The organism is Bacillus paranthracis, assembly GCF_001883995.1.
GTDB lineage: Bacteria > Bacillota > Bacilli > Bacillales > Bacillaceae_G > Bacillus_A > Bacillus_A paranthracis.
In genome coordinates this window covers 1-57,671 of sequence record NZ_MACE01000074.1, presented here as the reverse complement: position 1 = coordinate 57,671, position 57,671 = coordinate 1, and the positions used below count along the sequence as shown (strand labels likewise).

Annotated in this window: 49 protein-coding genes, 1 pseudogene and 4 riboswitches (1 of these 54 running past the window's edge); of the genes and pseudogenes, 33 read left to right on the top strand and 17 right to left on the bottom strand. The window is 35.2% G+C overall.

The genetic code is table 11. The annotated features are described in order from the left end of the window. Window positions 1-168 carry the start of a mandelate racemase/muconate lactonizing enzyme family protein gene (locus tag BAQ46_RS25175; RefSeq protein ID WP_071743014.1) on the bottom strand. 942 nt of this gene lie to the left of the window's left edge, so the window shows 168 of its 1,110 coding nt (coding positions 1-168); it begins with the start codon at window positions 166-168; its stop codon lies off the left edge, out of view. 92 nt (window positions 169-260) lie between these two features. Here BAQ46_RS25175 and BAQ46_RS25170 point away from each other — a divergent pair, with 92 nt between their 5' ends. After that, complete coding sequence (locus BAQ46_RS25170; RefSeq protein WP_071743012.1) at window positions 261-1,532, top strand: transcriptional regulator; 1,272 nt, start codon at window positions 261-263, stop codon at window positions 1,530-1,532. Here the strand turns inward: BAQ46_RS25170 and nhaC are convergent. After that, window positions 1,521-2,942: a Na+/H+ antiporter NhaC gene (nhaC, locus tag BAQ46_RS25165; RefSeq protein ID WP_000711545.1), complete on the bottom strand. Its 1,422-nt coding sequence runs from the start codon at window positions 2,940-2,942 to the stop codon at window positions 1,521-1,523. The two genes, BAQ46_RS25170 and nhaC, sit on opposite strands and share 12 nt — an antisense overlap. Window positions 2,943-3,235: 293 nt before the next feature. Between nhaC and BAQ46_RS25160 the strand changes: the two genes are divergently transcribed. The 3 genes from BAQ46_RS25160 (at window position 3,236) to BAQ46_RS25150 (ending at window position 5,923) form a co-directional block, all read left to right on the top strand. Next, window positions 3,236-4,351, top strand: a complete 1,116-nt coding sequence (locus BAQ46_RS25160) for a M20 peptidase aminoacylase family protein (RefSeq protein WP_000853529.1) — start codon at window positions 3,236-3,238, stop codon at window positions 4,349-4,351. Between the two features lie 213 nt (window positions 4,352-4,564). Continuing rightward, a complete protein-coding gene (locus tag BAQ46_RS25155; RefSeq protein ID WP_061130627.1) occupies window positions 4,565-5,173 on the top strand; it encodes an SAM-dependent methyltransferase in 609 nt (202 codons plus the stop codon). A 3-nt stretch (window positions 5,174-5,176) separates the two neighbouring features. Then, window positions 5,177-5,923, top strand: coding sequence for a hypothetical protein (locus tag BAQ46_RS25150; RefSeq protein ID WP_014893355.1), 747 nt, complete (start codon window positions 5,177-5,179; stop codon window positions 5,921-5,923). Between the two features lie 51 nt (window positions 5,924-5,974). Here BAQ46_RS25150 and ahpF read toward each other — a convergent pair whose 3' ends face one another. Then, window positions 5,975-7,501: an alkyl hydroperoxide reductase subunit F gene (gene ahpF, locus BAQ46_RS25145; RefSeq protein WP_000599492.1), complete on the bottom strand. Its 1,527-nt coding sequence runs from the start codon at window positions 7,499-7,501 to the stop codon at window positions 5,975-5,977. Window positions 7,502-7,515: 14 nt separating this feature from the next. Continuing rightward, entirely contained in the window at window positions 7,516-8,079 is a 564-nt protein-coding gene (gene ahpC, locus BAQ46_RS25140) for an alkyl hydroperoxide reductase subunit C (RefSeq protein WP_000924422.1), read from the bottom strand. A gap of 588 nt (window positions 8,080-8,667) precedes the next feature. Here ahpC and mtnK point away from each other — a divergent pair. Genes mtnK through BAQ46_RS25125 form a run of 3 tightly spaced genes read left to right on the top strand, consistent with a single transcriptional unit; the run spans window position 8,668 to window position 11,647 of the window. Next, the gene (gene mtnK, locus BAQ46_RS25135) at window positions 8,668-9,897 is read left to right on the top strand and encodes an S-methyl-5-thioribose kinase (protein ID WP_061130625.1); all 1,230 of its coding nucleotides are present in this window, start codon (window positions 8,668-8,670) and stop codon (window positions 9,895-9,897) included. Between the two features lie 12 nt (window positions 9,898-9,909). Continuing rightward, window positions 9,910-10,953: an S-methyl-5-thioribose-1-phosphate isomerase gene (gene mtnA, locus BAQ46_RS25130; RefSeq protein ID WP_000392482.1), complete on the top strand. Its 1,044-nt coding sequence runs from the start codon at window positions 9,910-9,912 to the stop codon at window positions 10,951-10,953. Between the two features lie 52 nt (window positions 10,954-11,005). Further along, the gene (locus BAQ46_RS25125; protein WP_000926545.1) at window positions 11,006-11,647 is read left to right on the top strand and encodes an L-fuculose-phosphate aldolase; all 642 of its coding nucleotides are present in this window, start codon (window positions 11,006-11,008) and stop codon (window positions 11,645-11,647) included. 39 nt (window positions 11,648-11,686) lie between these two features. Here BAQ46_RS25125 and BAQ46_RS25120 read toward each other — a convergent pair whose 3' ends face one another. The 3 genes from BAQ46_RS25120 to BAQ46_RS25110 are packed head-to-tail and all read right to left on the bottom strand — an operon-like array spanning window position 11,687 to window position 14,697. Continuing rightward, a complete protein-coding gene (locus tag BAQ46_RS25120; protein WP_000613088.1) occupies window positions 11,687-12,694 on the bottom strand; it encodes a FecCD family ABC transporter permease in 1,008 nt (335 codons plus the stop codon). After that, complete coding sequence (locus BAQ46_RS25115; protein WP_000823048.1) at window positions 12,691-13,731, bottom strand: FecCD family ABC transporter permease; 1,041 nt, start codon at window positions 13,729-13,731, stop codon at window positions 12,691-12,693. Before BAQ46_RS25115 ends, BAQ46_RS25120 begins: the two co-directional genes overlap by 4 nt. 48 nt (window positions 13,732-13,779) lie before the next feature. After that, entirely contained in the window at window positions 13,780-14,697 is a 918-nt protein-coding gene (locus BAQ46_RS25110) for an iron-hydroxamate ABC transporter substrate-binding protein (RefSeq protein WP_000732578.1), read from the bottom strand. A 342-nt stretch (window positions 14,698-15,039) separates the two neighbouring features. Between BAQ46_RS25110 and BAQ46_RS25100 the strand changes: the two genes are divergently transcribed. Further along, on the top strand, window positions 15,040-16,089 hold the full coding sequence (locus tag BAQ46_RS25100; RefSeq protein ID WP_001078293.1) for an NAD(P)/FAD-dependent oxidoreductase: 1,050 nt from the start codon (window positions 15,040-15,042) through the stop codon (window positions 16,087-16,089). Window positions 16,090-16,284: 195 nt separating this feature from the next. Here BAQ46_RS25100 and BAQ46_RS25090 read toward each other — a convergent pair whose 3' ends face one another. Further along, complete coding sequence (locus tag BAQ46_RS25090) at window positions 16,285-16,653, bottom strand: hypothetical protein (protein WP_000235473.1); 369 nt, start codon at window positions 16,651-16,653, stop codon at window positions 16,285-16,287. A gap of 181 nt (window positions 16,654-16,834) precedes the next feature. Between BAQ46_RS25090 and BAQ46_RS25085 the strand changes: the two genes are divergently transcribed. From BAQ46_RS25085 to BAQ46_RS25060, 6 genes are all read left to right on the top strand, one after another. Next, on the top strand, window positions 16,835-17,074 hold the full coding sequence (locus BAQ46_RS25085) for a helix-turn-helix domain-containing protein (RefSeq protein ID WP_001004507.1): 240 nt from the start codon (window positions 16,835-16,837) through the stop codon (window positions 17,072-17,074). A 236-nt stretch (window positions 17,075-17,310) separates the two neighbouring features. Beyond that, window positions 17,311-17,826 carry a hypothetical protein gene (locus BAQ46_RS25080; RefSeq protein WP_000051521.1) on the top strand — a complete coding sequence of 172 codons (516 nt, stop codon included), beginning with the start codon at window positions 17,311-17,313 and terminating at the stop codon, window positions 17,824-17,826. 20 nt (window positions 17,827-17,846) lie between these two features. Beyond that, window positions 17,847-18,296 (top strand): spore coat protein, encoded by a 450-nt coding sequence (locus BAQ46_RS25075; protein WP_000432501.1) that lies wholly within the window; start codon window positions 17,847-17,849, stop codon window positions 18,294-18,296. Between the two features lie 162 nt (window positions 18,297-18,458). After that, window positions 18,459-19,127, top strand: a complete 669-nt coding sequence (locus tag BAQ46_RS25070) for an LSm family protein (protein WP_001004282.1) — start codon at window positions 18,459-18,461, stop codon at window positions 19,125-19,127. Window positions 19,128-19,364: 237 nt separating this feature from the next. Beyond that, a complete protein-coding gene (locus tag BAQ46_RS25065) occupies window positions 19,365-20,630 on the top strand; it encodes a hypothetical protein (RefSeq protein WP_000434741.1) in 1,266 nt (421 codons plus the stop codon). Window positions 20,631-21,055: 425 nt separating this feature from the next. Further along, window positions 21,056-21,436, top strand: coding sequence for a hypothetical protein (locus BAQ46_RS25060; protein WP_000424100.1), 381 nt, complete (start codon window positions 21,056-21,058; stop codon window positions 21,434-21,436). Between the two features lie 27 nt (window positions 21,437-21,463). Here BAQ46_RS25060 and BAQ46_RS25055 read toward each other — a convergent pair whose 3' ends face one another. Continuing rightward, a complete protein-coding gene (locus BAQ46_RS25055) occupies window positions 21,464-22,096 on the bottom strand; it encodes a cyclase family protein (protein ID WP_000862960.1) in 633 nt (210 codons plus the stop codon). An 86-nt stretch (window positions 22,097-22,182) separates the two neighbouring features. Beyond that, window positions 22,183-22,295: riboswitch (SAM riboswitch) on the bottom strand. Window positions 22,296-22,444: 149 nt separating this feature from the next. Here BAQ46_RS25055 and BAQ46_RS25050 point away from each other — a divergent pair. Next, window positions 22,445-23,554 (top strand): PRK06851 family protein, encoded by a 1,110-nt coding sequence (locus tag BAQ46_RS25050; protein WP_071743010.1) that lies wholly within the window; start codon window positions 22,445-22,447, stop codon window positions 23,552-23,554. Between the two features lie 121 nt (window positions 23,555-23,675). Continuing rightward, window positions 23,676-24,458: a nucleotidyltransferase domain-containing protein gene (locus tag BAQ46_RS25045; RefSeq protein ID WP_071743008.1), complete on the top strand. Its 783-nt coding sequence runs from the start codon at window positions 23,676-23,678 to the stop codon at window positions 24,456-24,458. Between the two features lie 13 nt (window positions 24,459-24,471). On the opposite strand, the gene BAQ46_RS25040 is transcribed toward BAQ46_RS25045, so the two are convergent. Together BAQ46_RS25040 and BAQ46_RS25035 are read right to left on the bottom strand one after the other, a co-directional pair. Further along, window positions 24,472-25,773, bottom strand: a complete 1,302-nt coding sequence (locus BAQ46_RS25040) for an MFS transporter (RefSeq protein ID WP_071743006.1) — start codon at window positions 25,771-25,773, stop codon at window positions 24,472-24,474. 143 nt (window positions 25,774-25,916) lie between these two features. Further along, on the bottom strand, window positions 25,917-27,443 hold the full coding sequence (locus BAQ46_RS25035) for an FAD-dependent oxidoreductase (RefSeq protein WP_000199956.1): 1,527 nt from the start codon (window positions 27,441-27,443) through the stop codon (window positions 25,917-25,919). A gap of 581 nt (window positions 27,444-28,024) precedes the next feature. Here BAQ46_RS25035 and desB point away from each other — a divergent pair. Then, on the top strand, window positions 28,025-29,110 hold the full coding sequence (gene desB, locus BAQ46_RS25030; RefSeq protein WP_000661225.1) for a Delta(10) desaturase DesB: 1,086 nt from the start codon (window positions 28,025-28,027) through the stop codon (window positions 29,108-29,110). A gap of 51 nt (window positions 29,111-29,161) precedes the next feature. Here the strand turns inward: desB and BAQ46_RS25025 are convergent, their stop codons facing one another. The 3 genes from BAQ46_RS25025 to BAQ46_RS25015 form a co-directional block, all read right to left on the bottom strand. Beyond that, window positions 29,162-29,854, bottom strand: a complete 693-nt coding sequence (locus tag BAQ46_RS25025; protein ID WP_000461541.1) for an amino acid ABC transporter permease — start codon at window positions 29,852-29,854, stop codon at window positions 29,162-29,164. Window positions 29,855-29,945: 91 nt separating this feature from the next. After that, complete coding sequence (locus tag BAQ46_RS25020) at window positions 29,946-30,740, bottom strand: ABC transporter substrate-binding protein (RefSeq protein ID WP_000823738.1); 795 nt, start codon at window positions 30,738-30,740, stop codon at window positions 29,946-29,948. 121 nt (window positions 30,741-30,861) lie between these two features. Next, entirely contained in the window at window positions 30,862-31,584 is a 723-nt protein-coding gene (locus BAQ46_RS25015; protein ID WP_000616944.1) for an amino acid ABC transporter ATP-binding protein, read from the bottom strand. A 219-nt stretch (window positions 31,585-31,803) separates the two neighbouring features. On the opposite strand from BAQ46_RS25015, the pseudogene BAQ46_RS31770 reads away from it, so the two are divergent. From BAQ46_RS31770 to BAQ46_RS24975, 9 genes and pseudogenes are all read left to right on the top strand, one after another. After that, window positions 31,804-32,154, top strand: a pseudogene (locus BAQ46_RS31770) (HAMP domain-containing protein); the annotation flags it as partial. Next, on the top strand, window positions 32,146-33,096 hold the full coding sequence (locus tag BAQ46_RS25010) for a methyl-accepting chemotaxis protein (RefSeq protein WP_404978333.1): 951 nt from the start codon (window positions 32,146-32,148) through the stop codon (window positions 33,094-33,096). The pseudogene BAQ46_RS31770 and the gene BAQ46_RS25010, both read left to right, overlap by 9 nt. Window positions 33,097-33,249: 153 nt before the next feature. Beyond that, window positions 33,250-33,699, top strand: coding sequence for an arginine repressor (gene argR / locus BAQ46_RS25005; RefSeq protein WP_000711840.1), 450 nt, complete (start codon window positions 33,250-33,252; stop codon window positions 33,697-33,699). Between the two features lie 268 nt (window positions 33,700-33,967). After that, the gene (gene arcA, locus BAQ46_RS25000) at window positions 33,968-35,200 is read left to right on the top strand and encodes an arginine deiminase (protein WP_000682336.1); all 1,233 of its coding nucleotides are present in this window, start codon (window positions 33,968-33,970) and stop codon (window positions 35,198-35,200) included. Between the two features lie 30 nt (window positions 35,201-35,230). Next, window positions 35,231-36,229, top strand: a complete 999-nt coding sequence (gene argF, locus BAQ46_RS24995) for an ornithine carbamoyltransferase (protein ID WP_002163765.1) — start codon at window positions 35,231-35,233, stop codon at window positions 36,227-36,229. A gap of 99 nt (window positions 36,230-36,328) precedes the next feature. Continuing rightward, on the top strand, window positions 36,329-37,744 hold the full coding sequence (gene arcD, locus BAQ46_RS24990) for an arginine-ornithine antiporter (RefSeq protein WP_000503407.1): 1,416 nt from the start codon (window positions 36,329-36,331) through the stop codon (window positions 37,742-37,744). 37 nt (window positions 37,745-37,781) lie between these two features. Beyond that, window positions 37,782-38,744, top strand: a complete 963-nt coding sequence (arcC, locus tag BAQ46_RS24985; RefSeq protein ID WP_071743004.1) for a carbamate kinase — start codon at window positions 37,782-37,784, stop codon at window positions 38,742-38,744. 201 nt (window positions 38,745-38,945) lie between these two features. Further along, entirely contained in the window at window positions 38,946-39,635 is a 690-nt protein-coding gene (locus tag BAQ46_RS24980; RefSeq protein WP_001081912.1) for a Crp/Fnr family transcriptional regulator, read from the top strand. A gap of 155 nt (window positions 39,636-39,790) precedes the next feature. Further along, the gene (locus BAQ46_RS24975; protein ID WP_071743002.1) at window positions 39,791-40,474 is read left to right on the top strand and encodes an ABC transporter permease; all 684 of its coding nucleotides are present in this window, start codon (window positions 39,791-39,793) and stop codon (window positions 40,472-40,474) included. Between the two features lie 122 nt (window positions 40,475-40,596). On the opposite strand, the gene BAQ46_RS24970 is transcribed toward BAQ46_RS24975, so the two are convergent. Next, window positions 40,597-41,931 (bottom strand): FAD-binding oxidoreductase, encoded by a 1,335-nt coding sequence (locus BAQ46_RS24970; RefSeq protein WP_071743000.1) that lies wholly within the window; start codon window positions 41,929-41,931, stop codon window positions 40,597-40,599. A 243-nt stretch (window positions 41,932-42,174) separates the two neighbouring features. On the opposite strand from BAQ46_RS24970, the gene BAQ46_RS24965 reads away from it, so the two are divergent. The 4 genes from BAQ46_RS24965 (at window position 42,175) to BAQ46_RS24950 (ending at window position 49,646) form a co-directional block, all read left to right on the top strand. Beyond that, a complete protein-coding gene (locus BAQ46_RS24965; protein ID WP_071742998.1) occupies window positions 42,175-43,839 on the top strand; it encodes a glycoside hydrolase family 13 protein in 1,665 nt (554 codons plus the stop codon). Window positions 43,840-44,044: 205 nt separating this feature from the next. Then, entirely contained in the window at window positions 44,045-45,682 is a 1,638-nt protein-coding gene (locus BAQ46_RS24960; RefSeq protein ID WP_029437299.1) for a PTS transporter subunit IIBC, read from the top strand. 4 nt (window positions 45,683-45,686) lie between these two features. Beyond that, the gene (locus BAQ46_RS24955; RefSeq protein WP_000771960.1) at window positions 45,687-46,478 is read left to right on the top strand and encodes an endonuclease/exonuclease/phosphatase family protein; all 792 of its coding nucleotides are present in this window, start codon (window positions 45,687-45,689) and stop codon (window positions 46,476-46,478) included. A gap of 306 nt (window positions 46,479-46,784) precedes the next feature. Further along, window positions 46,785-49,646, top strand: a complete 2,862-nt coding sequence (locus BAQ46_RS24950; RefSeq protein WP_071742996.1) for a YhgE/Pip domain-containing protein — start codon at window positions 46,785-46,787, stop codon at window positions 49,644-49,646. 40 nt (window positions 49,647-49,686) lie between these two features. On the opposite strand, the gene topB is transcribed toward BAQ46_RS24950, so the two are convergent. Further along, window positions 49,687-51,876 (bottom strand): DNA topoisomerase III, encoded by a 2,190-nt coding sequence (gene topB, locus BAQ46_RS24945; RefSeq protein ID WP_000047284.1) that lies wholly within the window; start codon window positions 51,874-51,876, stop codon window positions 49,687-49,689. A 268-nt stretch (window positions 51,877-52,144) separates the two neighbouring features. After that, a riboswitch (TPP riboswitch) is annotated at window positions 52,145-52,254 on the top strand. A 72-nt stretch (window positions 52,255-52,326) separates the two neighbouring features. Between topB and thiM the strand changes: the two genes are divergently transcribed. Together thiM and thiE are read left to right on the top strand one after the other, a co-directional pair. Next, complete coding sequence (gene thiM, locus BAQ46_RS24940) at window positions 52,327-53,133, top strand: hydroxyethylthiazole kinase (RefSeq protein WP_071742994.1); 807 nt, start codon at window positions 52,327-52,329, stop codon at window positions 53,131-53,133. 16 nt (window positions 53,134-53,149) lie between these two features. Next, the gene (gene thiE / locus BAQ46_RS24935) at window positions 53,150-53,809 is read left to right on the top strand and encodes a thiamine phosphate synthase (RefSeq protein WP_000086993.1); all 660 of its coding nucleotides are present in this window, start codon (window positions 53,150-53,152) and stop codon (window positions 53,807-53,809) included. A gap of 115 nt (window positions 53,810-53,924) precedes the next feature. On the opposite strand, the gene BAQ46_RS24930 is transcribed toward thiE, so the two are convergent. Further along, the gene (locus tag BAQ46_RS24930; protein ID WP_048557293.1) at window positions 53,925-55,238 is read right to left on the bottom strand and encodes an anaerobic C4-dicarboxylate transporter family protein; all 1,314 of its coding nucleotides are present in this window, start codon (window positions 55,236-55,238) and stop codon (window positions 53,925-53,927) included. A gap of 283 nt (window positions 55,239-55,521) precedes the next feature. After that, window positions 55,522-55,606, top strand: a riboswitch (cyclic di-GMP riboswitch). 141 nt (window positions 55,607-55,747) lie between these two features. Between BAQ46_RS24930 and BAQ46_RS24925 the strand changes: the two genes are divergently transcribed. After that, window positions 55,748-57,487: a methyl-accepting chemotaxis protein gene (locus BAQ46_RS24925; protein WP_071742992.1), complete on the top strand. Its 1,740-nt coding sequence runs from the start codon at window positions 55,748-55,750 to the stop codon at window positions 57,485-57,487. Between the two features lie 61 nt (window positions 57,488-57,548). After that, window positions 57,549-57,650, top strand: a riboswitch (TPP riboswitch). Window positions 57,651-57,671 lie beyond the last annotated feature (21 nt).

Genomic DNA, 57,671 nt, shown 5'->3' with positions numbered 1-57,671 from the left:
GCCTGTAACGTGATCATCAGCGACGCCTTCACCGTAACCGATAATGCCTTCGTCTGTTTCCATTTTGACAATAATAGAAGGCATATCAGAATAAGAACCGTAACTAATAACAAACGGATCGCGAAGCGGTAAACGAATTGCATAAAGATGAATAGCTGTAATTTTCATTAGGTAGAGACCCCTTCCTGTTTACAATGGTTTTGTACATTTGATATAGTTGACGTTAAATAGTCGTTAATTAATGATAAGGAGTTAGAGAAATGATGATAAAAATTGCAGTTGTCGGTTCAAAAGAGTTTATGGAGACACTTTTACCTATTGCTCATAAACTAGAAGAAATAGAAATTGATCCATATGTTTACCTTCATCCGGCAGAATCTTCTGAACTATTAAAGCGTTTAAAGCCTTGTGATTTCATCTTTTTCTCAGGTGCTTTACCTTATTATATGGCAAAAGAAATAAGAGAACAATTACGAATTCCAAGTACGTACTTACAGCAAGACGAGACGACTGTCGTATCTTCCATTCTTTCTGTCATGTATCACCAAGGGGTTCAACCACATAAAATTTCAATTGATTTAGTAGACCGTTCATTCATTATAAATGTGTTCCATGATATTGGCATAAAAGAAAGTCCACAAGTGTTTGATTATGAAAATATGCTGTGGAGTAAAGATGAAATAAATAGAGTTATTGATTTTCATGTAGCTAAATATCAATCTGGAGAGGCTCATTTAGCTTTAACTAGCATTCATGCTGTCTATGATGAACTTCAAAAAATAGGTATTCCTTCAGAACGTATGATAGATCCGAAGCAATCTATTATACATGGGCTAAAAGATGCAAAAATAAAAGCTGAGTTAGCAAGAAGCCATTCAGCTACTGTTGGTGCTTGTATTATTTCTTCTTTAGAATTACGAGATGGTTTGCTTGAGCAATTAGATGTTATTTCAAAAGAACTACGTGGTTCATTTAAAACAATTGATGAAATGACGTTCATTTTATATACGACTCGTGGTAATATTGAATCCATTATAAAAACAAATACGATGAATAATTTATTTGCGAGTATAGAAGGAACGATAGCTATTGGATTTGGTTACGGAAAAACTGTGAAAGAAGCGGAGCAAAATGCTAAAATCGCCCAAGGTTTCGCGAAGAATAATCCAATAGACCACTGTTTTTATATACTAACAAGTGATAAAGAACTATTTGGTCCGTTCCCGAAAGAACAGAGAGTACAAAGTTTGAAAAATGATAATCCGGAACTAATGAAAATAGCGAAGGAAACGAAACTTAGCCCAGCAAATTTATCAAAAATTATTCAATTTAGTCAATCACATCCGTCATTAAAGTTTACAGCAGCAGATCTTTCTGAATACTTACAAGTGACCCGGCGATCAACAGAAAGGTTATTAAAGAAACTAGTTGATTATGGGTATGCTCATATTTGCGGCGAGGAAATGCCTTATCAACAAGGGCGTCCTCGCGCAATATATGAACTGAATTTACCGTTATCTTTAAGCTTCTAATTGAGTGTTTTGTTTTTTTAGTAGTTCTGCTTTTTCAATGTCAGATAGTTTCGTAATTGTGAGACCAGTTATACCGTAAATGATCGAGATAATAGGTACGATGAAATTCAATATAGCATAAGGAGCATATTCAAATGCACCTACGCCAAGTGTTGCGAGTATAAATACGCCGCATGTATTCCAAGGTACGAAAACAGAAGTTAATGTTCCGCCATCTTCTAATGCTCTGGATAAATTTTTAGAATGTAGTCCTTTTTCTGTGTATGCATTCGCGTACATTCTTGAAGGAACAACAATCGAAATATATTGTTCAGAGCAAGTAAGATTTGTTGCAAAGCAAGATGCGATAGTTGAAGCGATAAGTCCTTTTGCTGATGTCGCTAATTTTAAAATTTGATTTACAATGGAGCGAAGAATACCTGTATGTTCTAATACTCCTCCGAAAGTCATAGCGACAATTGTCATAGAGACGGTATTCATCATAGAGCTTAAACCACCACGATTAAATAGCTCGTCTACTAGCTTGTTGCCAGTGTCTATGACAAATCCACTTTGGAGTGCAGCGACAGCTGATGAGACAGAACCACCTTGAATAAAGACTTGTGATAAAAATCCTAAAATAATACCTACGAGAATAGCTGGTATAGCAGGAACTTTTTTAGCGACCAATACCATAACAACTACAGGTATGATTAATAGGAAAGGTGAGATAACAAAGTTTTGTTGCAATACTTGTAATGTTTGCTCGATGCTTTTTGCATCGATATTGTTAGCACCGAAGCTTCTTCCTAAGAAAGCGTAAACGATAAGAGTAATAATTAAACCTGGAATTGTAGTAAATAACATATGACGAATATGTGTGAATAAATCTGTATTTGTTAATCCTGCGGCTAAGTTTGTTGTGTCTGAAAGCGGTGACATTTTATCGCCGAAATAAGAACCGGAAATGATAGCACCGGCAACCATCGGAGCTGGGATTCCCATACTTAGGCCAATGCCCATTCCTGCAACACCAATTGTTCCCATTGTAGACCAAGAGCTACCAATAGCTAATGCAACAATAGAACAAATAATTGTAATTGAAACTAAAAATAGTGATGGTGTTAATAGATTTAAACCGTAATAAATCATTGTTGCGACGATTCCACCACCAATCCAAGCACCGATCGTTAAACCTACTAGAATAATGATAACGATAGCGGGTAATGCGAGGCGAATTCCTTTATACATTGCTTCTTCAATGTCGTTCCATTTGTAACCGTAACGCCAAGCGACGATGGAAGCAACGGTTGTACCGATAATAAGTGGGACGTGAGGGCTTTGTTTTAATACAACAATTGTAACCATCATAACTGCAACTGTAATGATAATAGGGATCATGGCTACACCAAAAGGTATTTCTTTTTTCATAAATGTCCTCCTTGTTATGTATGTTTGTTTGTATTTTTAGAATTGTCGTAAAATAGACGTTTATTAGGTTATGATAACTAAAAATATATGTAAGCGTCAACATAAAAGACAGAAAATAAGTAATATTCTAGTTGTTTGTTTAGTTTGTAATATAGATGTAGAGTAAGCTTTTTTAGTGTTTAAAAATAAACAATTGACTTTTTTCTAAAAATTCAATATGTTCATAAAAACATCTGTTTTTCATAAGTATAATTAACCTGAATGGTTTGGAATTTGGGAAGGAGAATGTAGCTTTGAAAACATTAGAACTACAAGAGCGTTTAACTGAAATTTTTCAGCATTTACATGAAAACCCTGAAGTGAGTTGGAAAGAGTATGAAACGACAGCGTATATTACTAACTTTTTAAAAGAAGAAGGAATTTCATATAAAATATTTGATGATTGCCCAGGGGTGATTGCTGAAATTGGAAGCGGAAATCCTGTTATTGCGATTCGCGCTGATATGGATGCACTTTGGCAAGAAGTGAATGGAGAATTTAAAGCGAATCATTCGTGTGGTCACGATGCTCATATGACGATTGTAATGGGACTTATTTTACAATTAAAGAATATGAGATGGAAAAGTGGTACAGTTAGATTTATTTTTCAGCCAGCAGAAGAGAAAGGGAATGGCGCTTTAAAAATGGTAGAGAAAGGTGCTGTGGATGATGCGGATTTCCTATTCGGTGTTCATTTGCGCCCGATTGAAGAACTATCTTTGAAACAAGCTGCCCCATCAATTCGTCACGGAGCAGCAGGATTTTTAGAGGGTACGATTCATGGAGAAGATGCACATGGAGCACGCCCACATCAAGGGATAAATGCGATTGATGTTATTTCCATGATTAATATCGGTTTGAAAAACATATGGCTACCACCGCAAAGTTCCTATTCAGTAAAGATGACGAGGTGCCAAGCTGGTGGTGATAATTTAAATATTATTCCGGGTAACGGGCATTTTAGCTTAGATGTCAGAGCGGAGAGTAATACATTATTAGAAGAATTGAAGAAAAAAATAGAGCATGTCATAGAATCAGCTGCATCGATGGGATCGAAAACTTCATATGAGTGGATTGATCTCGCGCCAGGAGCTGAAGTTTCAGAAGAAGCTGAGCGATTTATGCGTAAAGGCATTCTTGAAGTGTATGGGGAAGATAAATGTACGGGACCACTTTATACGACAGGAAGCGATGATTTCCATTACTACACAGTGAAGAGACCACATTTAAAAGCTGTCATGCTTGGATTAGGAGCAGACCTACAACCTGGATTACACCATCCGTATATGAAGTTCGATCATAGTTGCATTATGGATGGGGTAGAAATATTAAAACAAACTGTATTGAAAGTGTTAGAAGACAGGGGCTAGGGAGCTCCTGTTTTTTGTAGAAATTTGTCGTTAAGTCGATATCCTTTGTCGAAACGTCGATATATTGAAAAAATCGTTGATATATTTGAAATTACGATAGATATATTGAGAAAATCGTCGATATAATTTCACGTACCTATTAATTTGATGAAAAATGAGCATCCAGTACATGGTGTATAATAATAAGTACCATTTCTTAATAGGAGAAAACGAATGAACGAACAATATTACGATGCAGTTTTACATATAAAAACAGTCGGTGAGCAAAAAGGATTTAACAAGTCTATGCATTATCATCGTTATGAACCGACGCCGTATAGCGGATTAGATGAGTTATTGAATCAATATGAAATACGAAGTAGCGACCGAATTGTAGACTTTGGATGCGGAAAAGGACGATTAAACTTTTATATGCATCATAAATGTGGTGCTTCAGCAGTTGGAATTGAAATGAATGAAGAGTTTTATAAAGAAGCGATGGATAATCGAGATCGTTATGCACGAAAGGTAAGAAACAGTAAAGATAAAATTGGGTTTGAATGCTGTTTAGCGCAGGAATATGAGATTGATCCACGTGATAACCGATTTTATTTCTTCAACCCATTTTCTGTACAAGTATTTATGAACGTAGTAAATAACATTTTACTTTCTGTAGAAGAAACGGGGAGAGAAGTGGATATTATTTTATATTATCCTTCTGAGGACTATATTTTCTTCTTAGAAAATCAGACTGCGTTTGAGTTGAAGAGGGAAGTAAGATTGCCTGGGGCTTATGAGAAGAATGGGAATGAGAGGTTTTTAGTGTATAGATTGGAGTGTTAATGTATGGGTGCTTGGGGAGTAGCAATATTATCAGACGATATTGCTGAAGATATTAAGTTACTATATAAGGATTTGTTAGCAAATGAATATTCAAATGAGGAAGCAAGTAGGATTGTAATTGAGGAGTACAAGAATGAATTAGATGATGAAGAAACTATTGCCTTTTGGTTAGTATTTGCTTCCATACAATGGAGGTTAGGGAGACTTCAAGAGAATGTTAAGCAGGAGGCATTGCAAATAATAGAGAGTGGTACAGATTTAGCTCGCTGGGAAGAAGAACCTAAATTACAGAAGAAACGTGAAGTAGTTTTAAATAAATTAAGAGAACAGTTAAATTCTCCGCAGCCAGAAGCGAAAAAAGTACCGAAGAGATTTATAGCTAATACTTCTTTAAAAGCAGGTGATGCTGTTAGTTATGAATTAGTATCGGGGAATTATATTATCCTTAAAGTCATTGAGATTGTTGAGGAATGGCATGGAGATCGATATCCTCTGTTCGAAATGTGTGATTGGGAAGGAAAAGAGGTTCCTTCAAAAGAAGAAATAGACCAATTAGAATTGAAAATAAAGATTTATGAGGGGGGAAAACAGGAAGTTGTAAAAATTGCTATTTATCCGGCCGGAAAAAGAGACAGCACATTAAAAAGAATCAAAGTAGTGGCAGAGGATGTAAAAGTAGTATTGGATATAGGGTCGCCGTATACAATACTATGTTGGAAGGATTTTGACGACTACGTAGATACATTGTAATAAAAAAGACGCATTACCTAATTGGTAATGCGTCTTTTACTCACGTCTATATTAGTTACGGATTAAGTAATCAAATGCACCTAAAGCTGCGTTTGCACCTGAACCCATAGAGATGATGATTTGTTTGTACGGATTATTTGTACAGTCACCTGCAGCAAACACTCCTGGTACGTTTGTAGCGCCGTGCTTGTCTGTTACGATTTCACCGCGAACGCGTTCAACTGTTTCGCCTAACCAGTCTGTGTTTGGAACAAGACCGATTTGTACGAATACACCTTGTAATTCAACGTGATGAACTTCTTCAGTTTCACGATCGATGTAAGAAATACCGTTTACTTTATCAGTACCAGTAATTTCTTTTGTTTGAACGTTTTTCAGAACAGTTACGTTTGGTAAGCTGTTAAGACGTTCTTGTAATACAGCATCAGCTTTTAATTCTGGCATGAATTCAAGAACAGTTACGTGCTTAACAATACCTGCTAAGTCGATAGCTGCTTCAATACCAGAGTTACCTCCACCGATAACTGCTACGTCTTTTCCAGTGAATAATGGACCGTCACAGTGTGGGCAGTATGCTACACCTTTATTTTTGAACTCAGCTTCACCTGGTACGCCAACATTACGCCAGCGAGCACCTGTTGAAACGATTACGCTCTTACTTTTCAGAATAGCGCCGTTTTCAAGTTCCACTTCAATAAGTTCTTTTTTCTCTAAACGTTTCGCACGTTGTAGATTCATTACATCGATGTCGTATTCTTTAACGTGCTCTTCAAGACTTGCTACTAGCTTAGGACCTTCAGTGCGTTTTACGCTGATGAAGTTCTCAATACCCATAGTATCCATTACTTGACCGCCGAAGCGCTCAGCAACGATACCAGTGCGGATGCCTTTACGTGCTGCATAAATTGCTGCACTTGCACCAGCAGGGCCGCCACCAACAACAAGAACATCGTATGGATCTTTATCAGAAAGCTCTGATGCATCTGGACCGTTACCCATTTTAGCTAAAATTTCTTCAAGTGTCATACGACCGCTGCCGAAAGATTCGCCGTTTAGGAAAACTGTTGGTACTGCCATGATGTCTTTGCTTTCTACTTCCTCTTTGAATGCAGCGCCATCAATCATAGTATGTGTAATACCAGAGTTAAGAACGCTCATTACGTTAAGAGCTTGTACAACATCAGGACAGTTATGACAACTTAGGCTGATATAAGATTCAAAATGATATTCGCCTTGAATGTTTTTAATTTGATCGATTAATTTTTGTTCAACTTTTGGAGCGCGTCCACTTACTTGTAGTAAAGCTAACACTAATGAAGTAAATTCGTGTCCTAATGGAATACCAGCGAATACGACACCAGTGTCTTCACCAGGGCGGTTTACGCTAAAGCTTGGTGTTCTCTCTAATTCAACTTTTTCTACTGTAATCTTAGATGACATAGTAGCTAATTCGTCTACTAGAGCTAACATATCTTTAGATACGTCATCGTCTCCTGCGCTTACTTTAAGTAAAATATCGTTCTCCATTAATTGAAGATATTGGGATAGTTGTGTTTTTATATCTGCATCTAGTATCATTTTGATCGAACTCCTTAGATTTTGCCTACAAGGTCAAGGCTTGGTTTAAGTGTAGCAGAACCCTCTTGCCATTTAGCTGGGCAAACTTCACCTGGGTTGTTACGTACGTATTGAGCTGCTTTAATTTTGTTAACAAGAATGCTTGCGTCACGGCCGATACCGTCAGCATTGATTTCCATAGATTGGATAACGCCGTCTGGATCGATGATGAATGTACCGCGAGCAGCAAGACCTTCTTCTTCCATTAAAACGTTGAAGTTTGTAGTGATTGTGCGAGTTGGGTCACCAATCATGATGTACTCGATTTTACCGATAGTTTCTGAGCTATCATGCCATGCTTTGTGAGTGAAGTGAGTGTCTGTAGATACAGAGTATACTTCAACGCCTAACTCTTTAAGAGTTGCATATTGGTTTTGTAAGTCTTCAAGTTCAGTTGGGCAAACGAATGTGAAGTCAGCTGGGTAGAAACAAACTACACTCCATTTTCCTTTTAAACTTTCGTCAGTAACTTGGATAAATTCTCCATTATGGTAAGCATTAGCTTTAAACGGTTTTACTTCTGTGCCGATTAATAACATATTAAAATTCCTCCTAAATGTTGGTTTTGAGCATCAAAAAATAGTGTGCTCATAAAATATATTTTTTAATTAACTATAATAATTCTAATTCGATATTAATTATCATATAGAAGTGGTTATTTTGTCAAGCGAATAAACGAACTTTATATCAATTTAATTAATATTTATTCTCAATTAAGGATAACAGGGAATGGAAAGGTAATTTTAAGTTTATAAATTTTCAATGAGTGCTTGAATGAGTAGTGTGTATGTTAGAGATATGATGTAAGTATAAATTCTTAGGAAGGAAATATTTCTTAGAAGTTGTCTTTTTGAAAAGGAACTGCGTATTTCTATTTTACAAAGAATTGTGTGATAAATAAAATAAAATGAACTAGAATCTTTTTGAACAATTTTTGTCCTCTCAAATATATAATTAGGAAGCATATTGCAATGATATAGAAACATTGACTCAAGATATTAACAAGATATAATAAAACCTAGATATACATTTCAAAAAGAAGAACATATATTATAGGATGAAAGATTTAATCCTATTATTTTTTATAGCTTTTAGAAAACGCTTACAATTAGTGTGGAGGGGAAACCATGTCTAAGTTCACGAAGTATTTTTTAATGGAAGCTAGCGATGTGATTGTATATGTGAAAGAGAAATTATGTAAGTTTGAACATGCAAAGGGGTTACAGTGTAAAGAAATAGGCGATGGTAATTTAAATTATGTATTCCGCGTTTGGGATGAACAGAAGAACATTTCTGTCATTGTAAAGCAAGCTGGGGATACAGCACGTATTTCAGATGAGTTTAAGTTGTCGACGAATCGTATTCGTATAGAATCGGATGTTTTGCAGTTAGAGGAAGAGTTAGCACCTGGACTTGTTCCGAAGGTGTATTTGTTTGATAGTGTGATGAATTGTTGCGTAATGGAAGACTTATCGGATCACACAATATTACGTACAGCACTTATACATCATGAAATATTTCCGAGGCTTGCGGATGATTTAACTACCTTTATGGTAAATACACTCTTATTAACATCGGATGTTGTAATGAATCATAAAGAGAAGAAGGAGCTTGTGAAGAATTATATAAATCCTGAGTTATGTGAGATTACAGAAGAACTCGTATACGCTGAGCCATTTACAAATCATAATAAGCGTAATGAGTTATTTCCGTTAAATGATGGATGGATTAGAGAACATATTTATAGTGATAAAGAGCTCCGTATAGAAGTAGCTAAACTTAAGTTTTCTTTTATGACGAATGCACAGGCGCTTATTCACGGTGATTTGCATACTGGTTCTGTTTTTGTAAAAAATGATTCCACAAAGGTAATCGATCCTGAGTTTGCCTTTTATGGACCAATGGGATATGACGTTGGGAATGTAATGGCGAATTTAATGTTTGCTTGGGTAAATGCAGATGCAACGATGTCAGCTGGAGCTGAGAAAGATACGTATATGGATTGGTTACAATCGACAATAATAGAGGTAATTGATTTATTTAAGAAGAAGTTTTTAGACGCTTGGGATATTCATGTGACAGAGATTATGGCGAAGGAAGAAGGCTTTAACGAAATCTATTTACAATCTGTATTAGAGGATACGGCTGCGGTGACGGGACTTGAGTTAATTCGTCGTATTGTTGGGCTAGCGAAAGTAAAAGACATTACTTGTATTGAGAATGAGGAAGCACGTGCTAGAGCGGAACGTATTTGTCTTCAAGTAGCGAAGAAATTTATTTTACGAGCGAATCAATATAAAACAGGTACAAGCTTTGTAGAAACGTTAAAAGAACAGTCAATGCACTACGCGAAGTAAGGGGAGAAGATGATGGAAGAGCAATTAATACCAATCCAGTGGAAAGATGATGCTTTAGTTTTATTAGATCAAACATTATTACCGAATGAGGTTGTCTATGAATCTTTTAAAACAGCTGAAGGTGTGTGGGATGCCATTCAAGTAATGAAAGTAAGAGGTGCGCCAGCGATTGGTGTTTCAGCAGCTTACGGGGTGTATTTAGGAGCCAAGGAAGTTACTCAAAATACGGTGGAAGAATTGATAGAGGAAGTAAAAAAGGTATGTGCATACTTAGCAACATCAAGACCGACAGCAGTAAACTTATTTTGGGCACTTGAAAGAATGGAGGCAGTCGCGACAGAGAACGCACACTTATCAATCGCCCAGTTGAAAGATAGATTACTAGAAGAGGCAAAAGAGATTCATAGAGAAGATGAAGAAATTAACCGTCACATTGGAGAACATGCACTAACATTATTCCATGATGGAATGGGAGTATTAACACATTGTAATGCAGGTGCGTTAGCGACGACTAAGTATGGTACTGCGACAGCTCCAATGTACTTAGCGAAAGAAAAAGGATGGGACTTGAAAATCTATTCAGATGAGACACGTCCTAGATTACAAGGTTCAACGTTAACAGCATTAGAATTGCAGCGAGCGGGAATTGACGTCACTGTCATTACAGATAATATGGCAGCTATGGTTATGTCACAAGGGAAGATTGATGCGGTAATCGTTGGATGCGACCGTGTGGCAGCAAATGGTGATATAGCAAATAAAATTGGGACATTAGGCGTATCTATTTTAGCGAAATACTACAACATTCCGTTTTATGTAGCAGCACCAACACCGACAATCGACTTAAAAACACCGACAGGAAAAGAAATTCCGATCGAGGAAAGGGATGCTTCTGAAGTGATTAATCGCTTTGGGCAATATTCTGCTCCGAAAGAAAGTAAAGTATATAATCCAGCATTTGACGTCACGCCACATGAAAATGTAACAGCGATTATTACGGAAAAAGGGATTGTAAAAGCACCGTTTACGGAAAACTTAAAAAAGCTATTTCAATAAGTAGATAGATACAAAGTCAGTCATCATAAGCTTCATACTTAGGGGGATGTATATGTTATTACAAAAAGAGAGAGAAGAAATTGTAGCGTATGGAAAGAAAATGATTTCTAGCGGTTTAACAAAGGGGACAGGCGGTAATATTAGTATTTTCAATCGGGAGCAAGGTCTTGTTGCCATTAGCCCAAGTGGTTTAGATTATTATGAAACGAAGCCTGAAGATGTAGTTATATTAAACTTAGATGGCGATGTAGTAGAGGGAGAAAGAAAACCATCAAGCGAACTTGATATGCATCTTATTTATTATAGAAAGCGTGAAGATATAAATGCGCTTGTGCATACACATTCTCCTTATGCAAAAACGATTGCATCATTAGGATGGGAACTGCCCGCAGTATCGTATTTAATTGCTTTCGCAGGCCCAAATGTTCGTTGTGCACCGTATGAAACATTTGGTACGAAGCAATTAGCAGAGGCTGCTTTTGAAGGGATGATTGATCGCCGTGCCGTTTTACTTGCGAACCACGGTTTAATTGCAGGTGCAAATCATATAAAAATGGCATTTACCGTTGCGGAAGAAATTGAGTTTTGTGCGCAAATTTATTATCAAACGAAAAGCATTGGGGAACCGAAGCTATTGCCAGAAGACGAGATGGAGAATTTGGCGAAGAAGTTTGAAGGGTATGGACAGCAGTAGAATAAAAACACCCTCAAGAAAAGATCTTGAGGGTGTTTTTTACGCCTTCTTAAGCAACAAATACATAAAGTAAGGAGCACCAATTAAAGCGACAACAATACCTGCTGGGATACCGTTAGGTTCAACGATATTTCGTCCGATTGTGTCTGCTAATAGTAATAGCCATCCGCCGATTAAAAGGGCGATAGGCATGAAGATTTGATGCCTTGGACCTACTAAAGATTTTGCAATGTGAGGAGCCATTAGTCCAATAAAGCTAATTCCTCCTGTTACGGAAACAGCTGCAGCTGCAAGCGCAACGGCCGCCACTAATAAGTATCTGCGTTCTTTTTCAATTTCAATTCCAACGCCAATTGCGACTGGTTCGTTTAATGCTAGAATGTTTAATCGGTTTGCTTTATAGAAAACGAACGGAATGAATACGATTAACCATGGGAGCATTGCTAAAACGAAGATCCAGTCATCTCCCCAAATATTTCCGGCAATCCATTTGGCGATAAAGTCCACTTTCATACGATCTGCGGATGAAATAAGGACGATCATCATTCCAGATAGTGCAAATGCAAAACCGATACCGGTTAATGTTAATCGCACCGGCTGAAGTCCAGTTGATTTACTATATGAAAATACGTAGATTAGAACAGCTGTCAGAAACGCTCCGATAAATCCAACGATAGGTAGTAAGTAAAGAAATGAACCTACATCTATTGGAAAGTATAAGAAGAAAATAGCAACAGCAACACCGGCCCCAGAGTTGATTCCGAGAATACCAGGTTCAGCTAAATCATTTCGGGTAATTCCTTGCAGAATAGCTCCTGATAAAGCGAGAGCCATACCAGCTAATAATGTAATGATAATTCTAGGTAGCCTTAAAGAGTATAAAACGAACTCCTCTTTAAAAGTTCCTTGTCCCATTAACGTTGGGAGTAGTCGATCATAAGATAAAGATGCTGAACCGAGCCCCATTCCAATTACAATAGTTGTAATGGTTAGTATAAGTAAAGCGAGTATGATAAGACGTTGTTTTCTTAGAATAGATGGTATCATGAGAACATTTTTCCTCCTTTACGTACAATGAATAGGAAGAATGGTAATCCTACAATTGCGACAATAGCAGCAACTGGTGTTTCGTACGGAGCGTTAATGGTACGTCCGATTGTATCTGCAAGTAGCATAAAGGAAGCCCCAGCAATTGCTGACATCGGTATAACAAATCGGTAATCTGGACCGACAATTGGGCGTACCATGTGAGGTACCATTAAACCGATAAATGCCATATTTCCGACAAGTGCTACAGACGCACCTGCAAGTAAGATAATAATGATAAATAGAATGGTTTTAATAACAATAATTTTTTGACCGAGTCCAATAGCCACTTCTTCACTGAAACTAAGAACTGTCAATTTTTTTGCTAGTAAGATAGCGATAAAGATACTAATTGAAATGACTGGAATAATAACTTTCAATTGGCTCCAAGTAGTTCCAATTACGCCTCCAGCAGTCCAAAGTGATACATCTTGTGAAATTTTGAAGTAAATGCCGACTCCTTCTGAAATTGCGAGTAGAAATGCTGAAACGGCAGCACCAGCTAATACAATTCGAAGAGGGGAGAGACCGCCTTTTTTCACCATACCAATTCCAAATACCATAATTGCACCAACTGCAGCACCGATAAAGCAAGCTAATGTTAAGTAAAGATAGCTGATGGAGGGATTGAAAGCAAGTGTTAGTGCAAGCGCAGCATTTGCTCCACCAGATAGCCCGAGTAATCCAGGATCTGCAAGTGGATTTCTTGTTAATCCTTGCATAATTGCTCCAGAAACAGCAAGTCCAGCTCCTACAAAAATAGCGGCAACTTCACGGGGCAAACGTATTTCGCGAATGATAGATATTTTATCCCCTTTAGCGGAGGAAGTGAGTGCTGACCATACGTCTTTTATTGAAGTATCTGCAGCACCTAATACCATTGCTACCATAAAAATAAGAAAGAATGCAATTATGCTTAAAATTAATTTGTATGTAAAAGCTATAGAACGTGTATTGTCATGTTCTTTTGTCATTCGTTTCACATCTTTTCTTTTCATAGAATAAAGGAAGAGGAATTCTTAAAATAAGAATTCCTCATGTTTGTATTATTTACCAAGAAAGCTCTTCTTGAAGAAGTCTAGTTGGAAATCTAATGTAAGTGGATCGTTGAAATAGAATTCCATCATGTTTGCTTCGTATACACGATTATTTTTTACTGCTGGGATGTTTTTATATGATTCTGTCTCTTGGAATGAGTTATCAGTATCTTTGTTTTTACTTACGATTAAGTAATCACCAGCAAACTCAGGTAATACCTCAGTAGATAATGCGTAGTAACCTTCTTTTAATGCTTTTTCTTTTACTTTTTCAGGCATTTTTAATTTCATTTCTTGGTACAGAATTTCTGTTCCGCGGCCCCAGTTCTCGCCGTATACATAAAGCTGTTTGTTGAAGTTTTCTACAACAGAAACTGTAGCATCTTCACCGATTTTTGCTTTAATTTCTTTACCAGCTTCTTGTGCACGTTTCTTGAAGTCATCAACCCAAGTTTTTGCTTCTTTTTCTTTGTTTAATAACTTACCAATTTCTAAATGCTGTGTTAAGTAATCAACTTTTCCGTAAGTGTATGTTACAGTAGGAGCGATTTTCTTTAACTTATCAACATTTTTAATATTTGATAAACCGATGATTAAATCTGGATTTAGTTCAGCGATTTTTTCAACATTTTCATCTGATACTTCAGCAACGTCTTTAAGTTTGCTATCAAAACGTGGGTTTTGTTTAGACCATGAATCTACCCCAACAAGATTTACACCTAATGACATTACGTTACCAGCGAATGATGATAAAACAACAACGCGTTTTGGATTTGCAGGAACTTCTACTTTACCATTTTCAGATTGGTATGTAATGGTTTCTGATTTACTACCTTTTGCATCGTTCTTTTTGTCTGTAGAGCCATTGCTACAAGCGCTCATAACAAGGACGAAAAGAACTGTTAGTGAAATAAATAACTTTTTCATCGTCTGTCTCCTTTAAATAGATGATATGTGTATACAATAATTTGTTTAACTGCAATCTTTTTGAAAGAGTAGTGGTAATACAAAATGTTTATTAAAAATTTTGAATGTGTTTTGAATGTGAGATGTCACAATATAGTATTAACCATACTAATAAAAGAAGATGTAATCTCAAATTTTCTAATTATTAACAAATTGATAATGATTATCACTATTGATTCATTAAATAATATAATTTTATCTAGTTGTATTGTCAATAGTAATTTTAATTGTAAATTTTGCGGAAACAGGTTATATTTTATTGAGAATGATAATCAATGATTAGTAGCTGAGGAGTGAGCACGAATGAATCGAGAAGAATTGTTTGATGTAACTGTGATAGGCGGAGGACCTGCAGGGCTTTATTCAGCTTTTTATAGTGGACTCAGAGAAATGAAAACGAAAATAATAGAATTTCAACCACAGCTAGGTGGAAAAATACATGTTTATCCAGAGAAGATGATTTGGGATGTAGGAGGACTATTACCAGTTACAGGTGATAAATTAATTGAGCAACTTGTACAACAAGGGTTAACATTTCAGCCGGAAGTTGTATTAAATACAAAAGTAGAATCGATTATTCGTAATAAAGATGGCACTTTTACGTTAAAAGCAAACGATGGAAAAGAACACTTTTCAAAAACAGTTATTGTGGCAACTGGAAGTGGTATATTGAAACCACAAAAGTTATCAATTGAAGGTGCTGAGCGATTTGAAGTATCGAATTTAAATTATACAGTGAAGTCTTTAAAGCGTTTCAAAGATAAAACGATCATTATTTCCGGCGGAGGAAATTCTGCCGTTGATTGGGCAAATGAATTAGAACCAATCGCGAAAAAAGTATATGTAACATATAGAAAAGAAGAATTATCTGGTCATGAAGCACAAGTGAAGCAACTGCTGAACAGCTCAGCTGAGTGTTTCTTTCATACATCGATTACAAAATTAATTGCTGGTGATAGTCATGAAGCGATTGAATATGTAGAATTAACGAATCATGAGACAGGTGAAGTTTCTCATTTACCTATTGATGAAGTTATTATTAATCATGGATATGAACGTGACATTACATTATTAGAAAATAGTGAGTTAGACGTTGCGATTATAGATAATTTTTATATTGCAGGGAATGCAAATAGTGAGTCTTCAGTAGACGGATTATATGCTGCTGGGGATATTTTAAAGCATGAAGGAAAATTACACTTAATTGCGGGAGCATTCCAAGATGCTGGAAATGCTGTGAATAAAGCGAAACAATTTATTCAGCCAGATGCAAGTGAGTATGGAATGGTTTCTTCGCATAATGAGGTATTTAAGAAGAGAAATCGAGAATTGATTAAGCAGATGATGAAATAGTAAAGGAACAAGTATACCCCCATTTACTTCTCTATTCGAATGACGAGAGAAGTAAATGGGGGTTTTCCTGTTTACTATATTTTCAATCATTATAATGACACCGGTTTCATCAGTTCATGTGACATGAACGTTTTATTTATAAATCTCCCTAGAAAATAATGAATCTATGTTTTGCTGACGCAGAACTGTATTACATTATGCTGTTCCTTTAGCTCGTTCGTTAGGAAATGGCATGTTTAATATAGAAGCAATGTACTGTTTTCCATGCATTCGAGCTAATGATTCTAATATTTGGCGAACACGTTTTGTAAGATGACCTTGTTTTTTTATTTCCTCACAATATGCGTCATAGAAAACGTATTTAGCCCAAAGGAAATCATCTTGTTGGAATAAGAAATGATTTTTGTACCATTCTCCAATTGTATGGTAACAATTGTTTTCCTGTATTGCTACGCTTTGAGAAAGAATACGATCAGATAAAGATGCAGTTAAATGAGAAATTGTGTTTTCTGTTTCAATTTGTAATGTTTTTTCTAACATTGTAATGATGTGACGAGTAGCCATATGTTAACTCTCCTTTGTGTAAATGGGTAATACCATTCTATATTTAAAAAATTCTTACTATACACTATTATACAATATATGGAATGCATCTACCTGCTTTTTAGGTTGCATTTACAAAATCTTTTTTATTTGTTTACAAAAATAAAGTAAGATACAGTATATAGGAAAAAATAATAAAGGAATGAACGAGTTGTATATAACAGTAGAAGAAGCTGCGGAGTATTTGAATTTACCAAAGTCGTATATTGAAGAGTTAATTCAGCAAAAGAAAATTCGTGCACTATTTGATGGAGAGCAATATTTATTAAATAAAGAACAATTCAATACACATTTAGAACAAATGGAGAAATATAAGCAATTAGTGGAAGAAATATTGAACGAACCAATTCCAGAAGATATGGATGTTAAAGACGAAGATTAAACTATGGGAAATCCCTTATGAAGATATGCAGAAATGTATTTTCATAAGGGATTTTTTTGTTTAAAGATATTAAAAGCATAAGGAGTTCTTAGCCTTTCCTCAAATTTTGATAGGTAGTAGTCTACCATGTTAAAAGCATATTTTTTTCTAGCTAGGACAAACATAGAGAACGTAACCTGTACAGATACATATACTATCAGTGCAAAAGCTTATAAATTAATGGAAGGGGTTTTCTCGTGAGTTTATTTCATTGTGATTTTTTGAAAGACTTAATTGGATCTTTTGTGAGAGTAAACAGGGGTGGTCCAGAATCTCAAAAAGGAACAATAATATCAGTATGTCCGGACTACTTCGTATTGCAGAATGAAAAAGGTGAACTTTATTACTATCAACTTAAACATCTAAAGAGTATCACAAAAAATGCGAAAGAATGTGGATCAAGTGATTGCGAGTGGGAAGATTGCGCCTGTGCAGAAGACTTTGAAGAACTGCTTGAAAGTTTCAAATATTGCTGGGTGAAAATTAATCGCGGTGGTCCAGAGAAAGTGGAAGGCATTTTACAAGATGTTTCTTGTGACTTCGTAACATTAATCGTAAAAGAAGAAATTATCTTAATTGCAATAAAGCATATTAAAAGTGTTAACTATAATGCTTTAGCTTGTGGAGAGAGCGATGAGAGCGACGATAGTAAGGAAAGTAGCAATAATTCAGGTCGTGCTCGTGCACAAAGACAATCAAGTAGAGGAAGATAATAAGAAAGGGGGATACGAAATTGGAGAATGTATTATGTTGTGACCAAATTAAATGTTTAGTTGGTGAGACTGTCAAAGTAAACCTTCGCGGACCAGAAAGTCGAGTTGGTGAGCTTGTATCGTTAGGCAAAGATTATCTAACGTTACAATTACCACATGGTGAATTAGTATATTATCACTTGAAGCATGTGAAGAGTCTAGTTAAGAAAGTAAAAGAAAGTAAATGTGGTGATTGCTATAGTTCATGTTTCTGCTCTGATGAGGATACTTTTCTAGATATATTAAAAGACTTGAAGTATAAGTGGGTAAAAATTAATCGTGGTGGTCCAGAATGTGTGGAAGGTTTGTTAAGTGAGGTACACCATGGCTGCATTACACTAGTAAACTGCGATGAAGTGATTTATGTAGTTAAGTCTCATATTAAGAGTGTGAGTCAAGTAGTTAAATGTAAAAAGAATGAAGATGAATAATGTTTAATAAATAAGAGGGGCATTATGAGGGAAAGAGAAGAACAATTTCTTATTTCAATAGTATGAAAAGGAATTACTTACTATTAAAACAGAACTTTGCCCTGATTATTTTTTTAGAAATGAAAGACAGGAAAGAAGAAATTCATAGGAAGGAGGATATAGATGAATGAGTTAAACAAAAGTATTGGAGAAAATATATATGTTAAATTAATTGGTGAAAAAAGGTTTAAAGGTGTATTAATAGACGTAGGAAATGATATCGTTGTTCTTTACAATGGACAAGACTACGTATATATATCTTTATACCATGTACAATATTATAAATTTTTACGATCACATGATGAAGAAATCTTAAAACCAGATGTGGATTCTGTAATTAAGAGAGAGTCACCTTCAATTTCTTTGAGGAAAGTATTAAGTACTTCCAAAGGGATTTTTACGGAAATTTATGTAGCAGGAAATGCTCCAATACATGGGTATGTTACAAGTGTAATGAACGATTATATTGTTTTTTATAGTCCAGTTTATAAAACTGTATATATATCTTTAAAACACTTGAAATGGTTAATTCCGTATAAAGAAAATCAAGTGCCTTACGCCCTCAATAAAAATGAACTCCCCGTGAATCCCTTAAATATTACGTTAGCTCGAACGTTTGAAGAACAACTTATTAAAATGTCTGGAAAAATTATGGTGTTCGATTTAGGTGAGGAATATAATAAAATCGGAAAGATGGCGAAGATTGATGAAGGGCATATTGAAATATTAAAAGCGCGTGATGCGAAAATGTATGTAAATATTCAACATGTAAAATCTGTCCATTGTCCGTAAGTTAATTGAAAGGGCTGGCTTTTTCTTTTATATGCAGAAGAAAAGGTCGAGCCTATTTGTTTAGCTTGATCTGAATATGAGGGGAAAAATGAATTGAATATAAATATGTTAGTATGACTGTTGAAGAGGAAATTTTGTACTAAATTATAAAGAATATGTACGAGCTATCTTTTGATGTATTCAATTTATTTTTTTGAGGGAGAACTGCTTAACTAATATATTAAAGGGGTTTTGTTGGTGGAGCAGTTTCCAAATTCGTTATCGATTACATTACTTGGTAGTGCTGGTGGAGCAGCAAAAGCAGTTTTAGCGATTTTAAATCAAGCGATAGTAAATGAAAAAGACCCGATTTATGAAGTGATAAAGAATGTTACATTTTATTTGGTTGATATAAAACAAAAAGATAGGACGTATTATGACGAGTTGTTTCCAAATTTGGAAGATCAATTGTTTTTATCCGAAATAGATCTCCAAGATGTAGTGACATTTAAAAAACATTTAAAAGAAAGTAGTACGAGCGTTGTGATTGATGTTTCAGGGGCAGATACGATCAGAGTATTAAGCTGTTGTAATGAACTTGGAATTTGTTATATTAATTCAGCTTTGGAAAACGAGGCAGTAGATCAGGACGATAGTTTAATCGGCTTTCAGCTTACGGAAAGATATACGAGATTTGAGAAGGAAAAAGATAAATTTAAAAATACAAAAGCAATTATAGGCTCAGGTATGAATCCAGGTGTCGTTCAATGGATGGTTGTTGAACTTATGAAGGAACGCCCGAATGAAAAGCCAAGAGCATGCTATATAGTAGAACATGATACGTCATTTTTGAATGATACAGCACTTATAAAGCCTCATACACTGTATGCTTCATGGGCAGTAGAGCGATTTCTAGATGAAGCGATATGGAGTTATCCGATGTATATGAGTCATCATCGTCCTCTTTACTTTTATGAAGATGTATATGCTTCAGAGTATAAAGTAAAGTTGGGAGAGAAAGAATTTTATGGTTGTTTGATGCCGCATGAGGAAGTTTTAATTTTAGGGAAAAACTTTAACATGGAAGTAGGGTTTCTTTACCGAATTAACGAGTATACAACAAATATAATTAGACAGAACTTAGATAAGGTAGAAGATCTATGGAATTGGAATCGTAAAGTATTTAATCCAGCCGAAGAAGAGATTGCGGGCGAGGATCTAGTCGGTGTATTACTCGTTTATGAAAATAGCGAGACCTATATGTATAACGTGATGAATAGCAGTCAAGTTTTTCATAAATATAAAACGAATGCGACATACTTCCAAGTAGGATGTGGCATTTATGCTGGCTTGTGTAGTTTACTGTTCGATAACTTTAAACAAGGTGCCTATTATGTAGAGGAATTATTATTAAATACAGAAAGTAAGTACGGAGAATATTTGAATTTATATATGAATGATTTTGTAGTTGGTGGAAATGACTTTACGGATGGATTGCTACATGATCGAGTAAGGTGGATATAAATTGTGATGAAAAGGAAGGGGAAATCTCCTTCCTTTTCTCGTTATAAGGTTACAGATTGCTCTGAAAGTAATTTCCTTATCATTTAATGAGATAATATGTAGAGTTTTTGTATTGATCATGAGGAGTAGCAAGGAAGTATTGCGATTCAAAGTAGCGGAGAGCTAGGAATGAAGGTGGAGATTTTTTTACCGATAGCATAATGCGCTAGAAGAAAATATTTTTCAGAAAAGTGTTCTTGTTGCGTAAATATAAACATTTTATAAAATGTTTCGAGAAGGGTTTTTTTTATAAAATACTTCGTTTATAATGGAGGAAAATATCGACATGAGATTTGTTATTCATGTAACGGTTCGGTAGTGTTAGAAAAAGAAGGGGTGCACGCGCATCCTTTTTTCTATGCAGATATTATGAAAGAGGTGGTATGATGGAATTAACATTAAATTCGACTGTATGCTTACACGCGATTCAATTTCGAAAAGAGCAAAAGAATTATATTGTAAAAGATACAATTACAGGAGAAAAATATGAAATGCCGCCACTTTGGATTGATGCATTGGCAATGATGCGTGACGGTTTTTTATTAGGGGAAATTGAGGAGAAATTAAAAGAAGAGTATCCGGAAGAAGAAATAAATATGTTAGCATTTACGAGGCAACTGTTAGAGCTAGAACTTGTCGGAATGGTCGATGGGGAAGAAATAGCTTGTACAAAGAAGAAAGAGAAAGATTATTTAGCTTGGTTACGTCCTCGCGTTGAGCAATTCTTTCTTAGTTTAAATAAAAGAAATAGAAGCAAAGGTCAATGATGATCTTTGCTTTTTTGTATAGTTTGTTTAAAAAATTACAGCGAATGCTCTTGCGAAAGCACCGTCGCTATTTTTAATTTTTAAAGGTGCCGCTGAGAAAAAGAAACGTTTCGCATTAATGGCATCTAAGTTTGTTAAGTTTTCGATTAAATAAATATTATTCCCAAGTAGTATGTGATGGATTGGCGATGTTTCTGTCGTTACCTCGTCAGGAGAAATGAAATCTAAACCGACAGATTTTACTTTTAATTGAACTAATTCTTCAGCTAATTCTTCGGAAAGATAAAAGGCTTCTTGTTCATACGCTTCTGTATTCCATTTATTAGATAGGTTGGAATGGAAAATGACAATATCACCTTCTTTTATGTCAGCATTGTGTAATACTTCTTTAGGTAGTTTTCGTTCTTGTACATGAGTTACGTCGATAAGAACAGCTTCACCTACAAATTGGTCTAGGGGCAATTGATCAATAGTCGTTGCGCCTGAAATGAAATGAGCAGGAGCATCACAATGTGTACCAACATGAACGACAGAATGAAAATCTGTAACTTGATAACCTGTTTCTTCAACGCTTGTAATGGCTTCTAAATTGATTTTTGGTGTTCCAGGAAATTGAGACATATTGTTTTCAAATGTTTGGGATAGGTCAATTACTTTCACTTTAAATACCTCCAAGTATATATTTTGAAATATAAAAAACTCACCTTTCATAATCAAGAAAGATGAGTTTTGCACACAATAGTTACGTTTTATCTTTCAAAATGCAATGCATTTTGCAGGAATTAGCACCTATTCAGTTTGTATAAACTGAGGTTGCTGGGCTTCAAAGGGCCGGTCCCTCTGCCTCTCTTGATAAAGGTATATTCAATTTAAAGTTCGGAATTTTCGTGATAATAAAATTGTAATTCATTTCCTTTTTCTGTGCAACACAAAATAGGTATTCACCCAAATAAAGTTGCTCGCATATTGTAGCTTATGTAAATAGAATGCTGCGAAGGAGTGAGTGCAGTGACAGGGAATGTATTGAATTATTATGCTGGTGGAAATACAGCTAGAGGATTTCATAATTTATATGAAGAGAATTTAAAAGGACTAAACAGATTATTTATTTTAAAGGGTGGACCTGGAACGGGAAAATCTTCTTTAATTAAGGTAATAGGTCGTGAATGGGTTGAAAAGGGATATGATATTGAATTTTTACACTGTTCTTCTGATAATAAATCGGTTGATGGTGTCATTATCCCGAAGTTAAAAGTAGGAATTGTTGATGGAACATCACCGCATGTTATTGAGCCAAAAATGCCAGGAGTTGTCGAGGAGTATATTAATTTAGGAATTGCTTGGGATTCAGATAAGTTAAGAAAGCAGAAAGTGGAAATTGAACGATTTGTTTCAGAAGCAAGCAAAGCTTTTCAAGCTGCTTACGCTTGTTTTAACGAGGCATTAGTTATACATGATGAGTGGGAGAAAATATATATTAGTAATATTGATTTTAATAAAGCGAACGAACTAACCGAGCAGCTCATTCAGAAATTATTTACAGATAAAGTTGGGAAACAATCGCTTGTGAAACATCGGTTTTTAGGAGCAGCTACACCGAAAGGAGCAGTTGATTTTGTTCCTAATTTAACAGAAGGATTACCACATCGTTATTTTATAAAAGGACGCCCAGGTTCTGGAAAATCAACAATGCTCAAAAAATTAGCTAAGGCAGCAGAAGAAAAAGGATTTGAAGTTGAAGTATATCATTGTGGGTTTGATCCAAATAGTCTTGATATGGTGATCGTAAGAGAATTAGGGTTTGCGATTTTCGATAGCACCGCACCACATGAATATTTTCCGAGCCGCGAAGGTGATGAAATTATAGATATGTATGCCCTTATTGTAACACCAGGGACGGATGAGAAGTATGCGGAGGAAATTCGTGACGTCTCTATTCAATATAAAGCAAAAATGAATGAGGCGATGTCTTTTTTAGCGAAAGCGAAATCAGTTCGTGATAAATTAGAACGAATTTATATTGCTGCTATGGACTTTTCAAAAGTAGATGCATACAAAGAGGAGATCCAAAAAGAGTTTGAACGAATTGCGGTTAGTGTAACTGAAAAGAACAAGTAAAAAATAACGAATTTTGACAGGCTGTCGGAAATTTTCTGACAGCTATTTTAGTATGTAGTAAACTTAGTAATATATTTGTCGAATTTCCAAGGAAATAATCAAAAAATGGAGAGGGTATGAAATGAGAGAGAAAATTAAGTTGGAGTTAGAACGAATTGAGAAAGAAAATGATGTGAAAATTTTATTCGCTGTGGAGTCAGGGAGTCGTGCATGGGGATTTCCATCAAAAGATAGTGATTATGATGTTAGATTCGTTTATATGCACCCGGTAGAATGGTATTTATCCATTCATGATAAACGAGATGTAATTGAGTATCCGATTAGTGATGATTTAGATATAAGCGGATGGGATATTAAAAAAGCGTTACAACTATTTGCAAAGTCAAACCCAGCTTTACTCGAATGGATTCGATCACCCATTTTTTATTCGAAAAACTCTAATTTTCCAGAACAGCTTCAGCAAATGAGTGAAAAGAACTTCGATCCGAAAGCAACGATATATCATTACTTACATATGGCTTCAAAAAATTATCGTGAATTTTTGCAAGGTGAGAATGTAAAATTAAAAAAGTACTTTTATGTATTGCGTCCTATTTTGGCTTGTAAGTGGCTAGAGGAGAAAACAACTTTGCCTCCTGTAGAATTCGATCGATTAATTACAGAATTATCATTGGAGCGTAGCGTATTAGATGAAATTGAACAGTTGTTAATAAAGAAAAAGGCAGGTACTGAATTAGATGTTGGATTAAAAATTGATGTGTTGAATCAATTTTTAGAAGAACAAATTCATTACTATCAGCAATATGTAAAAGGAATTGAAAAGGGATCAGGGATCGATATTGAGAGTTTAAATACATTGTTTCGAGATATGTTGTTTGCGGTATACGAAAAAGAGCACAAGTAAGTTTGTGCTCTTTTTATTTTGTAGGAATAAAGAAAACAGATATAGCTGCAAGAAGACCTGCAAATGAGAATAAGTAAAAATTCCATACTAAGTCATATTGCATTGTCATAATAATACCGACAAGAATAGGACCAGTAATTGCGCCAACTCGGCCAAGTCCAAGTCCCCAGCCTAAGGAAGTAGCTCGGATATGGGATGGGAAGTATTGTGTCACATATGCATTTAATATTTGAGTAATACCGACCGATCCAATTCCAGCAAGACCAATTAAAAGATAAATGATTGTAACAGATGGTTTAATTGTTAATAGTCCAATACATACAGCTGCCATAAGATAGGAAATGCTAATAACAATTTTGGCTCCTATACGATCTGCGATTGCTCCAGCAAATAATGCACCGATAGCGGCGGTAATATTTAGCATAAGTAGAAATGATAAACTAGATCCAAGAGGATATCCTGCCTGTCGCATCATCTGAGGTAACCAAGTATTTAAACCGTATATTAAAAACATCCCCATTATATAAGTGATCCAAAAAAGCAGCGTTGCTTTTATGTATTCTTTTGAGAATAAAGTAAGAAATCTATTTTTCTTTCGTATATTAGATGGGGGTTGATGAGTTTTCTCTTTTGCATGGAATTCAATTTGAAAACGATTAAGAATTTTATCCACTTCTTCTTGGCGGTTACGTGATAACAAAAATTGAATGGATTCAGGTAAATAACGAATAATGAAAGGAATGAGGAGTAGTGGAATCATTCCGATGCCAAACATAATTCTCCATCCGAAGTCTTCTAACATAAACATGGACAAAATAGCGCCTAACACGATACCTAAAGGATAGCCAGTAAACATAAGAGCATAAATAAAAGATTGTCGCTTTTTGGGTGAATATTCAACAGTAAGTGCGGAAGCTGTAGGAATGACACCGCCTAGTCCAATTCCTCCGATAAATCGCCATAGTCCAAATAATTCAGGAGAAGGAGCAAGTGCAGCTAGGCCCATTGTAGTAGAAAAAAGTGCTAAACAGCATATAAGTGTCCATTTTCGTCCAATTAGATCTGTAATAGTTCCAACTAGAATAGCGCCAATAAACATTCCAAACAAAGCATAGCTTGCAATTGTACCAGCATGAGCTGGTGATAGTGCCCAGCTGTTGTCTTCCAGTAGCTTAGGCAGAACGGCCCCGTAAATACCTAAATCATAGCCGTCAGCTAGAATGGCTAGCCAACAAATAAAAACAACAAGCTTTGTAATAGAGTTCGAAAAGATAGTTTTTGTAGGTTCTAGATGAGGTGGAGCTGAAGGTTGCATAATGTTCACCCCTTTTGATTTGTAGATGAATATATTATTTCATTTGATGTTAATATTTCCCTTCTTATGTCGGGATTTATATGAAAAAGTTTTATAGCAAATAAAGAAGTTCAACAGTCATTCTGTTGAACTTCTTTATTTATTTACTCATTATCAACTCGTTTTAACGGTTGATCTGCCGGACCTTCAATAACATCTCCTTCAATTGAAAAACGGGAACCGTGGCAAGGGCAGTCCCAAGTACAATCACCATTATTCCATTCCACTTCGCAGCCGAGATGTGTACAAGTTGTATCGACAATATGTAATTTTCCATCTTTGTCCTTATAAGCACCTGCTCGTTTCCCGTTAACATGTACGACAGATCCTTCACCAACTTCGAGATCTTCTGGCTTACGTAATGCAGTTTCAATCTTTCCTTCAATTAAATGTTTCGCAACATCAATGTTTTGGGAGAAGAACGTTTTTATATCTGGATTTGCATGAAAGCGTGAAGGTGCATATAGTTCTTTATATGGACTGTCTACTTTTAGAATGGAATCCTTCAGTAAATGAGCGGCAGCAGTTCCAGTTGTCATCCCCCATTTACGATATCCAGTTGCAACAAATATATTTGGATTGCTCTCGTTAATATGTCCGATATAAGGGACCTTATCTAGCGTGATTAAATCTTGTGCTGACCATCTATAAGGAACCTCATCTACCCCAAACGTTGCTTCTGCAAAAGAATACAGTGCTTCATAATGAAGCATCGTGTTTATTCCTTGGCCTGTTTTATGACTTTCTCCGCCAATTAAAATTAATTTTTCCCCATTGCTTGTTGTGTAGCGTAAGGAGCGTTTTGGGTCATCAATACTTAAATACATGCCACCTGGATAATCTGTTTTTGTTTTAATAGCAAGAGCATAAGAGCGTTCTGCGTACATTCGCGTAAAGAAAAAGCTATTCGCATCATAAAAAGGAAAGTGTGAACAAGAGACAACATATTCACAAGTAATGCGATGTCCGTCCTTTGTAATGACTTGTGGAGAATCTCCTTTTTCTACATCCATAGCAGTCGTTTGTTCATAAACTTTTCCACCCATCTCCACAAACTTTTCTAAAAGCGTTTTCAAATAAAGAAGGGGATGAAACTGGGCTTGATTTTTCATGACAAGTGCAGATTGTACTGGAATTGGAATCGATAGGGATTGAACATAGTCACAAGGTATATTTAATTTTTGATAAGCTTCATATTCTTTCGATAAATTTCTTAATCCCTTATCAGTAGTTGTATATAAATATGAATCTTCATTTGAGAAATTACAGTCGATTTTATATGTTTGCAAAGTTTCATTAATAAATTGTAGGGCATGATTATTTGATTCATAGTAAAGCCCGGCCTTTTCCATACCGAAATGGTTTATTAATTCATCATAAATAAGATCATGTTGCGCTGTTATCTTCGCTGTTGTATGTCCAGTCGTCCCGTTTAAAATAAGGCCAGAATCAATTAATACAACATCGATGCCTTCTTTTGCAAGTAAATAGGCAGTAGTAATACCTGTAATACCAGCACCTATAATAGCGACTTTTGTCTTTATATTTTCAGATAAAGGGGGAAAAGCAGGGAGTTGAGTAGATTCAATCCAATAAGATGATGGGAATTGTGGAAATGTATCGCTTGTCATTAAGGAAACCTCCTGATTTAGAACAATTTTCCTTTTAATATTTCCATATGAGATGAAATTCATGTGTGCTGTTTTAGAGGAAGGCTATTTTTATTTAAAAGAAAGATAAAATTATTTCAGTATAATTATTAGGTCTTGTTGGTATGAAGAGGTAGAAGTTGTGTAAAGCTTAAATTTAAGTGAGTGTATTTGTTGTTTACACAGAGAGTTCTTGAATAAGATAGAGTCTATAGCATGTCAAGGTACGTATATGTATAATAGATGAAACCTTATAAAATATGTGTTTTTTCTTTATTGAAATAAAGTATAATTATAAAAATATAACCAACTTTTATTACTAGGTCATAAAAGTTATTGACAATGTAGAAATTCTATTGATATGATTCATCATGTGGAAAGGTTGATAGAGAGTAAAAAGATAAATGTTTTTCATTGATAATAAAAGCGAAAAATAAGTGACGATAGAGTGAGTATATTTTCCTTATACTAGATGCTTTTTAATCACCTAGTAAAATCAATCTGGAAGCAAGAATTGATATATGTAAGTTGCGCAAGGCGCGGCATAAGAAAGGGGCAAAAGGATGAAGGAGCTTCATACGTTTGGGTGGTATGCAGCACGTGTATCACCACATTTGCCGAAAAAAGCATTTAAACCAGTTCCTACTCGTTTATTTGGCGGACTGGCTTATTTACTTGTGGCATTGGCGGGGTTAATATCGATTGGTGTATTTGAATTGAATGTGTGGGCTAATCTAGGAATTGCGATCGTTCTTGGATTATGTTTTGCTTCACTTGGGTTTTTAGGGCATGAAATTTTACATGGAACCGTTGTAAGAAAGGCATGGCTTCGTGATTTCTTAGGAGCGATTGCATTTATGCCATTATCAACAGGTCCTAAACTTTGGCGAAAGTGGCATAATGCAACGCATCACGTTCATACACAACATGAAGAGAATGATCCAGATGCATGGCCTACACTTGAGAAGCTTAAAAAGAGTAAGTTTTTGAGCTGGGTATATCGCATGCCTCTTCATGTACGTTCATTCTTTAGTTTTCTGTCACTAACAATTCAATTTACATTGCATTCGACTCGAATGTTCTTTCATTTTATAAAAGAGTTTAAGTCATCCAATCAAAAATCTGTATGGCTTCAACTTCTTTTGCCTTGGACTGTTTGGATTAGTTTATTGTTTATTATGGGACCTGGAAAATGGTTATTTGCATATGTGATTCCATTGTTAATTGCTAACTTTATTGTAATGGCATATATCGCAACAAATCACCGCTTAAATCCAATTGTTCCAGTAAATGATCCGTTAGCAAACTGTTTATCAGTAACAGTGCCGCGTTGGGTAGACGTTTTACATTTCAATTTCTCATATCATACAGAACATCATTTGTTCCCTGCTATGAGCTCTAAATACTACCCGTTAGTAAAAGAGAAAATTAAAGAAATGTGGCCGGAACGCTATCATGAGATGCCGATGACAAAAGCTTTGGCAGCGCTATGGAATACACCACGTGTGTATTATCAAGGAAGTGAATTAGTGGATCCGCATAGAGAGCATTTCTATGGTTCTTTAGGAAATGGGCTAGATCCTCATAATATTTCATATCGTGAGGAACATATAGAGGAAGAAGAGAGTATTAAAAAAGTAAATCAATAAAAATAGATATATGTTGCAGTGAAAAAGCAAGCCATCTCAGGCTTGCTTTTTTTATAAAGAAACTTCCTTTTTGTTCTTTGTATGGAATTGGACGGAGTTAGTTTCTTTTCGCTGTAATCGTTTTTCTAAAAGATTAACAAGGTAAGTGAATAGGAGAACGAGCACGAGATAATATAAACCAACGATTATATATGTATCTAATTGTTGGAAGTTCCCTGCAGCGATTGATAAACCTGACCCCCATAATTCGGACAATCCTACGTAAGCAACAAGTGAAGAATCTTTTAATCCAATAATAAATTGATTTCCTAAAGGAGGAATAGATTGACGAAATGCTTGCGGTAATACAATACGGCGCATTGCTAAAGGATACGGCATACCTAGAGAGCGAGCAGCTTCCATTTGCCCACGATCGACAGATTGGATAGAGCCTCGGAAAATTTCAGTAATATATGCACCGTTGTGGATTGCTAAAGCAATGGCTCCTGCCCAAAAAGGAGTAAAAACAACAACGGATGTAATCCCAAAATAGAGAATGGCGATTTGAACAATTAAAGGTGTACCACGAATAATGGCGATATATACGTGAGCAATACTATTTAAAACTTTATTGTTAGAGATTCGAAAGAAAGCGAATAGTAATCCAATTAGTGAACCGAGTAATAGGGATGTTAGTGTTAATTGTAATGTGACAATAGTAGCTTTTAAGAGTGTGGGATAGGTAGAGATAAAAATTTCAAACATGCGTTTCACCTCATATTGTATAGATTTTAGTAGAGAATGAAATGCCCCACACAAAGTGGGGCATGATTTATGGAAACTTTGAAGGGCTAAATTACTTCGTTTTTTCCTCTTCACCAAGAATATTACGCCCAAACCATTTTTTACTGATCTTTTCATACGTACCATCTTTAATAATTTCATCTAAAGCTTTATTTACTTTCTCGACCATTTCTTTATCATCTTTACGAATAGCAATTCCCATTTCATCAAGGTTTAGTGGTTTTCCAGCTTCTTTTATATTTGATTTACCTTCTTTAATCATGCGTAAACCAACCATTTGATCTGTAATTACTGCGTCGATACGTCCAGGCTCTAAGTCCATAAGTGCAGTAATATCGCTATCGTATTCTGTAATTTGATCTGTATATTTTGCAACGAGGTCTTTAAAGGTACTAGCTTTTACAACACCAATTTTCTTACCCTTTAAATCTTCTGGAGAAGAGATAGATGTATTCTTTTTAGCTACAAAAATTTGGGCACCAGAACGATAATAAGGATTTGAGAAATTAACAGCTTTTAAGCGTTCTTCTGTAATTGCCATACTGCCCAGTATTACATCATACTTTTTCGCTTTGAGACCTTGGATTAGCGTTTCCCATGGATTTGTAATAGGGGTTGGTTTCATATTCATTTTTTTCGCAAGTGCTTCACCTAGTTCTACATCAAAACCGACAAGTTTTCCGTCATTTTCTTTATAGTTAAAAGGTTTATATAAGCCACTCATCGCATAACGAAATTCTTTTTCACCATTTGAAGAAGTAGTAGCACTTTCCTTACTACAGGCTCCTAGTATAAAGGATGTGCATAATGTAATACTCGCAACAATGGTTAATAGTTTTCTTTTCATAAAACCCCTCCTATATATTGATCATACGGATGGTTTTAAGTATGTTATTGAAATATTTTATTTAGATGATTAGTTGTGCACCGTATGAATGTATTTCTTTTCGTTTGAAACAGAAGTTATATTATAAAACGTTACGTAAAAATTGTTTCGCTCGTTCATGTGATGGAGCTGAAAAGAATTGTGCTGGCGGAGCATCTTCTACAATTTTTCCATCATCCATAAAAATGACGCGATCAGCTACATCTCTTGCGAAATTCATTTCATGAGTAACAATAACCATGGTCATTCCTTCTTCAGCAAGTTCTTTCATAACTTGCAATACTTCTCCAACAAGTTCAGGGTCTAAAGCTGAGGTAGGTTCATCAAATAGCATAATTTTAGGATTCATAGCAAGAGCTCGTGCAATAGCAATACGCTGTTTTTGACCACCTGATAGGAGATGGGGCGTTACATCTGCTTTATCTTGTAGGCCGACTTTTTGCAGAAGCTGATTTCCGATTTCTTTTGCATTTGCTGCTTCTAATTTTTTTACATGAATAGGTGCTTCTATGATGTTTTCTAGTGAGGTCATATGAGGAAAGAGGTTAAAGTGCTGAAAAACCATACCGACATTTTCGCGGACTTTGTTTAAATTTGAATGCTTTGGATCAATTCGTTCACCTTGTAAGTGAATTTCACCTTCATCGTACATTTCTAAAAAGTTAAGACAGCGAAGTAATGTACTTTTACCGGAACCACTGGCACCAATTAAAACGACAACTTCTTTTTCTTGTACTTCTAAATCAATTCCTTTTAAAACGTCAAGTGAGCCAAATGATTTTACTAGATTTCGAACCTGAATCATACAAAACCCCCAGTCAAAAATATATTTTACAAATGTTGCCCCTTATTTCTGTTATTAGTCACAAATTGTCAGAATCCTTTATTTTTTTCGTGAATTTGATATTAAAGGAAATAATAATTTTTTGAAATCTCTATATCCTTCTATAATGAAAATATGGATAATAATATATAGGTAGTACTTATATTACTTATATTACTTATACAAAGGGGGAAAGAAGAGATGGAAAAAGAAAGGAAGACATTTTCCTTTGGCTTACGTACACAACTTATGCTATTCACTACAGTTTTAGCTTTAATTACATATTCAACAAGTATATTTTTTATTTATGTGATATATGATTATTTTCAAAGTTATGTAAGTCAAACTGCATATAATATTATCGTTATGTTATTAGGGGTAGTATGGTCTGGAATTTTAGCATATGGAGCAGCCATATTTTTAATTAAACCGCTTCGAAAGTTAGAGGAGGCGGCGAGAAAAGCGGCTGAAGGAGACATTCGTGAAGATGTTCCGTTACCGAAGACTGATGATGAAATTAAATCTTTAAGTGTTGCATTTAATATGATGCTAGGGAACTTAAGGGGCATGGTAAAAAATATTGATACAACATTTTCGTATACAAACAATCAAGTACAGCAAATTAGAAAACAAACAGGCGAAGCAACGAAACAAGCACAAGGTGTTTCTGAAACACTTGCAGAGATTTCTTCTGGCGCTGAGCAATCAGCGGCATCCATTCAGGCAATTGTTTCTGCTGTTGATACAACAACTTCTATTGCAAGTGAAGTAGAAGAGAAAGCGAAACAGTCTGATGAGTTGTCTTCAGAAATGGTTCAAGCTTTAGGGCATAGTACGCGTGTCTTTACGTCTTTAATTCAAGGTATTCAAACATTGGCGAAAGAAAATGAAGATTCAATGCAAAATGTACAGAAGTTAGAGGAAAGAATGAAACAAGTAGAACATATTGTATCTGTTGTGAGTGAGATTGCTAGCCAAACTAATTTATTAGCACTAAACGCTTCTATTGAGGCTGCTCGTGCAGGAGAGCATGGAAGAGGCTTTGCGGTTGTTGCGGAAGAAGTACGAAAACTTGCTGATGAAAGTGATCATTCTGCAAGAAACATATCGCAGTTATTACGAAATATGCAAGAGGAAGTACAACAAGTTGCAATGAAAATGACAGAACAAGTGAAAATAGCTAAAGAAGAGGCGAAACGTGGGGAGGCTACGGAATTAATTTTAAAAGAAATGTCATCAAGTGTTATGGAAGTAGCGGATGCAACGAAGCAAATTAGTGGTTATATGAATGAACAAGTGAACCACATTCATCAAACAGGAGCACAAACAAAGGCCGTAGCAGCAATTGCTGAAGAAACGTCAGCTGGTTCACAAGAAGTAGCACGTGTGACGTTGCAACAATCTAAAAATATGATAGCAATCGATCAATTATTAAAGGATCTAGAGAAACAAGCAACAGAATTGAAACAAACAATTAAACGATTTTCAATGTAAAAGAGAAGAACAGAATACTGTTCTTCTCTTTTTTTAGCTAGATTTAATATCTATAGTTAAAAGATAGAAACTATGAACGTTTCCGCAACATTCTTTTCTGTCCCTTTCGGATGAAATTTATAGCGAGCTATAATATTAAAAGGGGTGTCTTTTATGAAAAAAGAAAAAAGACAACGATTAATTAAACAATTTGTAAAAGAGTATGAAATAGAGAAGCAAGAAAGATTAGTAGAATTGTTAGCAAAAAAAGATGTATTAGTAACACAAGCTACGGTTTCTCGAGATATTCGTGAGTTAAACTTAACGAAGGTACCTTCTCAAGAAGGATTGATGATATATAAAATTTTCTCAGAAGAGCATTTACAAACTGATATAAAATTAAAGAAAAAATTACGAGAGGTTGTTGTGAAAATTGATTGTGTAGATCAATTAATGGTTATTAAAACATTACCTGGAAATGCACATGTTATTGGTGTTTTGTTTGATGAGTTAGATTGGAAAGAAAAAATAGGATGTATATGTGGAAATGATACATGCCTTATAATTTCTCAGTCGAAATCAGATAGGGAGATTTTAGAAGAAAGATTAAATTTAATTCTTTAGATGCAAAATCCTGTTTTTAATTTTTATTAAAAACAGGATTTTTGTGTAAATACGGAAGTTAAATATTCAACATATATGCGTAATATATGTATTTTTTATTAAAAAATCGGGATGGATTATTATAAAAATACAAATTAATATGATTTTAAAAAAATAACTTGTTTAATATTTCACAATGATAATGTGGATGATTTCACAAAGGTGAAAGCGTGTAGCATTTATTATGTACTTGTAAGACATCAAACATATTTAAAAGGAGGTACAACAAATGAAGCATCCGATACATGTTACTTCAGAAATTGGGGAATTACAAACGGTTTTATTAAAACGACCGGGTAAAGAAGTGGAAAACTTAACACCAGATTATTTACAGCAATTATTATTTGACGATATTCCATACTTACCAATTATTCAAAAAGAGCATGATTATTTTGCACAAACGTTACGCAATCGGGGTGTTGAAGTTCTTTATTTAGAAAAACTAGCCGCTGAGGCGTTAGTAGATAAAAAACTTCGAGAAGAATTTGTTGATCGTATTTTAAAAGAAGGACAGGCCGACGTAAATGTTGCACATCAAACTTTAAAAGAATATTTACTTTCCTTTTCAAATGAAGAATTAATTCAAAAAATTATGGGCGGTGTACGGAAAAACGAAATTGAAACAAGTAAGAAGACACATTTATATGAATTAATGGAAGATCACTATCCGTTTTACTTAGATCCAATGCCTAATTTATATTTTACTCGTGATCCAGCAGCTAGCGTGGGCGATGGCTTAACGATAAATAAGATGAGAGAACCAGCGCGTAGACGTGAATCATTATTCATGGAGTACATCATTAAATATCATCCAAGATTTGAAAAACATAATGTACCAATCTGGTTAGATCGTGATTATAAATTTCCAATTGAAGGTGGCGACGAGCTAATTTTAAATGAAGAAACAATTGCGATTGGAGTATCTGCTCGTACTTCAGCTAAAGCAATTGAACGTTTAGCAAAAAATCTCTTTAGCCGACAAAATAAAATTAAGAAAGTGTTAGCAATAGAAATTCCAAAATGCCGAGCATTTATGCATTTAGATACAGTATTTACAATGGTTGATTATGACAAGTTTACAATTCACCCAGCTATTCAAGGGCCAAAAGGGAATATGAATATTTATATTTTAGAAAAAGGATTAGATGAGGAAACTCTTAAAATTACACATCGTACTTCTTTAATGGAAGCATTAAAAGAGGTATTAGGCTTAAGTGAATTAGTTCTTATTCCATGTGGAGGAGGAGATGTAATTGCTTCTGCTCGTGAACAATGGAATGATGGCTCGAACACATTAGCAATCGCGCCAGGTGTAGTTGTTACATATGATCGCAACTATGTATCCAATACGTTATTACGGGAACACGGTATAGAAGTGATTGAGGTGCTAAGTTCAGAATTATCTCGTGGTCGTGGGGGTCCACGTTGCATGAGTATGCCAATTGTTCGTAAAGATATTTAGTATAAATAACGGAGAGAGTAGGGATGAAGTATGTTAATGACTAGACCAAATTTAAAAGGAAGAAGCTTTCTAGCAGAAAAAGATTTTACACAAGAAGAATTGTTATATTTTCTAGATTTGGCAGCAGAATTAAAAGAGAAAAAGAAAAATGGTATCCCGCATCATTATTTAGAAGGTAAAAATGTAGCGCTCTTATTTGAAAAAACTTCTACTCGTACGCGTTGTGCATTTACAGTAGCATGTACAGATTTAGGGGCAAATCCTGAATATTTAGGGAAAGGTGATATTCAGCTTGGGAAAAAAGAATCTGTAGAGGATACAGCAAAAGTGTTAGGGCGTATGTTTGACGGAATTGAGTTTCGTGGATTTAATCATGAAACTGTAGAATCTTTAGCACAAAATTCTGGTGTGCCGGTTTGGAATGGATTAACAGATATGTGGCATCCAACACAAACACTAGCAGATTTATTAACAATTAGAGAACATGTAGGGAAACTGAAAAATGTGAAGCTCGTTTACGTTGGAGATGGACGAAATAATGTTGCTAATAGCTTACTAGTTGGTGGCGCAATCGTTGGAATGGATGTACGTATTTGTACACCGGAAACTTTATGGCCTGCACAAGAAGTAATAGATTTAGCAAAAAAATATAATGAACAGGTAATGATAACAAGTAATGTGGAAGAAGCAGTTGCGAATGCAGATGTAATTTATACAGATGTATGGGTGTCTATGGGGGAAGAAGAAAAATTTGCTGAACGTGTCAAGTTATTGAAACCTTATCAAGTAAATATGAAAATGATTAAAGAAACAGGGAATGAAAACGTGATTTTCTTACATTGTTTACCTGCATTTCATGATGTCGAAACGATGTATGGTGAAGAAGTTTATGAGAAATATGGGTTGAAAGAAATGGAGGTAACTGACGAAGTATTCCGCAGTAAACATTCAAAAGTATTTGATCAAGCTGAAAATAGAATGCATACAATTAAAGCGGTTATGGCAGCTACTTTAGGAAACATGGAGTAAAGAAGAAAGGGAGTCTTCCTTTCTTCTTTCTCCTCCTTTAGACACTATCATTCACTATTGCTTTTGTATTGTTATTGCAATTAAAGAGAGGTGAGTGGAATGGGTGAAGATAAGAAACTAGGGTTGTTTACATTAACGGCTCTTGTAGTGGGGTCTATGATTGGCGGTGGAGCCTTTAATTTAGCGAGTGATATGGCAAAAGGTGCTGGTGCTGGAGCCATTATTATTGGCTGGGTTATAACAGGAATTGGGATGATTGCACTTGGATTATCTTTTCAAAATCTAACTGTAAAACGGCCAGATTTAGATGGTGGTATTTTTAGCTATGCAAAAGCAGGGTTTGGTAATTTTATGGGGTTTAATAGTGCGTGGGGATACTGGCTATCTGCTTGGCTTGGGAATGTAGCTTACGGCACATTATTGTTTTCTTCATTAGGATATTTCTTCCCGATCTTTGAAGGCGGGCAAAACGTAGCGTCCATTGTTGGTGCAAGCGTATTATTATGGTGTGTTCACATGTTAATTTTACGTGGAGTTCAATCAGCAGCACTTGTGAATTTAGTAACTACAATCGCAAAATTAGTACCTGTATTTGTATTTATTGTCATAGGAATCTTCGCGTTTCATATTGATATGTTTTTAGATGGATTTTGGGGGCAAACTGGTTCTTTTTCATGGGGAGCAGTTGGCAGCCAAGTTAAAAGTACAATGCTTGTAACTTTATGGGTATTTATTGGGGTAGAAGGTGCTGTTGTTTTATCCAGTCGAGCAAAAAATAGAAGTGATGTAGGGAAAGCAACGGTTATTGGCTTAATTGGTACACTCATCATTTACATTTTAATCACATTATTGTCTCTTGGACTTATGCAACAAGCAGATATTGCTGGTTTGAAAAATCCGGCTATGGCTTATTTATTTGAAAGTGTTGTTGGAAAATGGGGTGCTATCTTTATTAATTTAGGTTTAGTCATCTCTGTATTAGGTGCTTGGTTAGGGTGGACTTTGCTCGCTTCTGAAATTCCATATTTAGCGGCTAAAGATGGAGTATTTCCAAAATGGTTCGCAAAAGAAAATAAAAATAAGGCTCCAGTAAATTCATTATGGATAACAAATGGTTTAATTCAAATGTTCTTGTTAACATTCGTCGTTTCTGATCAGGCGTATAACTTTGCATTCTCTTTAGCATCTTCAGCTATTTTAATTCCATATGCGTTTTCAGCATTTTATCAACTGAAGCATAGCTTAAATTCTGAGGAAGTAGATCGAAATAAAAATATAGTAATTGGCTTGATAGCAAGTATTTATGGCGTTTGGTTAGTTTATGCAGCTGGTTTAGAGTATCTATTATTAACAATGACTTTATATGCGCCAGGTATTTTTATTTTTTACAATGTTCAAAAGCAAAAGAGTTCGAAGCAAATATTTACTCGAGTGGAATTAGCATCATCCGTAGCAATTGGTGCTTTAGCATTTTTTGCGATTTATGGATTAATTACAGGCAGCATTACTTTATAGAGCTCTGTGAAAACGAAATGAACTGGAGGGCTGAAATATGGCACGAAGAAAAATTGTAGTTGCACTAGGGGGAAATGCGATACAGTCTGGAAAAGCTACTGCGGGGGCGCAGCAAGAAGCGTTGGAAAAAACGGCGGAACAACTTGTGAAAATAATGGAAAATGATGTAGATATAGTAATTGCACATGGAAATGGCCCACAAGTGGGGAATATTTTATTGCAGCAAAAAGCTGCAGAAACGGAAAAGACACCTGCAATGCCATTAGATACTTGTGGGGCAATGAGCCAAGGAATGATTGGATATTGGATGGAAAATGCGATTGAAAAGGCATTGAAAAAACGGAATATAAAAAAAGATGTAGCAACGGTTATAACACGCGTTGTTGTGGATAAAAAAGATGAGGCATTTAAAAATCCAACTAAACCAATTGGTCCTTTTTATACAGAAGAAGAGGCCAGAAGATTAATGGACGAAACAAAAGCAGTGTTTAAAGAAGATGCGGGTAGAGGGTGGAGACGTGTTGTTCCATCACCGAAGCCTGTAAGTATTCATGAACATAAAGTGATTAATTCTTTGGTCGAAGATGGAAATATAGTGATAGCTGTTGGCGGTGGTGGAATTCCAGTAATTGATTCTGAAGAAGGGCTAAAAGGAACTGAAGCGGTTATCGATAAAGATTTCGCTGCGCAAAAATTAGCAGAATTAGTAGATGCCGATACGCTTGTTATTTTAACTGCAGTTGATCATGTGTATGTAAATTATGATCAACCGAATCAAAAAAAATTAGAGCATGTCACAGTGAATCAATTAGAAGAATACATTGAGGAACAGCAATTTGCTGCGGGAAGCATGCTTCCAAAAATTGAAGCTGCTATTAATTTTGTTAATACAAATCCAAAAAGAAAAACAATTATTACGTCTTTAGAAAAAGTATATGAAGCACTAGAAGAAAAAGCCGGTACTATTATTTCAAAACAAAATGTATGCATGTATGTTTAAATCATTATGTACGCTACTTATTATTGAAAAAAGAATGAAGTTAGTAACTTCATTCTTTTTATTGATTCATATTTTTTATACGTATTGTTCATAAAGTTTTCATGATGAAATCTGAATATATAAGTTAGTTATGATAAAATTCAAATTGAATACGCTTTCTTGATTTTTCGCTCCAACATACAGCAAGAGAGAGGGAATTTTATGAATAGACGGAACGTAGTTAAGGATTTAAAGCAGTTCGAATTATTTGCTCATTTAACAGAAAAGAAATTGAAAGGTTTGACGGAGTTTGTCTATTGGCGAACTTATAAAAAGGGTCAATTTTTATTTTTAGAAGGGGATTCAAGAGAAAGAATTTACTTCATGTTAGATGGATTTGTAAAGTTAGAGCGGGTAAATCAAAGTGGGAATTTATTATATGATGACTATGTAAAGAGGTATTCTATTTTTCCTTATGGCGGTATGTTTACAGACAGAGGATATAACTATACGGCAGAAGCGATGACAGATGTAGAGGTCTATTATATTCCGACAGTAATTTTCGAAGATATGGTGAAATCTAGTAGGACACAATTAATGTATGTTGTTCAGCAATTATCATCGATATTAAAGCTAAACGAAAATCGAGTACAAAATATTACAATTCCTAATGCACAAGATCGGGTCATTCAAACATTAAATTATTTAATGCAGGATTTAGGAGAACAGAGTGGCGAAACGATTGTAATTTCCTGCCCACTTACAACCATTGAAATATCGAAAATATCTGGTACGTCTCGAGAGACGGTTAGTAGCGTATTAAAACAATTAAAAAATGATAGTATTGTTACAATTTTAGATAAAAAAATTACAATACATAATCCAACATATTTTGAGGAAATCTCTATGTGAAAATTGCATATTGATTTTTAATTCATACTGTATATTAATAAGGTTATTTATATATTTATAAGTAAATTTTTTACGTTTTCCTCTATGAAAAGATAGTATAGTATGGTAATAATAGCTAAAATCGATAATAAAAAACAAAGTGAAGGGGAGAAAGAATGCTTCGTATTGAGTATGATCGATTAGTAGCTATTTGTTACAGTATAGGGGTTTTGTTATTATTAAAAATTCCAAATGATAATGAATTAATTGGGGAAAAACTATTCAATGTCTATAAGGTTCCGATACATACGTATGTTTATATGGATTATAAAGTCTCAAATATATTGATTGTTTCTTTCATACTACATGTAATTGCATTTATATTATTTTTAAAATGGCTAGGAAAAAAGGAGTCTAGTACATTTAGAAAAATGAATAAGATAAAAGTAGTAGGCATTAGTATTTTGATTGTAATGATGCCGTTTATTTTAAATAACATCCTCCAGACATTAAATAAAACATGGTACTACGCAGGAAAAACAGGGGTAGAAGCAATAGAATATAAAAAAGAAGATAGCCAGTGTAGAATGGAGAAAAATGGAGAGGATATCGAACGAAAGTGTATTGTTACTTTAAAAAATTATCGTAATCATTCACAAGCATTAAAAGTTGTTTTATATGATAATGTAAACGAGAATTCAAAAAGTTATCTAGTACCGAAACCAGTCTATTTACAAAAACATGAGACAAAGCAATTTGAATTTCAAATTCCTGTTGCTTATAATAGCGGTGTTGAAAAAGATAAAGTACCAAATATTAAATTACATTTATTGCATGAAAATGATGCGAAATACAATTAATCTGTAATTGAAAGTTTATGAGTAGGGGCAATAATTTGAAACGATATAGAAAATCAACTTGAATCATCCAACATGCTGCAGGGTAACGGCATATTGGATGATTTTTTATTTTCTACCTTTTTTTACGTATGAAAGGGTGGAATACTTTGTTGAAAACGAAAAACATTGCAAGGATCATATATGGTTTTCACTTTACGTAATCTTTGAAAGTTAGGGCCATAATAACTAGTTTGCCAATTTTTAATGTCGATATCGGGCCAATTGACATAGTCACCTAGTGTATAAGGATCTAAGCTTTCTCGTAAATCTTTAACCCAGCGTATATTTCGATTTTCTTCATCATCACATTTCCAAGAGGTAATGTATTCTTGCGCAATAATTGCTTTGCGATGGAAATAAGCTGTTTCAGTAGGCGGAATATTTTTAACAGCACCTACGAGCGATTGGTGCCAAATACTCGCATCTTTATTTGGTGCATTTGAAAGAAAATACTGCATGATTTGAATTCCTTTAAGAGGAATAGGTTTATATACGTAGGAACCGGAGCGCTTGAAGTTTTCAGGGATGTTACCACTGTTAAAAAATTCAACAGCCTTTATATAAGGAACTTCATCTATAAAGAGAGAGGGGGTACCAGTTTCAAGAAGAGGAGATAATAAGGAATGGAGTTCAGAGGGAGAGCCAACAAACTCACCTTGTGCTTCAATTTTGTTTTGTTGTTTTGTGAATAATTCAATTGATGAAGTAAGACGTTCGTCTACATAAGGCGCCCAGTTTTGCCAAGCTTGAAAGGCAGCAATAAAATCTTCCCATTCCCATGTAATGGAGAAGATTAATACATTTTTTATAGGGTGTACGCGAAAAGTCAAAGAAGTAATAATTCCGAAGTTTCCACCACCGCCACCGCGGCATGCCCAAAACAAGTTATGGTTTTCATGTTCGCTTGCACGAATGATTTTTGCTCCAAATTTACCACATGCTTGTACCATTTCAACTTCTATTAATTGATCACATGTTAATCCAAATAAGCGTGAAAGCATACCGATGCCACCGCCAAGTGCTAATCCAACAATTCCAACGCTTGCGCTTGTACCAGCCGGTATTGTCACACCATAATTCCAAAGCTCTTTATAAACAGTGTCAAGGTTTGCACCAGCTTCAATTGTTGCTGTTAATTTATCTGTATGAACAGTAATACGATGCATTTCACTCACGTCAATAATAAGTCCTCTATTTAAAAGAGAAAAATTTTCATAGCTATGACGTCCGCTTCTTAAGCGAAATGGTACATGACGCTCGCGTGCCCATTTTAAGGCGTTACACACATCATTTTTATTTTGACAAAACACAATAATACAAGGGAGTTTTGGAATACTTAAATTTAAGTTCATTCGGGCTACGTCATAGTCAGGGTCTGAAGGAACAACGATACGACCTGTTAATTTTGTTTGTTTCAATTTATCACTCCTTTCTAAAATAAGCGGGGCTTTTTATTAATATATGAAAAGTATATGTAACGTGCGTGGACAAGGAGATGAGAAGAATGAGATTTGCCTTTGTGAGAAATAAATAAAGCATAAGAATCAAGAAACTACATAGAGTTCAATGAAAACAGTTGCAAACTATTCATATTTTGTTATGATAGTGTTACGAAAACGTTTGCATAAAATTCCGATGGGATGCAAAAGGAGAGAATGACTATGAATAAGACATGGTGGAAAGAAGCGGTTGCTTATCAAATTTATCCACGTAGCTTTATGGATTCAAATGGCGATGGTATTGGAGATTTACAAGGTATTATTGCGAAACTGGATTATTTAAAAGATTTAGGAATAGATGTAATTTGGATTTGTCCAATGTATAAGTCACCTAATGATGATAATGGTTATGACATTAGTGATTATCAAGATATTATGGATGAGTTTGGGACGATGGAAGACTTTGATGCTTTACTAGATGAAGTTCATAAACGTGATATGAAGCTTATTATTGATTTAGTTATTAATCATACAAGTGATGAACATCCATGGTTTATTGAGTCTCGTTCATCTAAAGACAATCCGAAGCGTGATTGGTATATTTGGCATGATGGTAAAGATGGTGCAGAACCAAACAACTGGGAAAGTATTTTTAATGGTTCGGCATGGGAGTATGATGAAGTAACAGGACAATATTATTTACACTTATTCTCGCGTAAACAACCAGATTTAAACTGGGAGAATAAAGAAGTTCGAGAAGTGCTATACGATACAGTTAATTGGTGGCTTGATAAAGGAATTGATGGTTTCCGAGTAGATGCAATCAGCCATATTAAAAAAGAAGACGGCTTTAAAGATATGCCAAATCCAAAAGGACTAAAGTATGTTCCATCTTTTGATAAACATATGAATGTGGATGGTATTCAACCTTTATTAGAAGAATTAAAAGAAAATACGTTTTCTAAGTACGATATTATGACTGTTGGTGAAGCGAATGGCGTTAAGATTGAAGATGCTGAGCTTTGGGTTGGAGAAGAGCAAGGTAAGTTCAATATGGTATTCCAATTCGAACATTTAAGTTTATGGGATGCAGAAAAGAAGAAAGATCTTGATGTTGTAGGGCTGAAAAAGGTATTAACGAAATGGCAAAAAGGGTTAGAAAATAAAGGATGGAATGCTTTATATATTGAGAATCACGATAAGCCGCGTATCGTTTCAACTTGGGGAGATGATAAACAATATTGGCGTGAAAGTGCAACGGCTCTAGGAGCAATGTATTTCTTTATGCACGGTACACCGTTTATTTATCAGGGACAAGAAATTGGGATGACAAATGTCCAATTACCAAATGTTGAAGATTACGATGATGTTGCAACTAAAAATTTATATCGTGAGAAAATTGCAGAGGGCGTATCACATCAAGATATGATGGAAATTATATGGGCTTCTTGCCGTGATAATTCACGTACACCTATGCAGTGGAACGATGAGATGAATGCTGGCTTCACAACAGGTGCACCTTGGTTTAGTATGAATCAAAACTACAAAGAAATTAATGTTGAAAAGCAAAAGAATGAAGAGAACTCTATTTTCAATTTCTATAAGAAAATGATTGCCTTGAAAAAAGAGCACGATGTACTCAATTACGGTACGTACGATTTACTTTTAGAAGATGATCCGCAAATTTATGCATATACTCGTACATTAAATGATGAAAAGATTATTGTAATTAGTAATATCTCAAAAGAGGAAGCTGTATATAATGAGGGTTCATTTGCACTAGAACGCAAACGTTTGCTTTTAAATAACTATGAAGTTGCGGAACATGAACAAGTAACTACAATCACGTTAAAGCCTTATGAAACAAGGGTTTATCGCATTTCATAATAAAAAAGGATGCTCTTAGAGCATCTTTTTTTATGAAAAATAATAAATTTCTATTGCAAAGTGAAAACGCTTTTATTAAAATAGATTTATGAAAACGGTTGCGTAAAGATAAAAATGAAGTAATATGAGGAATCGTTTTCATAACAGAAACAGAAATTATAATTTAAATCATTATGTTGTTATAAATAAAGGGGAGGAAGAACAGATGAAAATTACGTCTTTTGATTTTTGGCAAAAGTTCGGGAAAGCGTTATTAGTTGTTGTAGCTGTAATGCCAGCAGCTGGTTTAATGATTTCTATCGGTAAGTTAATTGGAATGTCTGCTGGGGATATTAACGCAGTTCATACAATCGCTCGCGTAATGGAAGACATCGGTTGGGCAATTATTACTAATCTACACATCTTATTCGCAGTAGCAATTGGGGGATCTTGGGCGAAAGATCGCGCAGGTGGTGCATTTGCAGCGCTATTAGCATTCGTCTTAACAAACAGAATTACAGGAGCTATATTTGGCGTAAACGCTGAAATGTTAGCGGATTCAAAAGCGAAAGTTTCTTCAGTATTAGCAGGGGACTTAATTGTAAAAGATTACTTTACTTCTGTACTTGGTGCACCAGCATTAAACATGGGGGTTTTCGTAGGGATTATCACAGGTTTCTTAGGAGCTACTTTATATAACAAATATTATAACTATAACAAACTGCCACAGGCATTAGCATTCTTTAACGGAAAACGATTCGTACCATTCGTTGTAATTGTTTGGTCTACAGTAACTGCAATTGTATTATCACTTTTATGGCCATTCATCCAAAGTGGATTAAATGAATTTGGTCGCTGGATTGCAGCTTCAAAAGATAGTGCACCAATTGTTGCACCATTTGTATATGGAACGTTAGAGCGTTTACTATTACCATTCGGTTTACACCATATGTTAACAATTCCGATGAACTATACAGAGCTAGGTGGAACATATACGATGTTAACTGGCTCAAAAGTTGGACAAGTTGTAGCAGGACAAGATCCTTTATGGCTTGCATGGATTACAGATTTAAATAACTTATTAGCAAATGGAGATACAAAAGCATATAACGATTTATTAAATAATGTTGTACCAGCTCGTTTCAAAGCTGGACAAGTTATCGGTTCAACAGCAGCATTAATGGGTATTGCTTTCGCGATGTTCCGTAATGTTGATAAAGAAAAACGTTCAAAATATAAACCAATGTTCTTATCAGCAGCATTAGCAGTATTTTTAACAGGTGTAACAGAACCAATTGAATTCATGTTCATGTTTATTGCTCCAGTATTATATGTTGTATATGCAATTACAACAGGACTTGCATTCGCATTAGCAGATTTAATTAACTTACGTGTTCACGCATTCGGATTTATTGAGTTAATTACTCGTACACCGATGATGGTTAACGCAGGACTAACTAGAGATTTAATCAATTTCGTTATCGTTTCATTAGTATTCTTCGGTCTGAACTTTACATTATTCAATTTCTTAATTAAAAAGTTCAACTTACCAACACCAGGACGTGCAGGTAACTATATTGATAACGAGGATGAGGCATCAGAAGGAACAGGAAATGTACAAGATGGTTCATTAGCAACAAAAGTTATTGATCTATTAGGTGGAAAAGAAAATATTGCTGACGTAGATGCTTGTATGACACGTTTACGTGTAACAGTAAAAGATTTAGATGTTGTTGCACCAGAAGCGCAGTGGAAACAAAATGGTGCTTTAGGACTGATCGTAAAAGATAAAGGTGTACAAGCGGTATATGGCCCGAAAGCTGACGTATTAAAGTCAGACATTCAAGATATGTTAGGTGCGTAATAATATGAAATTGCTAACTTTAAACTGTCACTCTTGGCAAGAAGAAAATCAAATAGAAAAGATAAAATATCTTGCTAAAGTCATTCAAGAAGAAGAGTACGATGTTATCGCATTGCAAGAAGTAAGTCAGTCGATAGGAGCTAAAAATGTATGCGGTAACAAGAAAGAAGATAATTTTGGACTTTTACTATTAGAAGAGTTAAAAGCGTTACATGTAAAAGATTACAATATTACTTGGGATTTCTCTCATATTGGTTATGATGTGTATGAAGAAGGATTAGCGATTATAACGAAGCATAATGTTGTAAAAGAAGATACGTTCTTTATTTCAGAAAATAAGGATACAGCGTATTGGAAAACACGCAAAATTGTAAGTGCAACAATTGCTTACAATGGGAAGAACATCACGTTTTACTCTTGCCACCTCGGTTGGTGGAATGATGAAGAAGAATCATTTAAAGGTCAAGTGAATCGTTTGATGGAGCATGTAGATAGTAATGAACTTTCCTTCTTAATGGGTGATTTTAATAATAACGCTCGTTTGCAAGGGGAGGGTTATGAATATATGATGCAAAAAGGTTTGCATGACACATATGAACTGGCAATAGAGAAGGATGAAGGAACAACTGTCCAAGGGGAAATTGCTGGTTGGGATGAAAATAAACATAATCTACGAATCGATCTAATATTGTGTAACCGAAGTGAAAAAGTTCGTTCTTCAAAAGTTATTTTTAATGGTACAAACCGAAATATAATTTCAGATCATTTCGGTGTAGAAGTGCAAGTAGATATATAATAGAAGAAATCCTCACAGATAATAAAAAGCTGTGAGGATTTTTTTGAGGAATACAAGTATTTCCAAGAGAAAATACTTGTATTTTTTATGACATTTCCTATATATTTGTTATTATTGAATGTAAAACCGATTTGGTCATTTTGTATTCATACTTTGACTTACTTCGTTATATAATGTAGTAAGTTAAAGTTAATGGGAAAAAATAGTTCGTTTTCGGTTAATCCACGATGTAGAAAGTGATATAATTGCAAAATGTATGTATCATTTTCTAAAGAAGGAAAAATATATAATTAGGTGATAACTTCTATGAAACAAATTTGGCGTATTTATAAGACAGATTTACGGAATGTAGCAAAACATTGGGCTGCAATTGTTATTGTTGTAGGGTTAATGATTTTACCATCGTTATATGCATGGTTTAACATTAAAGCTTCTTGGGATCCATATGGAAATACAAAAGAAGTTCCCATTGCAGTTTCTAACGAAGATGCAGGCTCTAATTTAAGAGGAAAAGATATCAATATCGGGAACGAGATTGTAGATTCTCTGAAGAAAAACAAAAATCTTGGCTGGAAATTTGTAGATGAAAAACAAGCAATTTACGGAGTGGAACGCGGGGATTACTATGCAAGCATTACAATCCCAAAAGACTTCTCTGAAAAGATTGCAACTGTTCTGGATGAAAATCCACAGAAACCAGAACTTGATTACTATGTAAATGAAAAGGTAAATGCGATTGCACCGAAAATTACAGCAAAAGGTGCATCAGGTATTACAGAAGAAATTAGTAAAAACTTTGTTAAAACAGCGAATGGTGAGATTTTTAAAATCTTCAATGACCTTGGAATCGATTTAGAAACAAACTTACCAAGTATCGAGAAAGTAAAAGATCTTGTATTTAAGTTAGAAGCGCAGTTCCCAGAAATGAATACACTTATGGATAAGGCGTTAGATGATGCGACTCGAGCAGAGGATATTGTGAAAGTGGCGCAGAAAGATTTACCTGTTGTAGAGAGTGTCATAAATGATGGACAGGAAGCATTAGCGAATTTAGATAAGTTCTTTGCAAGACAAGATCAAACATTAAAAAATGCTCCAGGGACGATAAGAAACGATTTAGTAGCAGCAAAAGGCGTTATGGATAGTGCAGCTGCATTTACTGACTTTTTAATGAATCCAGGTGTAGAGTTAAATATTCCTGACTTGTCTGGAATGAATGGATTACCTGAATTCCCAGCCAGACCGGATCTATCTAAGTTGAATAGTGATGGTTATAAGAGTATAGCGCAAAGTATTAATCAAACAGTAAATAATGTTTTAAGTTCATCGCGTGCAGGAACAGCTTATGGGAAAAGTGTTTTAAATGGCTTACAAAATGGCCAATTTGACCCTGAACAAGCAAAGAAAGATTTAAATGCGGTATCAGATCGATTACAAACTGGTACAGATGGTATTTCATATCTTATTAATTTCTTTACTGAACTTCAAAACTCAGCGACTAATGATTTTGGTCAAAGATTTTTCAAAGGGCGAGTGGATAACTTAACTAGCCTTAAAGGTAAGATGGAAAATGCAAACAACGGTATTAAAGATATTGTAAATGTTATCGGTACAGGACAAGAAGTAAAGAAAGATGTAACAGATGTAGCGAATCAAAAATTAGATGCAGCAAATGGATTAATTGATCAAGCGGAAAAAGATTATAATGAAACGTTTGTAGCAGATTATAAAAAAGCAGTTAGCACAGTCGATCAAGCTAAAGCTGATGCAAATCAAATTTATGATAATGCAAAAGCAGATTATGATAAAGCGAAAAATAGCCTTGAAGGCGCAAAAGCAGATTTACAAAAGGCGAAAGAAGATGTACAAAATAGAGGTATTAACGGTTTAGATTCAACGAAAGTAGCTTTAAATAGTTTAAATGGTCAATTCCAATCTGGAATCGGTTTAATTGATGATATGATTCCTGTTCTAGAAAGTACAAATAAGGTTTTAGCGGATGTAAATAGTGATAAAAACCTTAATAATGGAATTGCGAAATTAAATAAAGCAAAAAGTAGTCTGCAAAAGGGTGTAGATGCAACAAATAAGGGAATTACACTTCTTAACAATGGACAAAAACCTACAAAAGATGTAATTGAAAGTATTAACAACGCTGCGAAGGGCGGATCAGCTCAATTAACAGATGTATTATCGACGTATGATTCGGAAATTGTACCTAATTTCAATACAGCAATTGCTCGTACAAAAGAGATGTCGAAAAATACAACTCAAATTTTAAATGATGCAGACAAAAAGCTTCCAGATGTTAAAAAATTACTAGAAGATTCATCGAAAGGCTTAGTAGATGGTAAAAAGAAATTAACAGACATTAAAGCTGAAATGCCAGCTACTGAGAAAAAGATTAAAGAATTAGCAGATAAAATTCGTGATTTTGAATCTGAAGAGGATTTAAAAGACATCATACGCTTATTGAAAAATGATGTTGAAAAGCAAAGTGACTATTTCGCAAATCCAGTAAATTTAAAAGAGAATAAATTATTTGCGATGCCGAACTACGGTTCAGCAATGTCACCGTTCTATACAGTGCTTGCATTATGGGTAGGCGCATTATTAATGGTTTCATTATTAACAGTAGAAGTACATGAAGAGGGCGCGAATTATAAGAGCCATGAAATTTACTTCGGACGTTTATTAACATTCTTAACGATAGGTCTTTCACAAGCGTTTATCGTATCGATGGGAGATATATTCTTACTCGGTACGTACGTAGTCGATAAGTTCTGGTTTGTATTATTTAGTTTATTTATTGGTGGAGTATTTGTTTGTATCGTGTACTCACTCGTTTCTATTTTCGGAAACGTTGGGAAATCGATGGCGATTATTTTACTTGTACTACAAGTAGCAGGGTCGGGCGGAACATTCCCAATTCAAATGACACCGAAATTCTTCCAAGCAATTTATCCGTTCTTACCGTTCACATATGCAATTAGTGCAATTCGTGAAACAGTAGGCGGAATGCTGTGGGATATTGTAACGCGAGATTTACTTGTATTAAGTGCTTTCGTAGTAGTTATGATTGTTGCTGCGTTATTACTGAAAACACCAATTAACAAATCGAGCGAAAAATTCGTTGAGAACGCAAAAGGAAGTAAAATCATTCACTAACATAAAAGGTTCCTACCGATAGAGGTAGGAACCTTTTTGTTTAATCAAATTTTAATTTCTTTAATGCTTCTGCAAATGGGTTATTTAATGGTTCTTCTTCTTTTTTCTGTTGTTTCATATATTTTTGAACGTCACGTTTATCAGCTTTGTTTCCAGATTCTTTTTTACGTCTTTCTTGGAATGTGGATAATTTTTCGCGATAGCCACATTTACATGCAAAGATTTGCCCTGCACCTTCACCACGTAATTCTAACTTCTTCTTACACTGAGGGCAACGAGCGTTTGTTGTACGAGATACATTTTTACGATGACCACATTCACGGTCTTGGCAAACGAGCATTTTTCCTTTTTTGCCGTTTACCTCTAGCATTGGTTTACCGCAATCTGGACAAGACTTCGTTGAAATGTTGTCATGTTTATATTTTTTATCACTCGATTTAATTTCAGAAACAATTTCTTTCGTATAGTTCTTCATTTCGGAAATGAATACTTCTTTTTTCAGTTTACCCTTTGCAATTGCCTCTAGCTTTTGTTCCCACTCACCAGTTAGTGTAGGTGATTTTAACTCTTCTGGTACTAAATCAAGTAACTGACGGCCTTTTGAAGTAATGTGAATATCTTTACCGCGTTTTTCAATTAAGAATGAATTGAATAGCTTGTCGATAATATCAGCTCGTGTTGCTACAGTACCTAATCCACCAGTTGATTTTAACGTATCAGCAAGTTGTTTATTTTGCGTATCCATATATTTTGTAGGATTTTCCATTGCTGAAAGTAAAGTCGCTTCGTTAAAACGTGCAGGTGCTTTCGTTTGACCTGATGTTTGCATAATTAACTTTACAGTTAATGTATCGCCTTTTTCGATGCGAGGTAAAAGCTGCTCTTTTACGTCATCTGTTACATCATCATCTTCAAAGCGATTTTCATATACTTCTTTCCAGCCGGCATGTAAAATTGTTTTTCCGCGTGCAATGAACGTTTCATTGCCAACTTTTGTGCGTAACGTTAGTTGTTCGTATTCGAATGCTGGGAATAAAACGGCTAAGAAACGTTTGACAACTAAATCATAAATTTTACGTTCTTTATCTGTGAAGGCAGAGAAATTAACGTATCCTTCTGTCGGAATAATTGCGTGATGATCGCTTACTTTACTATCATCAACAAATGACTTATTAGCCTTGATAGGCTTTTGTAATACTTTATGTGCTAAAGGACGATATTCCCCAACGCCGCACGCCTTTAGACGTTCTGGAAGTGTTCCAACGATATCAGATGAAATGTAACGCGAATCTGTACGAGGGTATGTTAGCACTTTATGCTGCTCATACAATTTCTGCATAATATTCAATGTTTCTTTCGCAGAGTAACCGAACTTTTTATTGGCATCACGTTGCAATTCAGTTAAATCGTAAAGACCAGGAGAGAATGACTTCTTCTGTTTTTTATCAATTTCTAAAACAGTAGCATTATGCTTATCTAAACCTTTTACAATACCATCAATTTTTTCTTTATTGAAGCTGCGGCTATTGCCGTTTGCATCTTGCCAAGTTAGTTTTAACTGATTTGTCGTTTGAGCCTCGATGCCGTAGTAAGTTTGAGCTTTGAAGTTCTTTATTTCATCTTCACGATTAGCAATCATTGCGACAGTAGGTGTTTGCACACGGCCGCAATTCAGTTGGGCATTAAAGCGAGTCGTTAAAGCTCGAGTTGCGTTAAGACCGATATACCAGTCAGCTTCTGAACGTGCAACTGCTGAAGCGTATAAATTGTCATATGCCTTACCTGGTTTTAAATTTGCAAAACCATCTTTAATTGCTTTATCAGTAACAGATGAAATCCATAGACGTTTAATTGGTTTGTTAATTCGAACTTTATCAATAATCCAACGAGCGACTAATTCTCCTTCACGCCCAGCGTCTGTTGCTACAATAATTTCATGTACATCTTTTCTAAGTAGCTGACTTTTTACAGCATTAAATTGTTTCCCTGTTTGTTTAATAACTGTTAATTTCAAACGCTCAGGTAACATCGGTAAATCTTCTAAATTCCACTTTTTATATTTCACATCGTAGCTTTCTGGATCTGCTAATGTAACGAGATGACCTAAAGCCCAAGTCACAATATATTTACTACCTTCAAGGTAGCCGTTTCCCTTTTTATCGCACTTCAGTACACGTGCAATATCTCGTGCAACGGAAGGCTTTTCAGCGATTACAACGCTTTTTGACATATTTAAAACATCCTTTCAAATTTCCATACGTTAACTATAGCATACATCTTCTTGAGATTCAGTTTCGCTCCAGATTTGAACGTTTTTTAATGGGATAACATCTGTTTGAAAGTGAATGATCGTGACAGAACATAATATGCACCATGATGAGACTGTGAGAAATAGATAGTTATTATGCGTATTGTTTTATTAGTTGCTTCTATATTAAATAGAAAAGTAAAGAACTTGTTATTTTACTAGAATAAGAGTAGACTTTGAAGTAGAAGAATACTAAACACATGGGAGTTTGTGGATACAAACTGAGAGTATGACTAGTCCGTCATTGACCATTTGAACCTGTTGGATAATGCCAGCGTAGGGAGAGTGTAAAAGCACATGTTCAGGCACTTTGCGTACGCGCAAAGTGCCTTTTTGTGTATCTCCCATAACTATAGTTAGGAGATGAGAAGGATGAATACGAAAGAAATTAGTAAAGTAGTGGATTTGGTGAGAGAATCTAATCCGCTCGTTCATAATATTACAAATGTTGTTGTAACAAATTTTACCGCTAACGGTTTATTAGCATTAGGGGCATCGCCTGTAATGGCGTATGCAAAAGAAGAAGTGGCAGAAATGGCTAGCATTGCTGGAGCGTTAGTATTAAATATGGGAACACTTCGTCCGGAAGAAGTAGAAGCGATGTTACTTGCCGGTAAATCAGCAAATGTGAACAATGTACCAGTACTGTTTGATCCAGTTGGTGCAGGAGCAACATCGTATCGAACAGAAGTTGCGAGACATATTCCGGCTGAAATTGAATTAGCGATTATTCGCGGAAATGCAGCTGAAATAGCGAACGTTATTAATGAGAGATGGGAAATTAAAGGGGTAGACGCTGGTGCTGGAAATGGTAATGTCGTAAGTATTGCAAAGCAGGCAGCGGATGAATTGAATACAGTTACGGTAATTACTGGGAAAGAAGATGTTGTTACAGATGGGCAGCGAACGATTGTTATTCGAAATGGCCATCCTATTTTAACGAAAGTTACGGGAACTGGTTGTTTACTAACTTCTGTAATAGGAGCATTTGTAGCGATAGAAAAGGATTATGTAAAGGCAGCGGTAGCGGCATTAACGTTTTATGGGGTAGCGGCAGAACTGGCAGCCGCTAAGACAGTGGAAAAAGGACCTGGTAGTTTTCAAATTGAATTTTTGAATCAGTTAGCGAATACGACTTCAGGTGATATAGAGAAGTATGGGAAAATTGAGGTTATATAGTAAGGAGGGAAAATAAATGTCACGTATTTCAAAGTCAGAAATGTCTAGGTTGTTATCCGTATATTTTATTATGGGAAGTAACAATTGTACGAAGGATCCACTACAAATATTGAAAGATGCACTTGAAGGCGGTATAACAATTTTTCAATTTCGTGAAAAGGGAGAAGGGGCTTTAACAGGAGAAGAACGTATTTGTTTCGCAAAAGAATTACAAGCAATTTGTAAGGAGTATGGTGTACCATTCATCGTAAATGATGATGTGGAACTAGCTCTCGAGTTAGATGCGGATGGTGTGCATGTAGGGCAAGATGATGAAGGAATTACCTCTGTACGTGAAAAAATGGGTGATAAAATTATCGGTGTATCTACACATACAATTGAAGAAGCACGCTGGGCAATTGAAAATGGGGCTGACTATTTAGGTGTAGGACCTATTTTTCCAACGAGTACGAAAAAAGATACGAAAGCAGTGCAAGGAACGAAAGGTTTAGCTCATTTTAGAGAACAAGGAATTACAATACCGATTGTCGGAATTGGAGGCATTTCAATTGAAAATACCGCTTCGGTTATAGAAGCAGGTGCGGACGGTGTTTCAGTTATTTCAGCGATTAGTTTAGCTGAATCTGCGTATGAAAGTACGAAGAAATTAGTAGAGGAAGTAAGTAGGAGTTTGTAGGAAAAGGGAACTTCACAAAAATAGTAAAGAACAGAATGGACAGTTAAAAATATTTAAACAAACGTTTGATTAAAAAAGCACAAACCCTGTAAATTTGTAGGTTTGTGCTTTTTCTTTAAAACATAATTGATATTAAGAGCATTCCAATTCCGATAGAAGTGAATGTTGCGATTAGGCCTGGAATCATAAAGCTATGATTTAAAACATATTTACCAATGCCAGTTGTACCAGTACGATCAAAGTTAATGGCAGCAACAATTGTTCCGTAGTTTGGAATGAAGAAATATCCATTTACTGCAGGGAACATCGCGATCAGTAGTGCTGGTGGAATACCGAGTGATAATCCAAGAGGCATTAAAGCACGTACTGTTGCGGCTTGGCTATATAGTAAAATAGATAGAATGAATAATGCGATGGCAAATAGCCATGGCGCACTTGTTACTAGATGCTGAATTGATCCTTGAATCATATTTAAGTTTCCGTTAAAGAAAGTATCTCCCATCCAAGCGATACCGAAAATAGCAACAACTGCTGTTGCCCCCGCTTTAAAGACGTTACCAGACACGATGCTTTCTACATTTGGTTTACAGAAAATAATAATAAGAGCTGCGATCGTTAACATAACCATTTCAATTGTGTTTGGCATGGAAAGACGGGCTAACTTCCCATCAACTATCCATCCTGGACGAAGTGCTTCAAATGAACCGAGAAGTACGACAAGGAAAGTTCCTACTAAGAAAAGGATAACTGATAATTTAGCGCCTTTTACATCAACAAATTCTTTTTTCTCTTCAATCTTAGGAATCATTCCTTCTTTTAATCGTTTTAAGTATTCAGGGTCTTCATTTAATTCTTTCCCCATTTTGCTAGCAACAAATGCAGCTATCATACAAGCGATAAAAGTAGAAGGGATACTTACTTTTAAAATATCTAATAAGGTGATTTTATAGTCAGCTAACATTGCTAAAAGTGCAACTGTTGCAGCTGATATAGGACTAGCTGTAATTGCTTGTTGGGAAGCAATTACGGCAATTGACATTGGTCGTTCCGGTCTAATTCCAGATTCGCGAGAGACTTCTGCGATAACAGGAAGTACAGAATAAGCAACGTGACCAGTTCCTGCACAAAGTGTAAATAGATAAGTAACAATTGGAGCAAAGAATGTAATGCGTTTTGGATTTTTTCGTAATGCTTTCTCGGCCAGATGAACAAGGTAGTCCATTCCTCCAGCGGCTTGGAGTGCACCAGCAGCTGTAATTACTGCTAAAATCATAAGCATGACATCAATAGGAGGAGCTGTAGGTTGTAAGTGGAAGACGAAAACAAGTATTGCCATACCAACGCCACCCATTACTCCTAGACCAACTCCGCCTAGACGTGCGCCAATAAAAATGCAGAGTAGTAACGTAAGAAATTGTAGCCAAAACATGATAAACTACCTCCGAAATTCATTAGTTAAGATATATTCGAATAATTTAATTTAAAAGAAAATTAAAATAAATATTCAAAACAATCCTTGTGTTATATACATTTTTTATTATATAACACAAGAAATGTAACATTCACGTACTTTGTTAAATTATTTTGAAAAAATAATACAGCCAAATTTTACATTTGTATCTCTAAATAGGTGGACATTTTAATTTTTATGTTGTAATCTTTGATAGAGAATAATGTAATTCTCATAGAACTCCCATATCGTTCAACTCGTTCAGCGAGAAAGGCAAACTGATGGAAACATTAGGACGCAAAACTACAGGAGCTAAGGCCGAAAGGCTACGCTAGCCAGTTACCGGACGGATAGGGTTGGTCTTGACCAATGCTTTTTCATTGGTCTTTTTTTATTTGCAAACAAATGAGAAACCTTATCAGTTGTTGATAAGGTTTCTATTTTAATAGTTTTCCTTTATATTAAGTTAATTAAGAAAGGTGATGTGAATGAAAAAATATTGGCACAAGCTATCATTTCTTCAAAAGAATGTATTGTTAACTGTGTTAGTTATTTTGACGCTTGTTGGTACTATGGGTGCGTTAAGTTTTAACATGTTTCAAAATAGCATGATGTCTATATTTGAAAGGCATTCTTTTGAAACAGGAGATACGGTATTACATAAATTAGACGAAGAAATAGTGAGAGATGTTACAAAAGACCCAGTGGCACAAAGAGAAAAGAGAGAGAAGTTAACAGAGAAATTAGATGAAGCAACGGAAGAATTGAATAGTGTTGGACAAACGTATATTGTTGGAGCAAAAAAAAATGAAAAAGGTGAGTTACTAATCGTCGACTTGTCTACAGACTTAGCAAATGTTGTTGAAGTAAGGCCGGGAGAATATTATAAACAACCAGATCTTTGGATGAAAGCATACGATAAGGTAATGAGCACGAAAAAAGCAAACATGACAGTAGTATATGAAGATCTATTAGGATCATGGGTAACGATATTAGAGCCAATTAAAGATGGAGACGGAAATATTGTGGCAATTGTTGCAGCCGATGTAGATGCTTCTATTGTTCCTATTACAAAGGAAAAATTCATTATACAAGGTTTAATGTTTATTTGTATTTCTGTTTTAATTGCAACTGTTATTCAATTCTTAATCGTACGTAACGCACTTGCTCCATTGCGGGATTTACGTGAAGGATTACGCAGAGTTGGTGAAGGTGATTTAAGTATTAAATTAGAGGAAAGACCAGATGATATTGGTATTATTAATGCGTATTTTAATAATACCATCGAGAAGTTTAAAGGAATTATAGATAAAGTGAAGCAGACAGCAGAACAGGTTTCCTCATCTTCACAAGAATTGTCAGTGAGTACGAAAGAAAATAGCATGGCAGTCCAAGGAATCGTAAGTTCTATAGTTGAGTTAAGGGCTGGCGTTCAATTGCAAGAAACGTCAGTACCAAAGTATTTAGATATTGTATATGAAATGGAAGATAGGATGGAAGAGATAACTAATATTGCAAAACAAATGACGAAAGAGTCTGAAGGTACAAAGCATCATTCAGAAAAAGGAAATGGTATTATTGAACAGACGATGAATCAAATGAACATAATACAAAATGCAGTACAAGATTTATCTTCTATCATTTATTCTTTGGAAGTAAGATCAAAAGAAATTAGTGATATTGTAACTGTAATTACAAGTATTTCAAATCAAGCGAATTCGCTAGCTTTACATGCTACTATTGAAGCTTCACGTGCTGAGGAAACTGGAGAGGGATTTGCCGTTGTTGCTGATGAAGTGCGTAAATTAGCAGAGCAGACGGAAGCATCAGCAAAAGATATAGCAAAATTAATAGGAGAAACACAAGCAGGAACGGAAGAAGCTGTTGTTTTAATGCAAAAAACCTCAAAAGAAGTAGAGTCTGGAATGAAACTTGTTGAAAGTAGTGGTGCTTTCTTTGAAAAAATTTCGAAATCAGCACAAACTGTTACCAATCAAGTTGGAGTTGTTTCTAGCAATTCAAATAATATATTGCAAAATAGCCAAAATATTGTTCGTGTTGTAAATGAACTATCACTTATTGCAAATAAGTATGCGAATAGTAGTAGTAATGTTGAAGAAATCATGAAAGAACAGGAAATGTCTGTACAGGATATTGCTGAATTAGCCAGTTCTTTAAGCTGGCTCTCACAGGAGTTACAAGAGTTAATTGGGGAATTCAAAAGTTAAATGAAATGATTATACATGCTTTTGTTTGTTCAATAAAATAAATCATGCTACAATGAAAACGAATTAAGGACCGGGGAGCCAATTGGCTGAGAGGATGTGAGCAAACATCGACCCTCAACCTGATCTGGATAATGCCAGCGTAGGGAGTTACTTAAAGTGATGTAGCATATGTTATTCTATAATA

Excerpts from the sequence above, each read along its gene's own strand:
- BAQ46_RS24975 (WP_071743002.1), top strand. The coding sequence starts at position 39,791 with ATGCTTCGTATTGAGTATGATCGATTAGTAGCTATTTGTTACAGTATA.
- BAQ46_RS25020 (WP_000823738.1), bottom strand. The coding sequence starts at position 30,740 with ATGAAAAGAAAACTATTAACCATTGTTGCGAGTATTACATTATGCACA.
- BAQ46_RS24960 (WP_029437299.1), top strand. The coding sequence starts at position 44,045 with ATGAAAATTACGTCTTTTGATTTTTGGCAAAAGTTCGGGAAAGCGTTA.
- BAQ46_RS24930 (WP_048557293.1), bottom strand. The coding sequence starts at position 55,238 with ATGTTTTGGCTACAATTTCTTACGTTACTACTCTGCATTTTTATTGGC.
- BAQ46_RS25115 (WP_000823048.1), bottom strand. The coding sequence starts at position 13,731 with ATGAAAAGAAAAGATGTGAAACGAATGACAAAAGAACATGACAATACA.
- BAQ46_RS24980 (WP_001081912.1), top strand. The coding sequence starts at position 38,946 with ATGAATAGACGGAACGTAGTTAAGGATTTAAAGCAGTTCGAATTATTT.
- BAQ46_RS25125 (WP_000926545.1), top strand. The coding sequence starts at position 11,006 with ATGTTATTACAAAAAGAGAGAGAAGAAATTGTAGCGTATGGAAAGAAA.
- nhaC (WP_000711545.1), bottom strand. The coding sequence starts at position 2,942 with ATGAAAAAAGAAATACCTTTTGGTGTAGCCATGATCCCTATTATCATT.
- BAQ46_RS24965 (WP_071742998.1), top strand. The coding sequence starts at position 42,175 with ATGAATAAGACATGGTGGAAAGAAGCGGTTGCTTATCAAATTTATCCA.
- thiM (WP_071742994.1), top strand. The coding sequence starts at position 52,327 with ATGAATACGAAAGAAATTAGTAAAGTAGTGGATTTGGTGAGAGAATCT.
- BAQ46_RS25085 (WP_001004507.1), top strand. The coding sequence starts at position 16,835 with ATGAACGAGTTGTATATAACAGTAGAAGAAGCTGCGGAGTATTTGAAT.
- mtnA (WP_000392482.1), top strand. The coding sequence starts at position 9,910 with ATGGAAGAGCAATTAATACCAATCCAGTGGAAAGATGATGCTTTAGTT.
- BAQ46_RS25040 (WP_071743006.1), bottom strand. The coding sequence starts at position 25,773 with ATGCAACCTTCAGCTCCACCTCATCTAGAACCTACAAAAACTATCTTT.
- BAQ46_RS25060 (WP_000424100.1), top strand. The coding sequence starts at position 21,056 with ATGGAATTAACATTAAATTCGACTGTATGCTTACACGCGATTCAATTT.
- BAQ46_RS25155 (WP_061130627.1), top strand. The coding sequence starts at position 4,565 with ATGAACGAACAATATTACGATGCAGTTTTACATATAAAAACAGTCGGT.
- arcD (WP_000503407.1), top strand. The coding sequence starts at position 36,329 with ATGGGTGAAGATAAGAAACTAGGGTTGTTTACATTAACGGCTCTTGTA.
- BAQ46_RS25070 (WP_001004282.1), top strand. The coding sequence starts at position 18,459 with ATGAATGAGTTAAACAAAAGTATTGGAGAAAATATATATGTTAAATTA.
- arcC (WP_071743004.1), top strand. The coding sequence starts at position 37,782 with ATGGCACGAAGAAAAATTGTAGTTGCACTAGGGGGAAATGCGATACAG.
- BAQ46_RS24925 (WP_071742992.1), top strand. The coding sequence starts at position 55,748 with ATGAAAAAATATTGGCACAAGCTATCATTTCTTCAAAAGAATGTATTG.
- argR (WP_000711840.1), top strand. The coding sequence starts at position 33,250 with ATGAAAAAAGAAAAAAGACAACGATTAATTAAACAATTTGTAAAAGAG.
- BAQ46_RS25110 (WP_000732578.1), bottom strand. The coding sequence starts at position 14,697 with ATGAAAAAGTTATTTATTTCACTAACAGTTCTTTTCGTCCTTGTTATG.
- BAQ46_RS25100 (WP_001078293.1), top strand. The coding sequence starts at position 15,040 with ATGAATCGAGAAGAATTGTTTGATGTAACTGTGATAGGCGGAGGACCT.
- BAQ46_RS24955 (WP_000771960.1), top strand. The coding sequence starts at position 45,687 with ATGAAATTGCTAACTTTAAACTGTCACTCTTGGCAAGAAGAAAATCAA.
- argF (WP_002163765.1), top strand. The coding sequence starts at position 35,231 with ATGTTAATGACTAGACCAAATTTAAAAGGAAGAAGCTTTCTAGCAGAA.
- mtnK (WP_061130625.1), top strand. The coding sequence starts at position 8,668 with ATGTCTAAGTTCACGAAGTATTTTTTAATGGAAGCTAGCGATGTGATT.
- ahpC (WP_000924422.1), bottom strand. The coding sequence starts at position 8,079 with ATGTTATTAATCGGCACAGAAGTAAAACCGTTTAAAGCTAATGCTTAC.
- BAQ46_RS25170 (WP_071743012.1), top strand. The coding sequence starts at position 261 with ATGATGATAAAAATTGCAGTTGTCGGTTCAAAAGAGTTTATGGAGACA.
- thiE (WP_000086993.1), top strand. The coding sequence starts at position 53,150 with ATGTCACGTATTTCAAAGTCAGAAATGTCTAGGTTGTTATCCGTATAT.
- arcA (WP_000682336.1), top strand. The coding sequence starts at position 33,968 with ATGAAGCATCCGATACATGTTACTTCAGAAATTGGGGAATTACAAACG.
- BAQ46_RS24950 (WP_071742996.1), top strand. The coding sequence starts at position 46,785 with ATGAAACAAATTTGGCGTATTTATAAGACAGATTTACGGAATGTAGCA.
- ahpF (WP_000599492.1), bottom strand. The coding sequence starts at position 7,501 with ATGATACTAGATGCAGATATAAAAACACAACTATCCCAATATCTTCAA.
- BAQ46_RS25010 (WP_404978333.1), top strand. The coding sequence starts at position 32,146 with ATGATGCTAGGGAACTTAAGGGGCATGGTAAAAAATATTGATACAACA.
- BAQ46_RS25150 (WP_014893355.1), top strand. The coding sequence starts at position 5,177 with ATGGGTGCTTGGGGAGTAGCAATATTATCAGACGATATTGCTGAAGAT.
- BAQ46_RS25035 (WP_000199956.1), bottom strand. The coding sequence starts at position 27,443 with ATGACAAGCGATACATTTCCACAATTCCCATCATCTTATTGGATTGAA.
- BAQ46_RS25045 (WP_071743008.1), top strand. The coding sequence starts at position 23,676 with ATGAGAGAGAAAATTAAGTTGGAGTTAGAACGAATTGAGAAAGAAAAT.
- BAQ46_RS25025 (WP_000461541.1), bottom strand. The coding sequence starts at position 29,854 with ATGTTTGAAATTTTTATCTCTACCTATCCCACACTCTTAAAAGCTACT.
- BAQ46_RS25120 (WP_000613088.1), bottom strand. The coding sequence starts at position 12,694 with ATGATACCATCTATTCTAAGAAAACAACGTCTTATCATACTCGCTTTA.
- BAQ46_RS25090 (WP_000235473.1), bottom strand. The coding sequence starts at position 16,653 with ATGGCTACTCGTCACATCATTACAATGTTAGAAAAAACATTACAAATT.
- topB (WP_000047284.1), bottom strand. The coding sequence starts at position 51,876 with ATGTCAAAAAGCGTTGTAATCGCTGAAAAGCCTTCCGTTGCACGAGAT.
- BAQ46_RS25015 (WP_000616944.1), bottom strand. The coding sequence starts at position 31,584 with ATGATTCAGGTTCGAAATCTAGTAAAATCATTTGGCTCACTTGACGTT.
- desB (WP_000661225.1), top strand. The coding sequence starts at position 28,025 with ATGAAGGAGCTTCATACGTTTGGGTGGTATGCAGCACGTGTATCACCA.